Annotated in this window: 40 protein-coding genes; 11 read left to right on the forward strand and 29 right to left on the reverse strand. The window is 69.0% G+C overall.

Going from position 1 to position 41,123, the window contains the following annotated elements; translation table 11 throughout:
- On the forward strand, positions 1-1,025 hold a 1,025-nt coding region (locus tag NBRGI_RS13820; protein WP_029896225.1), incomplete at its 5' end, for an alpha-hydroxy-acid oxidizing protein.
- A 52-nt stretch (positions 1,026-1,077) separates the two neighbouring features.
- On the opposite strand, the gene NBRGI_RS13825 is transcribed toward NBRGI_RS13820, so the two are convergent.
- From NBRGI_RS13825 to NBRGI_RS43730, 8 genes are all read right to left on the reverse strand, one after another.
- A complete protein-coding gene (locus NBRGI_RS13825; protein ID WP_036558947.1) occupies positions 1,078-3,135 on the reverse strand; it encodes an AMP-binding protein in 2,058 nt (685 codons plus the stop codon).
- 583 nt (positions 3,136-3,718) lie between these two features.
- The gene (thpD, locus tag NBRGI_RS13830; protein ID WP_029896229.1) at positions 3,719-4,624 is read right to left on the reverse strand and encodes an ectoine hydroxylase; all 906 of its coding nucleotides are present in this window, start codon (positions 4,622-4,624) and stop codon (positions 3,719-3,721) included.
- A gap of 6 nt (positions 4,625-4,630) precedes the next feature.
- Complete coding sequence (locus NBRGI_RS13835; protein ID WP_029896231.1) at positions 4,631-5,029, reverse strand: ectoine synthase; 399 nt, start codon at positions 5,027-5,029, stop codon at positions 4,631-4,633.
- Entirely contained in the window at positions 5,026-6,303 is a 1,278-nt protein-coding gene (gene ectB, locus NBRGI_RS13840; RefSeq protein WP_029896233.1) for a diaminobutyrate--2-oxoglutarate transaminase, read from the reverse strand. The genes NBRGI_RS13835 and ectB overlap by 4 nt, the downstream gene beginning before the upstream one ends.
- Positions 6,300-6,896: a diaminobutyrate acetyltransferase gene (ectA, locus tag NBRGI_RS13845; RefSeq protein ID WP_029896235.1), complete on the reverse strand. Its 597-nt coding sequence runs from the start codon at positions 6,894-6,896 to the stop codon at positions 6,300-6,302. Before ectA ends, ectB begins: the two co-directional genes overlap by 4 nt.
- A gap of 84 nt (positions 6,897-6,980) precedes the next feature.
- Positions 6,981-8,060: a sensor histidine kinase gene (locus NBRGI_RS13850; protein ID WP_051727730.1), complete on the reverse strand. Its 1,080-nt coding sequence runs from the start codon at positions 8,058-8,060 to the stop codon at positions 6,981-6,983.
- Positions 8,047-8,760: a response regulator transcription factor gene (locus tag NBRGI_RS13855; RefSeq protein WP_029896240.1), complete on the reverse strand. Its 714-nt coding sequence runs from the start codon at positions 8,758-8,760 to the stop codon at positions 8,047-8,049. The genes NBRGI_RS13850 and NBRGI_RS13855 overlap by 14 nt, the downstream gene beginning before the upstream one ends.
- 378 nt (positions 8,761-9,138) lie before the next feature.
- Positions 9,139-9,546, reverse strand: coding sequence for a hypothetical protein (locus tag NBRGI_RS43730; RefSeq protein ID WP_235210947.1), 408 nt, complete (start codon positions 9,544-9,546; stop codon positions 9,139-9,141).
- A 219-nt stretch (positions 9,547-9,765) separates the two neighbouring features.
- Here NBRGI_RS43730 and NBRGI_RS46370 point away from each other — a divergent pair, with 219 nt between their 5' ends.
- Positions 9,766-10,005: a hypothetical protein gene (locus NBRGI_RS46370; RefSeq protein WP_014985958.1), complete on the forward strand. Its 240-nt coding sequence runs from the start codon at positions 9,766-9,768 to the stop codon at positions 10,003-10,005.
- Positions 10,006-10,025: 20 nt separating this feature from the next.
- Here the strand turns inward: NBRGI_RS46370 and NBRGI_RS13865 are convergent, their stop codons facing one another.
- The 4 genes from NBRGI_RS13865 to NBRGI_RS13880 all read right to left on the reverse strand — a co-directional run bounded on the left by NBRGI_RS13865 (position 10,026) and on the right by NBRGI_RS13880 (position 12,629).
- Entirely contained in the window at positions 10,026-10,811 is a 786-nt protein-coding gene (locus NBRGI_RS13865; protein ID WP_029896244.1) for an RNA polymerase sigma factor SigF, read from the reverse strand.
- Positions 10,801-11,151 (reverse strand): hypothetical protein, encoded by a 351-nt coding sequence (locus NBRGI_RS13870; protein WP_029896246.1) that lies wholly within the window; start codon positions 11,149-11,151, stop codon positions 10,801-10,803. The genes NBRGI_RS13865 and NBRGI_RS13870 overlap by 11 nt, the downstream gene beginning before the upstream one ends.
- A 291-nt stretch (positions 11,152-11,442) precedes the next feature.
- Positions 11,443-12,117: a PAS and ANTAR domain-containing protein gene (locus NBRGI_RS13875; RefSeq protein WP_029896248.1), complete on the reverse strand. Its 675-nt coding sequence runs from the start codon at positions 12,115-12,117 to the stop codon at positions 11,443-11,445.
- 98 nt (positions 12,118-12,215) lie between these two features.
- On the reverse strand, positions 12,216-12,629 hold the full coding sequence (locus NBRGI_RS13880) for an STAS domain-containing protein (RefSeq protein WP_029896250.1): 414 nt from the start codon (positions 12,627-12,629) through the stop codon (positions 12,216-12,218).
- Positions 12,630-12,906: 277 nt separating this feature from the next.
- Here NBRGI_RS13880 and NBRGI_RS48130 point away from each other — a divergent pair, with 277 nt between their 5' ends.
- Both NBRGI_RS48130 and NBRGI_RS13890 read left to right on the forward strand, forming a co-directional pair.
- Complete coding sequence (locus NBRGI_RS48130) at positions 12,907-13,059, forward strand: hypothetical protein (protein WP_158439862.1); 153 nt, start codon at positions 12,907-12,909, stop codon at positions 13,057-13,059.
- 151 nt (positions 13,060-13,210) lie between these two features.
- The gene (locus tag NBRGI_RS13890; protein ID WP_036558967.1) at positions 13,211-14,434 is read left to right on the forward strand and encodes a glycosyltransferase; all 1,224 of its coding nucleotides are present in this window, start codon (positions 13,211-13,213) and stop codon (positions 14,432-14,434) included.
- Positions 14,435-14,471: 37 nt separating this feature from the next.
- Here the strand turns inward: NBRGI_RS13890 and NBRGI_RS13895 are convergent, their stop codons facing one another.
- Entirely contained in the window at positions 14,472-15,053 is a 582-nt protein-coding gene (locus tag NBRGI_RS13895) for a DUF6328 family protein (RefSeq protein ID WP_029896255.1), read from the reverse strand.
- 217 nt (positions 15,054-15,270) lie between these two features.
- On the opposite strand from NBRGI_RS13895, the gene NBRGI_RS13900 reads away from it, so the two are divergent.
- From NBRGI_RS13900 to NBRGI_RS13915, 4 genes are all read left to right on the forward strand, one after another.
- Positions 15,271-16,245 carry a glycosyltransferase family 9 protein gene (locus tag NBRGI_RS13900; protein ID WP_029896258.1) on the forward strand — a complete coding sequence of 325 codons (975 nt, stop codon included), beginning with the start codon at positions 15,271-15,273 and terminating at the stop codon, positions 16,243-16,245.
- A gap of 66 nt (positions 16,246-16,311) precedes the next feature.
- Positions 16,312-16,653, forward strand: a complete 342-nt coding sequence (locus tag NBRGI_RS13905) for a hypothetical protein (protein WP_029896260.1) — start codon at positions 16,312-16,314, stop codon at positions 16,651-16,653.
- 71 nt (positions 16,654-16,724) lie between these two features.
- A complete protein-coding gene (locus tag NBRGI_RS13910; RefSeq protein WP_029896262.1) occupies positions 16,725-17,183 on the forward strand; it encodes a hypothetical protein in 459 nt (152 codons plus the stop codon).
- Between the two features lie 19 nt (positions 17,184-17,202).
- The gene (locus NBRGI_RS13915; RefSeq protein ID WP_029896264.1) at positions 17,203-17,397 is read left to right on the forward strand and encodes a hypothetical protein; all 195 of its coding nucleotides are present in this window, start codon (positions 17,203-17,205) and stop codon (positions 17,395-17,397) included.
- Here NBRGI_RS13915 and NBRGI_RS13920 read toward each other — a convergent pair.
- Complete coding sequence (locus NBRGI_RS13920; RefSeq protein WP_036558939.1) at positions 17,394-18,500, reverse strand: P1 family peptidase; 1,107 nt, start codon at positions 18,498-18,500, stop codon at positions 17,394-17,396. The genes NBRGI_RS13915 and NBRGI_RS13920 overlap by 4 nt on opposite strands.
- Before the next feature lie 129 nt (positions 18,501-18,629).
- Between NBRGI_RS13920 and NBRGI_RS13925 the strand changes: the two genes are divergently transcribed.
- A complete protein-coding gene (locus tag NBRGI_RS13925; RefSeq protein ID WP_029896268.1) occupies positions 18,630-20,114 on the forward strand; it encodes an FAD-dependent oxidoreductase in 1,485 nt (494 codons plus the stop codon).
- A 175-nt stretch (positions 20,115-20,289) separates the two neighbouring features.
- On the opposite strand, the gene NBRGI_RS13930 is transcribed toward NBRGI_RS13925, so the two are convergent.
- Positions 20,290-20,817, reverse strand: coding sequence for an AAA family ATPase (locus tag NBRGI_RS13930; RefSeq protein WP_036558970.1), 528 nt, complete (start codon positions 20,815-20,817; stop codon positions 20,290-20,292).
- 5 nt (positions 20,818-20,822) lie between these two features.
- Positions 20,823-21,035, reverse strand: coding sequence for a hypothetical protein (locus NBRGI_RS47435; RefSeq protein ID WP_148310808.1), 213 nt, complete (start codon positions 21,033-21,035; stop codon positions 20,823-20,825).
- A gap of 141 nt (positions 21,036-21,176) precedes the next feature.
- Between NBRGI_RS47435 and NBRGI_RS13940 the strand changes: the two genes are divergently transcribed.
- Positions 21,177-21,686 (forward strand): hypothetical protein, encoded by a 510-nt coding sequence (locus NBRGI_RS13940; protein ID WP_148310809.1) that lies wholly within the window; start codon positions 21,177-21,179, stop codon positions 21,684-21,686.
- 100 nt (positions 21,687-21,786) lie between these two features.
- On the opposite strand, the gene NBRGI_RS13945 is transcribed toward NBRGI_RS13940, so the two are convergent.
- From NBRGI_RS13945 to NBRGI_RS14005, 12 genes are all read right to left on the reverse strand, one after another.
- On the reverse strand, positions 21,787-23,685 hold the full coding sequence (locus NBRGI_RS13945) for a CocE/NonD family hydrolase (RefSeq protein WP_051727732.1): 1,899 nt from the start codon (positions 23,683-23,685) through the stop codon (positions 21,787-21,789).
- A gap of 83 nt (positions 23,686-23,768) precedes the next feature.
- Complete coding sequence (locus tag NBRGI_RS13950; RefSeq protein WP_029896276.1) at positions 23,769-24,404, reverse strand: FHA domain-containing protein; 636 nt, start codon at positions 24,402-24,404, stop codon at positions 23,769-23,771.
- Complete coding sequence (locus tag NBRGI_RS13955; RefSeq protein WP_029896279.1) at positions 24,405-25,691, reverse strand: VWA domain-containing protein; 1,287 nt, start codon at positions 25,689-25,691, stop codon at positions 24,405-24,407. It abuts the gene before it with no gap.
- Entirely contained in the window at positions 25,688-26,779 is a 1,092-nt protein-coding gene (locus tag NBRGI_RS13960; RefSeq protein WP_029896281.1) for a protein phosphatase 2C domain-containing protein, read from the reverse strand. The genes NBRGI_RS13955 and NBRGI_RS13960 overlap by 4 nt, the downstream gene beginning before the upstream one ends.
- Positions 26,776-29,154, reverse strand: coding sequence for a serine/threonine-protein kinase (locus NBRGI_RS13965; RefSeq protein WP_081878046.1), 2,379 nt, complete (start codon positions 29,152-29,154; stop codon positions 26,776-26,778). Before NBRGI_RS13965 ends, NBRGI_RS13960 begins: the two co-directional genes overlap by 4 nt.
- Positions 29,151-30,329 (reverse strand): hypothetical protein, encoded by a 1,179-nt coding sequence (locus tag NBRGI_RS13975; protein WP_029896287.1) that lies wholly within the window; start codon positions 30,327-30,329, stop codon positions 29,151-29,153. Before NBRGI_RS13975 ends, NBRGI_RS13965 begins: the two co-directional genes overlap by 4 nt.
- On the reverse strand, positions 30,326-31,300 hold the full coding sequence (locus NBRGI_RS13980; protein WP_029896290.1) for a glutamate ABC transporter substrate-binding protein: 975 nt from the start codon (positions 31,298-31,300) through the stop codon (positions 30,326-30,328). Before NBRGI_RS13980 ends, NBRGI_RS13975 begins: the two co-directional genes overlap by 4 nt.
- A complete protein-coding gene (locus NBRGI_RS13985; RefSeq protein WP_235210948.1) occupies positions 31,297-32,556 on the reverse strand; it encodes a hypothetical protein in 1,260 nt (419 codons plus the stop codon). The genes NBRGI_RS13980 and NBRGI_RS13985 overlap by 4 nt, the downstream gene beginning before the upstream one ends.
- Before the next feature lie 171 nt (positions 32,557-32,727).
- On the reverse strand, positions 32,728-34,146 hold the full coding sequence (locus NBRGI_RS13990) for an MFS transporter (RefSeq protein WP_063726262.1): 1,419 nt from the start codon (positions 34,144-34,146) through the stop codon (positions 32,728-32,730).
- 87 nt (positions 34,147-34,233) lie between these two features.
- The gene (locus NBRGI_RS13995) at positions 34,234-35,277 is read right to left on the reverse strand and encodes an AraC family transcriptional regulator (protein ID WP_029896296.1); all 1,044 of its coding nucleotides are present in this window, start codon (positions 35,275-35,277) and stop codon (positions 34,234-34,236) included.
- A 145-nt stretch (positions 35,278-35,422) separates the two neighbouring features.
- On the reverse strand, positions 35,423-35,602 hold the full coding sequence (locus tag NBRGI_RS14000) for an alpha/beta hydrolase (RefSeq protein WP_029896298.1): 180 nt from the start codon (positions 35,600-35,602) through the stop codon (positions 35,423-35,425).
- Between the two features lie 21 nt (positions 35,603-35,623).
- Positions 35,624-36,271, reverse strand: a complete 648-nt coding sequence (locus NBRGI_RS14005) for a pentapeptide repeat-containing protein (RefSeq protein WP_029896299.1) — start codon at positions 36,269-36,271, stop codon at positions 35,624-35,626.
- 158 nt (positions 36,272-36,429) lie between these two features.
- Here NBRGI_RS14005 and NBRGI_RS14010 point away from each other — a divergent pair, with 158 nt between their 5' ends.
- A complete protein-coding gene (locus tag NBRGI_RS14010; protein ID WP_029896302.1) occupies positions 36,430-37,611 on the forward strand; it encodes a serine hydrolase domain-containing protein in 1,182 nt (393 codons plus the stop codon).
- A gap of 159 nt (positions 37,612-37,770) precedes the next feature.
- Here NBRGI_RS14010 and NBRGI_RS14015 read toward each other — a convergent pair whose 3' ends face one another.
- Positions 37,771-41,064, reverse strand: coding sequence for an acetyl-CoA carboxylase family protein (locus tag NBRGI_RS14015; RefSeq protein WP_029896304.1), 3,294 nt, complete (start codon positions 41,062-41,064; stop codon positions 37,771-37,773).
- Positions 41,065-41,123: the final 59 nt, after the last annotated feature.

Here is a 41,123-nt window from a genome sequence, read left to right on the forward strand (position 1 = left end):
CGGGCGGGGCGGGCGACGAGCTGACCCAGCGCACCAACGTGACCGCGTTCGAGAAGTACGGCATCGTGCCGCGCATGCTGCGCGCCGCCAAGGTCCGCGACCTGTCGATCGATCTCTTCGGCATGCGGCTGCCCGCGCCGGTCTTCATGTCCCCGATCGGCGTGGTCGGGCTCTGCGCCCAGGACGGGCACGGCGATATCGCGACCGCAAAGGCGGCGGCGCGCACCGGCGTGCCGATGGTGGCGTCCACCCTGGCGGTCGATCCGCTCGAAGAGGTGGCCGGTCACTTCGGCGACACCCCCGGCATGTTCCAGCTTTACACGCCCACCAATCGCGACCTGGCCGAGAGCCTGGTCCGGCGCGCGGAGCAGGCCGGGTTCAAAGCCATTGTGGTGACGCTCGATACGTGGGTGCCCGGTTGGCGGCCGCGCGACCTGAGCACGTCGAACTTTCCGCAGTTGCGCGGGCACTGCCTGGCGAACTACTTCACCGACCCGGTGTTCCGCGGCCTGCTGGCGAAGAGTCCCGAGGAGGACCTGAAGACCGCCATCCTCACCTGGGTCGCACTGTTCGGCGGCGCGCCCACCTGGGACGACCTGCCCTGGCTGCGGTCGCTCACCGATCTGCCGTTGATCCTCAAGGGAATCTGTCACCCCGAGGACGCGCGCCGAGCCAAGGACGCGGGCGTCGACGGCATCTACTGCTCGAATCACGGTGGCAGGCAAGCCAATGGCGGGATTCCGGCGATCGAGCATCTGCCCGAGATCGTCGCGGCGGTCGACGGATTGCCGGTGCTGTTCGACTCCGGAGTCCGCTCCGGCGCCGACATCATCAAGGCGCTCGCGCTCGGCGCGACCGCCGTCGGCATCGGCCGCCCGTACTCGTACGGTCTTGCGATCGGCGGGGTGGACGGCATCGTGCACGTGCTGCGCACGCTGCTCGCGGAGGCGGATCTGATCATGGCGGTGGACGGCTACCCGACCATCGCCGACTTGGCCGACGACGCGATCCGGCGACTGCACTGATCGGCAGCGGCCGAGTTGTGCTGCCGCGCAGGACCACTCGGCCGCACTACGCTCAGCTCGACTGAATCAGCGTGCGCTTGAGGATCTTTCCGGTCGCGTTGCGCGGGAGCGCGTCCAGGAAGGTCACGTCGCGCGGCACCGAGAAGCGGCTCAACCGGTGCCGGATGTAGTTGCACACCATGTCGCGATCCAGCCCGAAACCCTCTCTGGTCACCACGAACGCGGCGAGGCGCTGCCCGTATTCCTGGTCCGGCACGCCGACCACCGCCACCTCGCTGACCTGCGGCAGATGCGACAGCGCCTCTTCGACCGGGCGCGGGAAGACGTTCTCGCCGCCGGAGATGATCATCTCGTCGTCGCGACCCGCGACGAAGAGCAACCCGTCGGCATCGAGATAGCCGAGATCACCGGTGTCGAGCATGCCGCCCCATTCGGTGGGCGGCTTCGCGTCGGTGTACCCGTCGAACAGCATGTGGTTGAGCACGAAGATGCGGCCGGTCACCCCGCGTGGCACCGGACGCAATTCTTTATCCAGCACAGCGATTTTCGTGCCCAGTGGCGGTCGTCCCGCGGTGGTCGGCGCGGCCCGCAGATCGGCCGGATCGGCGATGGTCGCCCAGGACACCTCGGTCGAGCCGTACACGTTGTAGAGCACGTCGCCGAAGGCGTCGAGAAACTTCACCACCGTCGGACCGGCAAGGGGCGCACCGCAACTGGCGACCACGCGCAGGCTCGACGTGTCGTAGCGATCGCGCACGTGCGCGGGCAGATCCAGGATCCGGTTCACCATCACCGGCACCACGATCACCGCGGTGACCCGGTGCTCCTCGATCAGCCGCAGGCAGTCCTGCGCGTCGAACCGTTCCGGCAGCACCACGCTCGCCCGGATCGGCGTGCTGATCTGCAACGCCGCCAGCCCCCAGGTGTGGAACAGCGGCGCGGGGATGAGCATCGTCTCGTCCATCCGCATCGGGATGCGCGAGAGCAGCGCCGCCACGGTGCCGAAACCCTTGGGCTGCGGTCGCTGTGCGCTCTTGGGCGTGCCGCTGGTACCCGAGGTCAACACGATCAGCCGACCGGGGTGGCTGGGCCGGGCGAAGGTCGGCGCGTCGAGCGCGATCAGGTCGTCGACAGTGTTGCGGTCGTACCGGGTCAGGTGCCCGGTCGCGAAGCGTGGCACGGACGTGGCCAGATACTTGGTCAGCGGCTCGTATTCGTCGTCGAGAAAGACGGCGGACAGGCCGTGCCGGTCCGCGACGTCCTCGATCTGCCGGGCCGAGAGGCCGGTGTTCAGCAGCACTGTGTCGACGCCGAGTTTGCCGGTGGCGACCATGCATTCCACCATCGTGACCCGGTTGCGCGAGAGTAGCCCCACTTTGTCCCGCGCGCCGATGCCGAGCATCGCCAGCGCCGAAGCGAGTTTGTGGGTGCGATCGTGCATTTGACCGAACGTGCGCGCGGAAACGCCGTCCACCACCGCGAGCCGATCAGGCGAATGCCCGGCGGCAGCCGCGTAGCCGCCCGCCAGCGTGAATCCCCACCGGGCCAGCCCGCCCACCTGCTTGAGCGCGCGGTCGGGCCGGTAGGTGCGTACGACACCGGTCGTCACCATCTGCTTCAACGTGCCGACCTGCTGTTTCGTCGTCGATTCCTCGCCGTTGACGAGCACCGAGGTCGGTGTGCCGAGCACCGCGTCGACGATGCGGGTCAGGCCGGCCGTGGTCCAGGCGATCACGTCCGCGTTGTCCTGCCCGGCGATCCAGGGATGGATCCGCCCGGCGCCGAAGTAGGTGATGGTCACCCGCGTCGGCTCCGCCTCGTCTTCTCCGCGCAGCCGCACCGCGGCGAAACTGCCCAGGCCAGGGCATTGCAGCTCGAAGCTTTCCCGTTCCTTGCCGACCACCAGCCGCAGTGCGGGCACGGTGAGTTCGGTGTCCGCGTGCCGCGCGCGGATCAGCAGCACCGGGTGGGTGTCCGAGGTTTCCGCGCGCTCGCAGTCGCCGATTCCCTGGAACATGCGGGCGTAGGTCTGCGGGTCCATGAAAAAGTCCCACAGCGCTTTTCGTGCGGCTGCGAACTCCGCGTCTATTGTGATGACATCCGTAACCAACTGCGTGCTTTTCTGCATGGGCCGACCGAGCGGTCTGCGTCGGCATGGTCACGTAGTTGTACCCATCGGTAACAATTAGGTCAAGTACGCAACACATTGCCATCGATTAGCCAATTAGCTGGTCAAATGCCCATTTTTGACCGAATCACCTAGCGGCCACAGCACACTGCACAATTTTCGCGAAATACCCGCGCGATTGCCGTAAACCCGCTAGGTGACCGAGAACGTCACGCGCGCAATGCCGGTCGACCTGGGGTGCCACACGTCGCACGCCGCCGGGCGCACGACAGTATCACCGCAGACCTTGGTCGACGCGCCAAGACAGCGTTGTTGGCCGAAATTTTGCCGGGGTCAGAAGATCTTTCGGCGCGTCCGGTCCGGACACGAGAGCCCCTCGTCAGTACGGACTGCCCCCGCGATCACCTGAGTAACCACTGGCCCCCGCGTCGAAACACGCTCGCGCAGCGGATCGTACCGCCGATCCGGCGACCGCGCGCGGCGAGCGGAACCAGGCCGGAACCGAAAACGCCCTTCGCCCCGCGGGAACGCGGCGAAGAGCGCCTTCGGTGGAGAATCGGCCAGGTCAGGCGGACAGCGGCGTGAAGTCGCGGCTGCCGATGTAGCCGGGTCGCGGCGCGGGCGCGCCGAACGGCTCGACCAGGGTGTTCTCCACGCTGTTGAACACCAGGAAGATGTTCGAGCGCGGGAACGGGGTGATGTTGTTCGACGAACCGTGCATCAGGTTGGAGTCGAACAGCAGCGCGGAACCGGCCCGCCCGGTGAACTGGCTGATGCCGTATCGATTCGCCAGCGTGGTGATGTCCTCCTGGGTCGGCACGCCGATCTCCTGCTCCTGCAAGGACTCCCGGTAGTGCTCCGCGGGGGTGCTGCCCAGGCACGGTACGAACGTGCGGTGCGAGCCGGGCATCACCATCAGGCTGCCGTTGATCGGGTAGTTGTCCGTCAGCGCGATGGACAGGCTCACCGCCCGCGGCGCCGGCATGCCGTCCTCGGCGTGCCAGGTCTCGAAATCAGAGTGCCAGTAGAAACCCGTGCCGCGGAAGCCCGGCATGTAGTTGACCCGGCTCTGGTGGATGTACACCTCGGAGCCGAGCACCTGCCGGGCCAGCCCGGCGACCCGGGATTCGCGGACCAGGTCCGCGATCGCCGCACTGAGCCGGTGCACCTCGAAGACCGACCGCACCCGGTTCGACGCTTTCTCCACGATCACGCGTTCGTCGTCGCGCAGGGCGGGATCGCCTGCCAGCCTGCCGATCTCGGCGCTGAAGTCAGCGACCTCGGTGGGCGTGAGCAGTTCGTCGATGCTGGCGAAACCGTCGGTGTCGAAGGCCGCGAGCGCCGGGCTCTCGACCCGGCCCCACACCGTCGGATCGGTGCGATCCAGGTGCGTGGCCGGTGCATCGATCCGGGTCGGGTAACGATCGATCCGGTCCGTCGAGGGCCGAGTTTCAGTGTGCTGCAAAACCATTACCGCCTATCCCCCGATCGTCGCGGCAACGAGCGGGTACGCGCCGGTGCTGTCGTGGACCTCCTGCCCGGTGACCGGAGGATTGAACACGCACATCATCCGCATCCGGGTGCGGGCCGAGAGCTGGTGGCGCTCGTTCCCGTCCAGCAGATACATCGAGCCGGGACCGAGCTCGTAGGTCACACCGTTGTCGAGATCGGTGAGCGTGCCCTCACCCTCGATCAACCATACCGCTTCCACATGGTAGCGATAGTGGAACTCGTGCGTGCTGCCCGCATCGATGGTGGTCTCGTGGAAGGAGAAGCCGACTCCGTCGCCGCCGAGGATGATGCGCTTGCTGCGCCAACCCTGCCCGGCCACATCGCGTTCGGTATCGGTGATCTCGGCGGTGGTACGTACGATCATGCGATCGCCCCCATTCCATTGCAGACGGTGTCCACGGCGCCGGTGAGAATGCTGAGGCCGTGGTCCAGTTCCTGGTCGGTAATCGTCAACGCGGGCAGCAACTTCACCACCTCGTCGGTGGAACCCGAGGTCTCCACCAGCAATCCGCGTTCGAACGCGATCTGGCACACCTTGCTCGCCTGCGACGGGTCCTCGAACACCACGCCGTGCACCAGCCCGCGGCCGCGGGTCGAGACGCCGGAGACGTTGCCCGCCAATTCCGTCAGCGTACTCGCGATGCGTTCGCCCTTGGCGAGCGTCGCCTTGTGCAGGGTGTCGTCGGACCAGTAGTGCCGCAACGCGACATCGGCCGTGACGAAGGCCGGGTTGTTACCGCGGAAGGTGCCGTTGTGCTCGCCCGGCGACCACTGATCGAGCTCGGACTTGAACAGCACCAACGCCATCGGCAGTCCGTAGCCGCCGATCGACTTCGACAGCGTGACGATATCGGGGGTGATGCCCGCGAGCTCGAAGGAGAAGAACGGCCCGGTGCGCCCGCAGCCCATCTGCACGTCGTCGACGATCAGCAGGATGTCGCGGGCCTCGCAGAGCCCGGCGAGGTGCCGAAGCCATTCCGCGCGAGCGACATTCACGCCGCCCTCGCCCTGCACCGTCTCCACGATCACGGCCGCCGGGCGATCGAAGCCCGACGAGGTGTCGTCGAGCACCTTCTCCATCCACTGGAAATCGGCGGTGGTGCCGTCGAAGTAGCCGTCGTAGGGCATGTGCGCCGCGTGCACCAGCGGCACACCGGCGCCCGCGCGCTTGGCCGCGTTGCCGGTGACCGAGAGCGCGCCGAGGGTCATGCCGTGGAAGGCGTTGGTGAAGCTGACGATCGTCTCCCGGCCGGTCACTTTGCGGGCCAGCTTGAGCGCGGCCTCGACGGCGTTGGCGCCGGTCGGACCGGGGAACTGCACCTTGTAGTCCAGCCCGCGCGGCGCGAACACCGTGTCGCGCAAGGTTTCCAGCAGACTGCGCTTGGCCGAGGTGGACATGTCGAGCCCGTGCGTGATGCCGTCACTGGCGATGTAGTCCAGCAGCGGCTGCTTGAGCACGTCGTTGTTGTGGCCGTAGTTCAGCGCGCCCGCGCCTGCGAAGAAGTCGAGGTAGTCCTTACCGTCCTCGTCTCGTAACCAGCTGCCCTTGGCCTTCGAGAAGACCGCGGGCCAGGCACGGCAGTAGCCGCGCACATTGGATTCCAGACTCTCGAAAATGCTCGTGTCGGCGGTGATCATCGGTGGTCCTCCTGCGTTGTGCGAGCGATCGGTGCGATGAGATAAAGGTCCTCGGACTCATGGCTGTCCGGGAAGACGCCCGTATCGAACAAGGGGCGCTTGGTCATTCGGGCGCCCCGCTGCCGGGCGACCGAACCGAACAACGCGATGGACGCGGCGTTGTCGGGCGAGATCGTCGTCTCCAGCGTCGTAACACCCTGGGGTGCAACAGTGTTCAGCAAGGCGTGCAGCAGTTGGGCGCCGGCGCCCTGGCCGCGCTGCGCTCGGTCGACCGCCACCTGCCAGACGAACACGGTGTCCGGCGCCTGCGGCCGGAGGTAGCCGATCACGAAACCGACGACGCGGCCCTGCATTTCGGCGACCACCGTGGTCTCCGCGAAGTCCCGGCACCACAGCAGGTAGGCGTAGCTCGAATTGACATCGAGGACCTCGGAGTTCTTCGCGATCCGCCACAGCTGTGCGCCGTCCTCGACGCGTGGCTTGCGCAGAACCAACTCGGTCCGGTGGCGGCCGGGGTCGGGACCCAGCGCGGCCGCGGCCTGCTCGACACGGGATCGTTCGATCTCCGCGGTGTTCAACGTTGGCACTGACATACAACTCCCCGGTCGGGCCTGTAGTACCTATCCAGGCTTACGAATCAACTTTGAGCTGACCCGGTCGAGTTCATTACGGTTGTGTTACGGCTCGATTGCGCCGACGCCCGGCAAGGTGGCGACGAACCGGGCGCCCCCGCCCGGCCGGCCCACGCATTCGACCTGGCCACCATGCTTGGCGACGGTCTCGGCGACCAGCGCGAGGCCGATGCCGGTCCCGGTCGCCGACCGACGGCCGCTGCGCGCCGTCGCGAAACGTTCGAAGATGCGCACCCGGTCCGCCGGCGGCACACCGGGGCCCGCGTCGTCCACGACGATCACTGCCGCGTCGCCCACCCGATCCGCGGCGACCGCGACCACGCCGCCGCCGTGCAGGTCCGCGTTCTGCAGCAGGTTCACCACCGCCCGCTCCAATTCGAGCTTGCGGCCGAGCACGACCACATCTTCGTGCACGGTCAGCAGATCGGGCGGATAACGACGCTCGGCGAGCGTGTGCCGCAACAGATCTCGCACCGACAGCGGTTCCTGGTCGCCGCGGTGCATGCCCGCCTCGACCCGCGCGAGCGCGAGCAGGTCGTCGAGCAGCCGCCGCAGGTGGTCGACCTCGTCGGTGACCAGCACGAGCGCGCGCTGGGAACGCTCCGGCAGATCGTCGCGATGCCGGTTCAGCACGTCGACACTGGCCATCAAAGTGGTGAGCGGCGTGCGCAATTCGTGACTGACGTCGCCGAACAGCCGATGCTCGCGCTCGATTCGCCGTTGCAGCGAGTCGACCATCGAGTTGAACGACTCCACGGTGGTCGCCAGGTCTTGATCGTGGGTGGCGGACAAGCGCAGGTCCAGGTCGCCCGAGGCGATCCGGGCGGCGGTCGCGGCCAGCTGGTGCAGCGGCGTGAGCACGCGCCGGCTCGCCCACCAGCCCACCGCCGCGCCGATCGCGGTGACCGCGACCGCGCAGGCGACCAGCACATTGCGCAGCAGATCCAGGTTCGCCTGCAGGTCGGTGGCACCGGCCTGCGCGCGTTCCAGATAACTGCGACTGATGGTGAACACCGAGACCACCAGCACCAGCGACATCAGCGCGCTGATCGCGGTGAACACGGCGGTCACCCGGCCGCGCAGACTCCAGCGTGTCGGATCGAGCCAGCGTTCAGCGCTGGACATCGAGTCGATAGCCGAGCCCGCGCACCGTCACCACGACGCGCGGGTCGGAAGCGTCTCGTTCGATCTTCGTGCGCAGCCTGCGCATGTGCACGTCGACGATCCGCTCGTCACCGAAAAATCCTTGGTCCCATACTCTTTCGAGCAGGACGGTACGGCTGAGCACCCGGCCCGGCGTCTCCGCGAGCTCGCACAGCAGGCGGAACTCGGTGAGCGTCAACCGGATCTCCTCGTCGCCGCGGCGCACCACGCCCGCGTCCTGCGCGAGCACCAGCGGCGCCTCGGGGTCTGCGTCGAGCACGACCTCCTGCGGTGGCGCCTCGCGTTCGGCGGTGAGCCTGGCCCGGCGCCGCACCGCGCGCATCCGTGCGGTGATCTCCTTGATCTCGAACGGCTTCGCCACGAAATCGTCGGCGCCCGCCTCCAGCGCGGCCACCACGTCATGGGTGTCGTCGCGCGCGCTGACCACGATGATCGGCACGTCGTGCTCGCGGCGGATCTCCCGGATGCAGTCGAAACCGTCCATATCGCCGAGCATCAGATCGACGATCATCACATCGGGCACGCCGTTGCTGCGCAGATGGGTGAGCGCGTCCTCGGCCTCCTCGGCCTCGGCGACGTCGTAGCCTTCGTCCTCCATGGCGAGCCGCAGCGCACCCCGGACCCGGTCGTCGTCCTCGACGATCATCAGGTTCGCCGTCATCACCGCACCCCGCCGACGCCCGGCCACACCGGGGCCGCTGAGGCGGCTGTGCCTCTGGTTCGCTCGCTACGCTCGCTACGCTCGCTCAAATACCTATCCTTTGCAGACACGCAGGACGTCTGCCGGTGCGGAGAATCGCATCCCCATACCGACGCGACATTCCGCTTGTTCGAGCCACCTTGCCGATCTATCGGATACCCGAACAGACCATTCGGTAAACGCCGCATGGACGCTTGATCAGCTGTTGCACCGGCTCGCACCGGGCGGCTCACGCCTGGCTGGTTATCCATCCACCCTGGCCGGACGAGCGTCGTTATGCAACCGTTACGTGACGCCCGACACACGCGCTACCCGGCATTTTCCGCGCCGACGCGGGGGTCAGCGATCGTCGCGAGTCGAACGTTCCAGCCGGTTGAAGTTGCTCGGTGTGCCGTCCGGGAGCTGCTCCTGGTAGCGAAAGTGCAGGTGCCGTTCCTCGAAGGTGGCGAACCACTCGTCCCAGTCCACCGGCCGCAGCACCGCTCCGCCGTAGCCAGGGAAATCCAGGCGCAGCGAACCCATCGGGCCGCCGTACCCGATGCCGGGCATCGTCGCGGGCGTAGCGCCGCGCCGCTCCGCCCACTGCCGAATGGTGTCGTGATCCCTGGTGACCCGGGTGCGCTCCACGTTCCCGGCGCGGGCACGCTCGCGCCGCTCGGGTGCGGGCTTGTCCTGCTGGTACTTCGTCGACCTCGAGCTCCCCGGTCCGGCGTACGGATTCCGGGTGCCTAGTCGGTGGTCGTTCATGACGATCTCCTGAGCCATCGGCATCGTAAGTCCGGTTCCTCTTCACGTACCCGACGCCAACTTCGCGCAAACCGGCACTACGTCACAAAGGCCCCGCCAACGCTGCTGGAATGCACCGAAAACGCTGACCGCCAGCCACTTTGTGAGCGGAGTCACCGGTAGCCACGCGATGGTTGGGTCCGGTCACGATGGGTACCGCTGCCCCGAGGAGGCAATCCCATGACCACTCCAGTACCGCACGAACCGAGCCCGATCCCCCCGATCCCGGAGCCCGATCCGGTGCCGCCGGTACCTGGTCCCGACCCTGCGCCCGCACCCCCGCAGCCCGGTCCGGATCCGCTGCCGCCGGTACCCGAACCCCGTCCGGCGCCCGACCCCGGCCGGCCGCTGCCGCCGGTACCCGAGCCGGGTGGTCCACTGTCCCCGCCGCACGACCCGACGCCGCCGAATCCGCTCTGACGGCAAGGGAATTCGCGGCGTCAGTCGCGTAGCGCGTCGTCGCGAAGCTGCTGCAGGGTTTTCGACAGGATGCGCGAGACGTGCATCTGCGACACGCCGAGCACGTCGGCGATCTCGGATTGGGTCTTCGATTCGAAGAACCGCATGATCAGCACGCGGCGCTCGCGCTCGGGCAGCTCCTCGATCAGGGGGCGCACGGCCAGGTAGTCCTCCACCAGATGGTAGGAGGGCTCCTCGGCGCCGAGGCTTTCCAGCAGCGGCAGCGGCGCGTTGTCGATATCGTCGCCGGCCACCGCGTCGATCGAGGCGGACTGATAGGCGTTGCCCGCGATCAGCGCCTGGGTGACCTCGACCACGTCCAGCTCCAGTTCCGCGGCGATCTCCCTGGCCCGCGGCATCCGGCCGAGCCGCTGCGACAGCGCCTCCACCGTGACCCCGATGGTCAGCTGAATCTCCTTGGTACGCCGTGGAACTCGCACCGACCAGGTGTAGTCCCGGAAATGCCTGCGCACCTCGCCCATGATGGTCGGCACGGCGAAGGACAGGAACGAAGAACCCCGCTCGACATCGAAGCGGTCCGCCGCCTGCACCAGACCGAGGCGGGCGACCTGCAGCAGATCGTCGAAATTCTCCCCACGCCCGGCGAATTTGCGCGCGATGTGCTCGGCCAGCGGCAGGCAGCGTTCGATGAGTTCGGCGCGCAGCGGCTCGCGGCGCGGATCGTCCTCGGCCAGCGCGGCGATCTTCTCGAACAGGGGCTCGATATCGTCGTAGCTGTCGCCGCGGGCTCCTGCGCTACCCGCCATCGGATGCCCTTCGCACCCAACTGAAGTCGACCGCGGTGGGATAACCGGCCACACCGGCGTCGAAGGGCGCCTGCGACGCGGCGATCGAATGGGTCAGCGTGCGCACGATGTGCCAGCCGAAGCCGGCCTGGCCGACCACCTGCTCCGCGGTCGCCACCGACGCGACGTGCACGATCATCTGATCGGAGTCATAGGTGAATTCACAGTCGAGCTGCGAGCCCGGCACCGCGTCCAGGATCAGCGAGGTGGCCACCTCGTCCAGGGCCAACCGGATATCGGTGACTTCGTCGAGCGCGAAATCGGCGATGAGGGACACGGTTTCGGCGAGCCCGCGCAACATCGTCAACTGTTCCAGCCGAGCGGGGATTCGGACGCCGATTGTCGTTGTTTCCGTAGAGGATCGGGAAGTCCACTCCCCCATGCCCATCACCACCTTGCTCTCGCAGCCGACCCGGAGCCGCCAGGTTGTCGGGATCCGGTTCTCGCGGGCCGCCCGCTGCCCACCGCCGCGGCTACTCGCCCACCACGGCCGAACCCAGCGCCGCGAAGGCTGAAGATCCGAAACCGCGGCGCTTTTCTTTCTTCCATACCGTCGTACCCGCCGCGGCTGGACCGAAACGTGGCCGACGGATCAGCCCGCGTCGACCCGTTCGTGCGCGGTGAGCAGCAGATGGTCGAACTGGGTACGCAGTCCCACGGTCGAATTGGTGAGCGACTCCAGATCCGCCACCAGCCGCGAAGCGAGCGTGCGCAGCTTGATGTTCGTCTCCTGCGAGCGCCAGCTGAGCACCCGGAACGCCTGCTCGGCGTTGACGCCGTAGACCAGCATCACCGCACCCTTGGCCTGCTCGATCACCGCGCGCGAGGCCCACAGCTCCGGCAGGGCGTCGTCGAGGGCCTCCTGGCGGTGTTCCTCGAGGGTCTCGGTGACGTCGATGTAGTACCCGGTCGTGCCCACGACCGCACCCGTTTGATCGAAGAGGTGATCGGCCACGACGATGACGTGATGGACCTGGCCGAGCGTGTCGAGGATGCGGTGGCGGCTGGAAAATGGCTCGCCCTCCTCGATGGATTTGGCCAGTGCGCTGGCCACCTGGGCGCGATCGTCGGGGTGCTTGTGCGTCAGCAGCAATTCGGTCGTCGGCGTGACGGTGCCCGGCGCGTAGCCGTGCATCGCGGCCACCTCGTCCGACCAATCCCACCGCTGATCGGCGAACCAGAAACGAAAACTACCGACACTCTGTGGTGTCCCTAATCCGATCACCCGGTCCAGCGCGAGAGCGTTCTCGGGCTGGACCGGCCCCATTTCAGTCACAGCGCAAGTATCCGTCGAACGGGCACGCCACGCGAACAGATCCGACTGCGCCACGCCGATGTCGATCCGGCGTGTCGGTCTACTCCGCCTCACCCGTCCAGCGCGGCGCGCATCGAGGGATAAGGGCTGAACAACGGCCTGACGCCGGAGACTTCGAGCGAACGCTCGACCTCCGGGCCGCCGCCGACGAGCCGCAGATCCACGCCGTCGCACGCGGCCCGCTGCCGGGTGGCGCCGAGCGTCGCGGCGGCCCGGATGCTGAGGAATCGCGCCGCGCGCAGATCTATCACCACCGCCGGGCAATTCGCGCGCACCGCGCGATCGACCGTGGCGAAGAATCGCGGGCAGACAGTGGCGTCCAATTCGCCTTCGACCCGGACCACCATGCATTCGTGACGGCGATCCACGCGCTGGGCCCAGGCCCGGCGGTTCCGTGGCGCGGGCCCGGAACCGTTCCGATGCACACCTTCGGCGTACTCGTGTAAAGCGGAACTAGCGGACATGAACAAGGCCTCCCGTACGGGGGGTTTCCAGTTCGACGCCACTGACTGCAACGATGAGAATCTCGGGTGAGCGTGTTGTCGCGCAATGGGCGATCGGTTGTCGCCACGATCCCATCGGCCGGTGTGCGGCGGGTGTGGGCGCCTGCGTCGAACCGGGGTCGGCTGTCGTCTCAACCTCACTACAGTGTGGCACGCTCGGCTGCCACTGTCACAAATTCCTCCGACGCCGCTGATCAGGCCGAGGGTTACCGAACCGGCCAACGGGTACGCCTTTACTATGAAGGCCACGAATACGCCCGGCTCGGCCACCCGCCCGCCGTTGATTCGCCACCAATCCCCGGTCACCGCAACCATCGCGATCATCGCGACGACGGTACTGGTGGCGGTGCTATCCGTGGTCGCGCTCAGTATCGTCGTCTCGACCATGTGAGAGCTGGAGCGTAACAGCAAGCAGGCCCGGCGGTTTCGTTCCCGCGCACTCGGGCATTCCAGGCACGTATCCGAAATGCCTTGGGTCACGCGACCTCTGGTCGCGGGGCGGTGCCGCATGCCGCGCAGCAGTGGAGAGAACGGAGCACATCGTGAAGATTGCCATGGTTTCCGAGCACACCTCCCCGCTCGGCGAGCCGGGCGGCGCCCACTCGAGCGGGCAGAGCGTCCACGTCGGTGAGTTGGCGGCAGCCTACGTCCAGCGGGGGCACGAGGTCTCGGTCTACATCCGGCGGACCGATTCGACCAGTCCGGTCGAGGTGGGCACGGCAGCCGGTTACCGGCTGGTCCGCGTGCCCGCCGGGCCGCCGCGAGCACTTCCACTGAACGAAAGTCTGCCGCACCTGGGCGATTTCGGTAGTTTTCTGCAGCGGCACTGGGGCCGGGACAAGCCCGATATCGTGCACGCGCACTTCTGGATGTCCGGGCTGGCCGCGGAGCTGGCGGCACGGGCGCACGGCATTCCCGTCGTGGTGACCTTCCACGCCCTGGGCACCGTACGCCGCCGTAATCAGGGCTTGGCCGACACCAGCCCGCGTTCGCGCATCCGTTTCGAGCGGCTCATCGCCGGGCGGGCCGCACATATCGTCGCGACGTCCGCGGACGAAGTGGTCGAGTTGACCAGAATGGGCGTGCCTCGATTTCGGATCTCGATTGTTCCGTCCGGGGTGGATCTCGCGGCGTTCACCCCGGAGGGCGCCCGCGCCGAACGCGGGCAGCGCTACCGGATGCACCGCCTGCTGTCGGTCGGAAAATTGGTGCCGCGCAAGGGGTTCGAGGTGGCGATCAAGGCACTCCAGGAGCTGCCCGACACCGAACTGGTGATCGCGGGCGGGCCGGTCGGTGACGATGTCGAGGACGACGGCGAAGGCCGGCGGCTACGTCGGCTCGCGATGGAATACGGTGTGCAGGAACGTCTTCGGATGCTGGGCCCGGTATCGCGCACGGAACTGCCGCGCTGGTATCGATCCGCCGACGTGGTGCTGTGCACACCCTCGTACGAGCCGTTCGGTCGCACCGCACTCGAGGCCATGGCGTGCCGGAAACCGGTGGTGGCCACCGCGGTCGGCGGCCTGCTCGACACCGTGGTGGACGGGGTGACCGGCCGGCTGGTCGCGCCGCCGGACCCGCTCGCGGTGGCCCGCGCCGTGCGTCCGCTGCTCGACGACAAGACCCTGTGCGAAACCTGGGGCGCCGCCGGATATCAACGCGCCGCGGGTCGCTACGCGTGGGATCAGGTGGCGCTGGAGACCCTGACCGCCTACCACCGGGCCGCTCCCGCACACGCCGCGGAAGTCGTCTCCTCGGCGCACTGAACCGAGTCAGAGCATTACCCGTGTCCGATCGGCGCACTCATCGTGCGCCCCCGTCGCTCGTACGGCCCGTCGTGCCGCGCACGTCGCGCGGCGAGCGCCACCACCACGGCACGATCAACCACGCCGCCGAGAACAGCACCGCGACGACGACCCCCGCCACCACGCCGCCCGCGGTCCCGGTGACCAATTCGACGACCAGGATCATCGCCCCGGTCAGCGAGACGCCGAGCAGGCCGATCCCGATCATCGCGCAGCGGTGCGCCGCCGCGACGACGTTACCCAGCCGGTGGCGCCGGAACAGGATGCGATGCCACGAGATGGGCGCGACGAGAAAGACGGTGGCCCCGATGGCCGCGGTCAGCGTGATCAAGTAAAGCACCCGCAACGGCTGGGACAAGGTCGGGAACGAGGCCTGGAACGGCACGATCAACAGCGCCGAGATCAGGAACTGCACGCCGGTCTGCACCACCCGCAGTTCCTGGATGAGGGTGCTCCAATTGCGGTCGAGCCGTTCGGTTTCGGTCTCTCCGCGGGCGTCCCAGTTCCACTCGCGATCGTTTCGGCACCGGTCGAATTCGCCGTTGTGTTCAACCGCTGGTTCATTGTGTCGCTCGACCATGCCGCTCGTCCCTCGCCGGCTCGACGCTGTTCCACCGCCGCGGCGCGGTGCCACGGCACCCCGGCACCTGACCGTTTACCCGGCCCTGCCGAAACGAATCACCGAGTCGGACACTCGACCAGCACAAATGCCGAACCGCCGCAGATCGGGCGTTTCGGATGACCGGACCCGGGCACACGGGCGGTATGAAAACCGCGCACCGGAAGATGCCGACCCGATGACCGGCCATGTGCTGGTGGCCCGGTTGGACAGCGCGGGTGATGTCCTGCTCGCCGGTCCCGCCGTCCGAGCCGTCGCACGCAAAGCCGACACCCTGACCTTCCTCGCCGGGCCGCGCGGCAGTTCGGCCGCCGCCCTGCTCCCCGGCGTGGATCGGGTGCTCGAATTCGAAGCCGCGTGGGTCGGGGCCGATCCACCGCCGCTCACCAACGCCGGCGTGCGCGCGCTCATCGAATGTGTACGGCTGCTGGCACCCGACGAAGCCATCATCGCGACCTCGATGCGGCAATCACCGTTGCCGCTCGCCCTGATCCTGCGGATGGCCGAGGTGCCACGGATCAGCGCCATCAGCACGGACCAGGCGGGGACCCTGCTCGATGTCCGCCATCGCGTGGATGACGCACTGCCGGAACAGATCCGGGCGCTTTCGCTGGCGGCCGCGGCGGGCTACCCGCCCGGCGACCATCGGCTGCGGGTGCGCCGGGATCTCCCCGAGGTCGACGAATTGACCGGCGGCCCAGGCTATATCGTGCTGCATCCGGGTGCGCCGGAGCCGGCTCGCCGGATGTCGGCCACGCGCAGCCGGGAGGTCGCCGCGGCGCTCGTCGACGCCGGGCACCGCGTGGTGGTGACCGGCAGCCCGGCCGAGCAGACGCTCACCGGGACGGTCGCCCACGGCCTGGCCCGCGATCTCGGCGGCGCCACCGACCTGGCCGGTCTGGCCGCCGTACTCCGCGACGCCGATGCCGTCGTGGCCCCGAACACCGGTGCGGCGCCACTGGCCGCGGCCGTGGACACCCCGGTCGTCTCGCTGTTCGCGCCGGTGGTGCCGGATCGGCGGTGGGCGCCCTACGGCGTGCCGACCGTCGTACTCGGCAACCGCAGCCGACCGTGCGGCACCCACTGCCTCGACGCGATCCCGGACACCGCGATCGTCTCCGCCACCGAGTTGCTGCTCCGTAGCGCCGGTTGAGGGCCGAACGCCGGGGTACCCGCCCGAATATCCCCCTTGGGTGATGTGGACTAGAAAGGACCCTCCATGCTTCCCGGACCGAACGAATCGACCACGGGACACAGCGGTGCCGAGCACCACGGACGTCCCGAAGAGAACTTCCCGGACTACACCCGGACCTCACGCACCCACGTCGGTGAGTCCATCGCCGACACCCGCAACTGGCCGGGCATCGTGCTGGTGGCGCTCGGGCTCGTCGGCCTCGGGCTGACCCTCACCGCGGCAGGCTACGGCTTCGAAGGCTGGGCGATCATCGGCGCCATCGCGACGGTGCTGTGCTTCGCCATCGGGGTGCTGCTGGTGGTCGCCGAGCACCGCAGGCTCAAGGCGAAAGAAGGCAAGCAGCTCAGCGACCCCGCCGGACACTGATTGCCGGTCGCGCACCCGGGTATTGCGCAGAGGACACCGCCACGGGCGGTTCCTGCACTGAGGAGAACGACATGACTCATCATCGCCGTCGGCCCGGGTTGCGCGTCCTGCTGATCGCCGCGGCGCTAGCGGCCACCCCGCTGGCCGCCGCGTGCTCGGACACCGACAACAAGGAGGCGACCCCCGCAACGCCCACCGACTCCTCGATCACGCTGTCCATGCCGTCGGCCACTGCCCAGGTGCCCGACCCCGACGAGGTCGGCCCCGCGGCCGGAAAGCAGCTGTGCGACATGATGAGTCCCGATATCGACAAGTGGCGTGCCGAGGGCGCCGCCGTCGCGCGGGTGACCTTCAACGGCACCGTGCACAACTGGGCGGCGCGCAACGGCGGCCTCAACGACACCGTGCTGAAGGACCGCAGTGTCATCGACAAGATCACCTCGGAGCAATGCCCCGACATCCGCAAACAGGCCCTCGAAGTGCTCGACGCCGCCGACCTCGCCTCCGCGCTGGTCGGATTCGGCGGTTGAGCGTGAACAGGCCGGGCCGATGACCGACCGACATCACCGCAACGTCGTAGAGCTCCTTGTCCTGCAACACAATCGAATGCGCGAACTCCTGGAGGAAATGCTCGCCTCGGTCGGCCAGGAACGCCGGGCGTCGTTCGAAGAGTTCGTGCGCTGGCTAGCCGTACACGAGGCCACCGAGGCGGAGCTGATGCAGGGCACCGCTGCCGGACGCTAGCCGCCGGGCGTGGTCGCCGACGGTTCGTCGCTGCGGCCCAGCAGGCGCAGCACCGTGTCCACCGGCATGGCGGGCACGCGGTGTCCGTTGCGGCCCACCATGGTTCGGCCCGCGAACAGGGCGTTGAGCACTGCCTCTTCGACCACTTCCACTGCGGCCTCATAGAACGGATTCAGCTGGCCCCAGGGAATGAATCTCAGGTTTTCGTAAGGGGTTTCGCCGTCAGGGAAGTTACTGGTCAACGCGCCCTCGTTGGCGGTGGAGAACGCCAGGAAGATATCGCCGGAGAAGTGTGAGCCCGTGGTGCCCGTACGCGCCAACCCCATCGGCACCCGGCGGGCCATCGCGGTCAGCTGGCCCGGCAGCAGGGGCGCGTCGGTCGCGAGCACCACGATGACCGAACCGGAACCCGCAGGCGCGGTCCAGGTTCCGAGCGGATTGTCGGCCAGAAGTTGCGCGCCGACCGGGACGCCGCGGATCACTAGTTCCCGGCGCGCCCCGAAGTTCGCCTGCACGAAAGCACCCACCGTGTACGAGTCCGCGCCGTAACCCACACGGCGCGAAGCGGTGCCGTTACCGCCCTTGAAGCCGTAGCAGACCATGCCGGTGCCGCCGCCGACGCCGCCCTCGGCGATCGGCCCGCCCGCCGCTGCGTCGATGGCCGCGACGGCGTCCGCCGTGGTGATGTGGGCGCGATTGATGTCGTTCAGGTAGCCGTCCCAGGTCTCGGCGACCACGGGCAGCGCCCAATCGTCCGGCGGGTCCGGGAACGCGCCGACCAGCCAGTCGATGATGCCGCGATGGCAGGTGCCGACGGCATGGGTGTTGGTGACGAGCACCGGCAGCGACAGCGCCCCGGTCTCGGTGAGGAAGGTGGTGCCGGTCATTTCGCCGTTGCCGTTCAACGAATACCAGCCCGCGGCGCACGGCCGGAATACACCGTCACGGCCGCGCGGCAGGATCGCCGTGACGCCGGTGCGCACATCCGCACCGCGGATCAGCGTGGTGTAGCCGACCTCGACACCGGGCACGTCGGTGATCGCATTGAACTGCCCCGGGACGCCGGTGAATTCGAGGCCGTGTGCTCGCGCGCGCAGAGTCATGGGACGAGCCTAGGGAACAAACTCGACTGCCGCGCGGCAATTTCGGCGAACATCCTTCGGCCCGCGGACCGGCGCCCCGGACATCGATCGGCTGCGTTTGCGCAGCTCCGGACCGGCTATGCCGGGGACATGAGGTCACTATGGTTGAACGACGCCGAGGTACCGGCGCGGCTGCGGCTGACGCCGGGCGCACGCTTCGACACCGTCGTGATCGGCGCGGGACTCACCGGTTTGGCGACCGCATTGCTGCTCGCCGAGAACGGCGTCCAAGTGGCCGTGGTCGAAGCCCAACGGATCGGCGGCGGGACGACCGGCGCCACCACCGGCAAGATCAGCCTGCTGCAAGGCATCCGAGCCCAGCGGATCCGGCGGCAACACACCGCGGGCACCTTGCGCGACTACGTCGCGGCGAATCGCGAAGGCCAGCAATGGTTGTTGCGGTTCTGCGCCGAGCACGCCGTGCCGGTGCAGCAGGCCGACGCCCTCACCTTTGCGCAGCGCGAGTCCGAAATCGCCCTGGTCCGTGCGGAATACGAGGCGACGCGGCAGGCCGGGCTGCCGACCGAGCTGGTCCCGCAACTCGACCTGCCCTTCCCCGCGTTCGGCGCGGTGCGCCTGGCCGATCAGGCGCAGGTGGATCCGATGGCGGTGCTCGCCGCGCTCGCCGTGGACGTGGAAGCGCACGCGGCGCCGATCTACGAATCGACCCTGGTGCACGATGTGCGGCGAGGCCAGGACGGGGATCTGACGGTGGAGACCGAGCACGGTGGCCTCGGCGCGGGCACCGTCGTCTTGGCCACGGGCACACCGATACTCGATCGCGGCGGCTTCTTCGCGCGGCTCACCGCGCAACGTTCGTACCTGGCGGCTTATCGGATTTCTGCGGAACTTCCTCGCGAAATGTACCTCAGCGCCGGGCAACCCACCCGTTCGCTGCGCTACGCCCCGACGCCGGACGGTGAGCTGCTGCTGGTCGGCGGCAACGGGCATCCCGTGGGGCGCACCCGTTCGGAGCGGCGGCAGCTCGACGACTTGACCACGTGGACGCGAAAATGGTTCCCCACGGCGGAACTCGTGCAGGAATGGTCGGCCCAGGACTACGCCCCGGTCGGCGAGCTTCCCTATGTCGGACCGCTGCTGCCCGGGCAGGACAGCATCTTGGTCGGCACCGGATACGCGAAATGGGGGCTCACCAACGGTGTCGCGGCCGCCATGGCGCTGGCCGGACGGATCATCGGTAAATCACCGAGTTGGGCGGGAGCGCTGGGCAGCTGGCGCCCCGGCGAACTGAAGTCGCTGCCGTCGGCGGTATCCGCGAACGGCGCTGTGGCGCAACGGCTCACCGCCGGATGGTTACGCGCCGCCACACATGGCGCGCGCACCGTGCCCGCCGAAGGTTGTGGTGTGGTGCGTCGACAGGGGCTGCGCCCGACCGCGACCAGCACGGTCGACGGCGTCACGACGAGTGTGTCCGCGGTGTGCCCGCACCTCTACGGCATCGTCCGCTGGAACGATGCCGAACGTTCCTGGGATTGCCCACTGCACGGCTCCCGCTTCGCCGCCGACGGCACGCTGCTGGAGGGGCCCGCTACCGAATCGCTCGGCCCGCTGTAGCAGCGCTTGCCAGTCGCCGAGCCGCAGCGCATAGCAAGATCCTGCTGAAAAGCCGCGCCGCCGGGATCTGTTCCGTGTGGGTTGGCTAGCGTGGTTGTCGTGGTCCTCGACCGGCGTCGGTTACCGAACCCCCGGGCGGCGCACCACCATTGAGCGGCGGGGAGTCCGCGCGGAGTCATCGACACAGTGGCTCCGCGCGGGCGAGGATCTCCTCGACTGTCTGCTCGACGGTGAGATCCGAAGTGTCCAACCATAATCCGATGCGCGGCGTCTCGTCTCGAAGCACGGTGTCCAGATCCTCGACGGTGAACGAGCCGTACGCGACCTTGCCGCGCCCCGCCTCCCGGGCGGCGACCGCCGCCGGTCGCGGAGCCAGCACCACCACATACAGCGGGCGGGTCCGGAACTGCTCGACGGTATAGGGCAACAACTCACCGAGCACCGTGTCCTGCACGATCGCGGTGAAACCCGCCGCGGCGTAGGTGTCTGCCGTCTGAGCGGCGAGGCGGTGCCGCAACCGCAATTGATCCATCGCTTCGGCCGTGGGCTCCCTGCTCATCTCGGCGCGCCCCCCGACGACGAACCGCCGGTAGGTGTCGCCGCGGACGTGCGCCGAGCGTGGCAGCCGCGCCGCGAGTGCCTGCGCCACAGTCGATTTGCCCGCCGCCTGGATACCGGTGATGAGGTATGCCGATGCCGTCATATCGATCATGCTTCCAGCCCCTGCAATCGATTTTTCGCCCGCTCGAGCCACTCGTCCCGGCCCACCTCGTACTCGACCTCCCGGCAACCGCCCTCCGCCGGCGCCTGCAACGCCACCCAGCCCACAAACGCGCCCACTCGGTCCGCGTCGACCGACGTCGGCACCGTACCCACTCGGCCAGCCGTGTCCGGCGATGTGGTGCCGGACGAACCAGCCACCGCCCGCGCTCCGCCGCTCGAGTTCGGTGCAGTGGGACAACTCGCGCCACCGGACTTCGGGGCTGGCCGGGTGCCCGGGACGGCCCTACTGTGGCATTCTGTCCTGCGCAGTGGGCTGGGATGAGCAAGGTGGGTTGTGGTGTGAGGCAGGATGTCGAGCTGGCCGGGCGGTGGTGGCAGTGGGCGATGTCGATACCCGCCGAACGTAACCCCGTCTGCGATGAGACCGGGCGGTTTGCTGGAGAGAAGCAGCCCGCGGACGTCTGGTTCCTCGCCGGGACCTTCGGCGGCAAGGCGAGCCGGCGCTGCGAAATCCCGTATGGCAGGCCGATCTTCTTCCCCCTGTTCAACATGATGCACAGGACCACACTGCGCAACCGACGCATCCCCTACGTCGCGACCGCGAGCGGTCACGCCGAACTCAACGGCGTCACCCTGCCGGTCCACGAGGTCGCCAACCGCAAACCCTTCCCCGTCGACGCCGTCGAGGGCGGCCCCTTCGGCGAACGCGGCCGCTACAAAGCAACCGCATGGGGCCTCTGGGCCACCCTGGAAGACCTCGCCCACGGCAACTACATCCTCACCTTCGGCGGCGAATACGAACCCGGCGGCTTCTGGGTAGAAGCCACCTACGACCTCGAAATCGTCTGACCCCACATCTGCACCGTGCTGGGCCGTCAGTGCCGGGCAGGCGGCCTGGACCAAGCGACAGATAGGTCGACAGTCACGGAGGTGCCAACCGTCGGACTCCCTACTCCGCCGCACGGGCGAGAAACGTCAGGTAGCTCGGGCTCTCGGGGTCGAGGACGACGGTTTGGCCGGTGATGTGGCGTCGACGCCAGGGGGCGAGGAAGTGCCGGGGGAAGCTGGTGCGGCTCACGGCTACGCGTAGTCGGTGGCCGGCGCGGATCAGGGCTGCGGTGGGGTTGATTTCGATGTCGATGGTGAACGGGGTGCCGGGTTCGATCGGCAGGACCGCGTCGGCGGTGAGGGGGTGCAGCGGGAAGAGGAGTTCGCCGTCGACGTAATCGCTTGCGGCGGTATCTATCGCACGGTGGGTGGACAGCAGTGCGCCGCGGGTGAGGGGCACCGAGGCGCCGTCGGGTTCGACGTCGCAGACGGTGACGGACCAGAAGGCGTCGGCGCCTGCGGCTTCCGCGTTGAGATGCAGGTTCATGGCGCCGGAGAGCTCGGTGTCGGCAGGGAACGGCGCGCTGGTGAAGGTGACCGCGCCGGCCTCGGCATGCCGGTCGTCGGTGCCGAACCGCCTGCCGAACAGCAGGGTGAGGCCCATGCTCATCACGCCGGTGTTGTTGGAGGCCATCCGAGTTGGGCCCGCGGGCAGCGGGAGCCGCGATTCGATCTCGGCCGGTTCGGCGGCGAGCGCGGCGTCGGTTCCCGCGTGCGGTGCGGTGCCACTGCTCGCGGGGTCGAGGTAGAGCTTGCGCACGGTCGCCGCCGGGTCGGGGAACCGCGCGTGCTGCAACCATTTCCCGTCGCCTTGCCGACGCACGGTCACCGGCCCATACCGGTCGATGCCGTTGTCGATGTCTTTGACCCAGCGGTCGAACCACGCGCACTGCAACTCGTCGATCGGCTGCGGGCCGTCCGCAGCGCCGAAGCCCGATCCTGCGGTGAGATGGTAAGAATCGTCGACCAGCACCTGTTTCGCACCGCCGGACAACGGAATTCGGTCGAACATCCGGAAGTTGGATCGGTTGTAGACGTCGTGCCAGCCGCCGTGGATCCAGGTCGGCACCGTGATGTCCTCGAAGCGCGCCAGTTTGGTCGCCCACATCGGGTTGAGGAAGCTGTCGGGATGGTTCTCGGTGAGTCCTATCTCGACGGCGTGACGCACCCAGCTGGCCGGATCGGCGAACCGGTCGCGCAGGAACTGCTTGGTGATCCCGGCCTTTCGCAGACCCGACACCGAAGGCAACCACTTGAAGCCGTTCACGGCCAGGATCCACAGCAGCATGCCCGGGGTCGGCACCCCGCCGGTCAATCCCAGCTCACGCACCTGGTCCTCGCCGGCCTCGATCGCGAACACCGCGCGCAAGCCCTGCGGCCGCAACCCCGCGGTGATCAACGCCGAGATCGCCCCGTAGGAGATGCCAGTGACCACGAATTCGCCAGTGCACCAAGGCTGTTCGCGGACCCACGCGACGGCCTCCAGATAATCCTGTTGTTCCCGCGGCTGGAAGAAGTCCCAGCTCCCGGTCGACGTACCGGTCCCCCGCACGTCGATCATCAGCCCGACGTAGCCGCGCAGCACCGCGGTGCGGTTGATCACGAACGGCTCGAGAATGCCGCCGGCCGGCGTGTACAGCACGTCTCGCGCCGTGAACCGTTGCCGGTCCGAGCCGCCGAGCCGGGCGCTGATCGTCCGTAAAGTGTTGTGCCAGCGCATACCTCGACGGTTGAGCAGCTTGTTGTACGCGGTGAAGTTGATGATCGCCGGCAATGGCTCACGAGCGGGCCCGGCGCCGTCGCCGGGTCGCAGGATATCGGCGGTGAGGACGGCGCCGTCGGACATCGGAATGGGAACCGTGTCGGCGCCGAACAGTTTCGGATAGCGCACCGGGCCGATCTCGAATCGGTGGTTCGGCGGTACCGTCGTCGCCGCGGTGCTGAGGGGCTGGGCCGTCATAGTGCACGACGATAGGCGTAAACGAACACCGCCGTCCACGAAATCGGCACTGCTGTCCCAGACGCGAAGATCCGGTAGGAAACTCAGGCCGGTTCGGCGCTCAACACGATGGTGGTCCAACCCCCGAGGTGGATCCGATCCCCGCTGCGCAACCGCACCGGCACCCGCGGGGGAATGCGGTCGTCGCTGCCGTTGACGCTGGTGCCGTTGGTGGAACCGAGATCGGTGACGGTGAGCCCGTCGACATCGAGGTGCAGGGCGGCGTGCGCACGCGAGACACCGACGTCGGCGGGCGCGATGCCGAGATCGATATCCGGGCTGAGCCCCTGCGAGGCGCTCCGCTTACCGATCAGGATGTCGTTGCCGTGCAGCACGATTCGACGTTCGGGGTAGAACGCCGGAAACCCGACCTGGTCGGCGTCGGGCCCCTTGCGGGCGATCACCCGATCGTAGAACTCGCGATCGGCGGTGACAGTGGCGACCCAGACAACCTCGGCCGGAATCACCGTCTCCGTGGTGTCCCGCGCCGCGACGGGCGGCGCGGGCAAAGCGGAATCGTGTCCGCACTGCTCGCAGAAGCGGCCGCTTGCGGGCGCACCGCACGCGGGGCACAGCGCGCTCGGTTCGACCACGGCGGCGGCCGAACCGATCGGCGCACCACAGCTGTCGCAGTAGTCCGTCGCGGTCGATTCGTGCCCGTCCGGGCAGGTGACGGTCATCTACCCCTCCTTCCGCACCCGGGCCGTCTTGGTCGATCGAGCGTCCAGCGCCATCTCCTGCGCGGCCGCGACGCCGGCCCGCAATCGGACCGTCCCGTTCTGCTCGTCGACCTCGACCACGCCGCGCAGCAGTTTCGCCGTGCCCTCGTTCCCCGATTCCGCGGCGAGCTCGACCGCCCGCCGCAGTTTGGCCGTCGCGGTCTCGGTGTCGCCGCTCTTGCGCGCCGCCAGACCTTCCTGCACCGCCTGGGCCAGTTCGGCCTGCCCGGTGTAATGCGCGACGCGCCTGCTGATCCGGGCGGACAGCTCGGTGTCGGTGGTCCAGACCGCCTTCACCAGCCCCTGCCCGAGCACCTCACCGCCGCTGACCACGCTGACCCGGGCGGCGAGCTTCTCCCGGCCCGGCGCGCCCGGTTCCACTTGCACCTGCACGTGGTAGTCGCGGTCCTCGGCGCCCCACGCACCGAGCGGGTATTCCCCCACCTGCGCGGCGGTGTCGACCCGGCGGGCGGTGAGGTCCTCGATGGTCGGCGCAACCTGCTTGACGAACCGCACCTGGGCCCCGGCCGGCGTCCACACCCGCAGGGTCAGTTCCGGAATCGCCTTGGCCATCGAGCCCCGCATCATCGCGGTGAAGTCCGCGGCCAGCTCGGCCGGGTCGGCGACGATGTCGACGGTGCCGTGCAGCGCCGAGGCGATGGCGCGCAATTCGTCCACCCGCCAATCGGTTCCGACGCCACGGCAATCACAGGTGAACACGCCTTCGGACTGTGCGATCTCCGCCGCGAGCGCGGCGGGTTCCTCGTGCTCGTTCTTGCCGTCGGTGAGCAGGATGGCGTGGACCATCGCGCCGGGATGTTTCTTGGCCAGCTGTCTGGTGAGGCCGAGCCAGGTGCCCATCGCGGTGCCACCGCCCGCCTTCAACTTGTCGAGCTTGCGGCGCGCGGCGGCCCGGGATTCGCGGTTCGCGGCCAGCGACGGCACGTCGGTGGGAAAGGCCAGCCGGGCGATGTGCGTGCCGTCGATGATGGCGAACCTGGTCCCGTCGGCCATCGCGTCCAGCGCCGCCAGGGTGGCCTGGCGGGCGCCCGGAAACTTGTGCCCGGTGGCCATGGACCCCGAGCAGTCGACGATGATCACTTCGAGCCGCTCCTGCGGCGGCGCGGTGACCACCAGGTCGGCCGCCGTTTCCACGGTGACCACGGCATCGACGGTGCCGACCCCGTCGGCGAGGTATTCGTTCTGATCTACGGCGACCGAAACACCGTTTCCTGCAAGAGAACTCACTGTAGTTCTGCTCCTGACTCACCGGACCACGGAATGGGCACGAGGGCGACGGTGATGTTGTCGCCGCCGCCGCAGCGCAGCGCGAACTCGACCAGCTCGCGCGCGGCGACCGCCGGTGGGTGCGCGGTGGCGAGCTCGGCCAGCGCGGTCGCGTCCGACAGGTAGTTCCACAGGCCGTCGCTGCACAGCAGCAGCACACCGGGTCCGGTGGTGCGCAGCGTGCGAACGCAGTTGTCCGACCACGGTTTCACCGGTCCGTCCGCGCCGAGCCAGCGGATCAGGGTGTGCGCGCGCGGATCGTTCATGGCGGCCTGCTCGTCCATCGCGCCCGCGTCGACCAGGGCCTGTGCCCACGAGTCGTCCACGGTCAGCCGTTGCGAGGGCGGATTCGCGGGGTCCTCGGGTGCGTCCGCGTGCAGCCAATAGGCCCGGCTGTCACCGACATTGGCGACCGTCAGCAGCACGCCGTCGACATCGGCCTGCACCACCGCCGAGACGTAGGTGCACGACGGCGCGTGCCCGTCGGTGATCGCGATTCCGCGCACCGCGGTGGCCGCCGCCTCCAGCCCGGTCATCACCGCCTCGTGCGCGGATCGTCCGGCCAGCAGCGCCGCCCGGCAGGCGTCGACCCCGGTCCTGGCCGCGGTCCCCGACGCCACCTGGGGATCCTCGGAGGTCGATACCCCATCCGCGACGGCGATCACCACTGCGGCGGAGTCGTCGAGCACCGCGGCGGCCACCGCATCCTCGTTGCGCGCGTGCGCGATGCCGCGATCGGTGACCACCGCGACGGCGCCGAGGTCGGCGGCGAAGCGATCCGGCGCCCCGCGCAGTTGCCCACAGCCGGTGCAGTATCCGTCGGGGTCGTAGCGGGTGCCGGCGCAGTTCTCGCAGTTCCCGGGCGGGCCCGGCTCGTTGTTCGGCAGCACGACCTGCTTGCCGCCCAGCTCGTGACCGCAGTTCTCGCAGAAGCGATCCCCCGCGTGCACCGCGGACGCGCAACCCGGACAACGCGATTCGGGCGAGGACGGCGCTACGGCGGACACCACCGGACTCGGCAGCGTGGCCTCCGGATCCGGGTCGGTCATAACGTGGTCCTCGGGCGGATGGTGTTCGCCTGCTCTACCAATGCGAATCGCTCCCACATGTCGTCGGTTTCATGGGCAAGGTCCCGGTAGCAACGCTCCAATCCGGTCCGGACACCGTCTTGATCGAGCGGTACACCGAGCAGCCGCCCGTGCTCGGACGGAACGCCACCGGCCTGGAGCCAATCGAGCGCGGCGGCCAGCACCCGCAGCCGGATCTCGGCGGACCGGCGCCGGGAGTCCAGTCGCAGACGGGTGATCCGCTCCCCGGCATCGCGCAGGACCGGCTCGGTGAGCTCGGCCGGCGCTCGATCGTGCAGCACCGTGTGCACCGCGGCGATCCCGGCCTCGGTGAACAGCACCGAGCCCGCGTCGACCTGATCCAGCGCCGCCACCGCACCGTCGCGATCACCGATCGCATTGCGCAGCCGAGCCAAGCCGAACACCGCACTGAGGTAGCCGCGATCGGTGCGCCAGACCGTCTCGTAATACATTGCGCCCCTGCGCTTGTGCTGCGCGGCGGCGAAATCGGCGGCCAGGGCGGCGGATAGCTCCGCGACGGCGGCCAGCGCGAGTTTCGGCGCCGCCTCACCCGGCAGCCCGGTGTACACCGCCTCGAACTCGATCGCCGCCTCCGCCAGATCGCCTGCGAGCAAACGGGATTGGCCACGATACCAGGCCAGTCGCCAGTCGCCCCACAACGTCGCGGCCGCCGCCGTCAGCCGCCGATCGGCCTCGGCGCTATCGCCCACCTCCAGCGCGGCCCGGATCAGCCGCAACGGAATCTCGGTCGACGCACCGCGTCCGGTGACCACCGAGCGCAGCCCCGCCTCGAACGAGCGCTCCAGCTCCGCCGGTGTGGTGCCGCCGGTGGTCGCGAGCAGGGCGGCCGCGCTGTCCGTCGGGTCTACGAGCGGAACCGGCAGGGCAGCAATGATTTTCGGCGCATCCACCGCCGCGCCGACGCCGAACACACCACGCGGGGGCCCGAAATAGGTCGACATACCTGGCCGGGGCACCCCGTCGTCGAGGGACAGGACCTCGCGCAGCACGCCGGTCAACTGGTCGGCCATCTCCTCCATCGAGGCGAACCGCGCGTCCGGCGCCTCGTCGGTGGCCCGCAGCAGGAACCGGTGCAGCGAATCGTGGGTGGCGAGCAGCGGTTCGGTCTCCGGGCCGGGCAGTGCGCCGAAATGACCGTTGTGCTGGGGCACGTGCATCAGCAGCACGGCGAGGGTGCGACCGACGGTGTACACGTCGGTGGCGACCGTCGGGCCGGTGTTGGCGATCTCGGGCGCCCGGTAGCCCGTGGTGCCGTAGATCGGGCTGTCCTCGTCGTCCATCGCGATCACCGCACCGAGGTCGATGAGCTTGAGTTGCTCGTCGGTCTGCATCACGTTGTCCGGCTTGAAATCACAGTAGGCCAGGCCCAGGGAATGCAGGTACCCGAGCGCGGGCAGCATCTCCAGGATGTAGGCGATCGCCTGCGCGGGCGGCAGGTAGCCGCTGTCGGTCTCGCGACGTGCGCGCAGGATCTGTTTCAACGACGTGCCGCCGACGTACTCCATCACGATGTAGCCGACCGGCACCCCGTCCGCGCCGGCGTGCTCGACGAAGTTGTGGATCTTGACGATGCTCGGGTGCTCGACCTCGGCGAGGAAACGCTTTTCGGCCACCGCGGCCAGCATCGCATCGCTGTCGCCCGAGTTGAGCAGACCCTTCAGCACCACCCAGCGGTCGCTGACGTTGCGATCGGTCGCGAGATAGATCCAGCCCAGCCCGCCGTGCGCCAGGCACCCCGCCACCTCGTACTGGCCGGCGACCAGATCGCCCTTGAACAGCTTGGGCGTGAACGAGAATCGGGTGCCGCAGTTCGGGCAGAACCCCTCGGTCCGGCCGGGTTTGCCGTCGCGACCCCGGCCCACCGGCTTCTCGCATTTGCCGCAGAAACGTTTGTTCTCGGCCACTTCCGGGTCGGTCAGGATGGCGGTCGCCGGATCGATGCGCGGTACCCGCGGCACGTCGAGCATGCCCGCGCCCAGCCTGCCGCGGCGGCTCGAGCGGGACGAGGATCGGCCGGTGCGCACCGAGCGCGAACTGCCGCGGGTGCTCGGGGTGGACGTGGTCGCGGCCGTCGGCGGGGCCGGCGCGGTGCCGCACACCTCGCAGTACCCGTCGATAACCGTTCCGGTACAACCGGGTTCGGTGCAATGCTCGGGTTCGGCGGCCGCCGTGGTCGCTTCGGCCGTGGCGGCCTCGTTCGGCTGCGCGGTCGAGCGGATCGTCGTCGCCTCGGCCGGGGCGGTACCGCAGACCGTGCAGTAGCCGTCCTCGATCGTGCCGGTGCAACCGGGTTCGGTGCAGCTCTGGGTACTCATGATCGCCTCCCCGATTTGGCCGCGACGAGTTGCTGGTATCCGGCGACCGCACGGGTGACGGCCGCCAGATCGCAGGGTTTGCCGGACAGCAGCGCCGTCGCGGTCTCGTGCGCGGCGAGCAGATCTCGGTCCTCGCTGACACCCAACCGCGCCGCCTTGGCGTGATAGGCCGCCAGCCTGCCCCGTAATTCGGCCCGGCGGTCGAGCAGGCCCTGGGCCAGGTTCTCCGCCGCGACGGCCGCCGCGAGCGCACTGTCGATTCGACCGCGCAGCGCCACCAGCGCCGCCGCACCGGATTCGGCCGCGACGGCGTCGAGTTCGCTACGCAGCAGGCCGGATTCGTCGACGAGCTGGGGCAAAGGTCCCGATCGTATGGTGCGCTCGACCTCCCCCTTGGCCCGCGCGGCGCGTGCCGCGATCGCCGAGAGTTCGGCCAACCTGGTGCGCAGAGCGGCCACCGCGGCGGACCGATTCGCCGCCAGCGCCGCGAATTCGGCGAGGACTGCCTCCTGCCGCCGCAGCGCACCGCCGAGTTCGGCTAGGCGAGCATCGATCTCGGCGGTCGTCAGAGCGAGCGGATCGGTGGCCGAACGGCTCAGCAATTCGGCGATGCCGTCGCCGATCGCGCGCAACTCGGGTGTCGCCGCCCCCGCCTTGTCCAAGGTCTCCTGCAGCGGGGCCAGGCCCGACATCACCCGGGTGTTCACCTGGTCGACCGCGTCGAGGAATTCGGCGATCGGCGGAAAGGTCGCCCGCATCCGGTCCACGGTATCGGCGAGGCCGACGAACAGCACGTGCTCGCTGGGACCGGTCAGCGAGCGCTCGGCGAGCGGGATCGGGGTCCGCGACACCTCGTACGGCCGTCCACGCAGCAGCTCGGTGAGTTCGGCGCGCCGGCCGTCGTCCAGTTTGGCGCGGGTGCCGCGCACGGTGCGCGCGGAATCCAGGATCGCGCGCAGCCGCCCGAGGTCTTCCCACATCAGTGCCAGCGCGTCCCGCACCGGCAGCCAGCGGGCCGCGGTGACGCCCGACGGCGGATACCGGCGCACCAGGGTGAGGCCGGGATGCTTGTCGAGTTCCAGCATCGTGTTCGTGATCGCGTCGAGTTCGGTTGTCCGACGGGTCAATTCGAGGTCGATCTCGACCAGGCCGAGCAGCTGCATGGTCCGGCTCATCCCACGTACCGGGCGACCGGCTGCCCCGGCGAGGGGCCGAGCAAGGCCAGCTTGTCGGTGTAGATCCGCTGCCAGGTGCCGTCGGTGCGCATCCGCTCCAGCACTCCGTTGACGAACCGGACCAGCTCGTCGCTGCCCTTGGGCGCGCCGACCGCATACGCCCCCGTGCCGATCGGCTCGCCGACCACCTGGAGATTGCGGTCCTGCTCGACCAGCCCGAACAGGATCGGATCGTCGCCGCTGACCGCGTCCACCTGCCCCTGCTGCAGCGCGACCAGGCAGTCGGTCCAGTTGGTGACGCCGATGACGGTGGGGCGCTTGGCCAGCGCGAACAGCGGGGCCGCCGCCGTGGTGCCGCGCGCGACGCAGACGCGTTTGCCCGCCAGGTCGGCGCCCGTGCTGATGCCGGATTCGCGCGGGGCCAGAATGCGTTGGGCCGAGCGGTAATAGACGGCGGAGAAGTCCACTTCCCGGCGCCGCTCGCACGTCGCGGAGAAGGTACGCACGATCAGGTCGACCTTCTTGTCGTGCAGTGCGGAGATACGCTCGGCGGCGGTCACCGAACGCAGTTCGATCTTGTTGGGATCGCCCAGGATGTCCTTGGCGATCTCGCGCGCGATATCGATGTCGAAGCCCTGCAGCTGGCCGGTGCCCGGATCCCGGAACCCGAACAGGTAGGTGTTCTGGTCGACCCCGACCCGCAGCCTGCCGTTCGCGACGATCGCCGCCATCGGCGAACCCGGCGGCATCGCACCGGGTCTCGGCTGCACCGCGTTCGGCCGCAATGTCGCTTCCGAGTCACAACTGTTGTCGCCCTCGGCCTGTGGCGGCGCCACGATCTCCCCTGCGCCCGCCGGCTGCGGATTCACCGCGTCCAAGGTGCTCTGCGCGGGCAGGTCACCGGAGCCGCAGCCGGACACCAGGACCGTGGCGCCGACCAGTAACGCTGCCAGGATCAGGCGTGTTTTCACAAGAACTCCTTCAGCCGTGGCCACAGGCCGACCACCACCGCGGCGGCCGCGAACACCAGCAGCGCCAGCGTGCCGAACGGGCTCAGCGTCAATACCGCACCTGCGGTGGACAAGTCGTCACGTAGAGCGCGGCGCTCCTGCGCGAGGTTGTCGTTCAGCGCCCGGTCCAGCGCCGCGAACCGGGTGGCGGAGGACTGCGGCCCGGTGCCGATCGCCTGGCTCACCGCCGCTCGATAATCGGCGGCCTGATAGGCGGCGACCTGGGCGCGGTGACCCGACAGCCAGTTCGCGAGCTCTTGGGCCGCAACGGAATCGGGGGCGACGACGGTAGCGAGGCGCTCACGCAGGTCTATCGAGCGCTGGGTGTAGCGATCCTCGCCGGCCGCGATATCGCCGCGGGTGATCAGCTGCAGCGTCTCTTCGGTGCGTGCCTGCTGCGCCGCGATCCGCGCCTTGGCCAGGGTCTCGAAGCGGCTGCTCGCACCGGATGCGCTGGTGTCCAAGGCTTTCGACGCCACGCCGGGTGCGACGATCAGCCACAGCAGCGCCAGCGCGGTCGCGCCCGCCGCCAGCACGACGCCGAGGTTGGCCCGGCGGTTGGTGCGCTGCAACAGGATCCACGAGGCCACCGCGAAGGCGAGCAGCACCAGCAGCACCAGCACGATGCTGAGCACCGGCCGCGCGCCGATCGCCCGCTCGTCCGTGCGCACCGCGGCGAACCGGGCGGTGGTGAGCCGTTCGGCGTTGGGCAGCAGCGAGTTCTGCATCAGGCCCGAGGCCTCGCTGAGGTAGGACGAGCCGACCGGAAAGCCCTGCCGGTTGTTCGACCTGGCGGCCTCGACGAGCCCGGTGTAAGCGGGCAGGTCGGCCACGATCCTCGCGACGATCTGCCGCGTTTGCTCGTCGGATGCCCCGACCGTCGCGTCCGCCAGCGCGGCCGCGGCGTCGGCGAGCGATTGCTGGTACTGCTGCCGCACCGCGGGCGCCTCGATCCCGCCGGACAGGAACGCGGTCGCCGCCGTCGCGTCGGCGGCCGAGAGCGCGACGTACAGCCGCTGGGCGGCGAAGGCGAGCGGCTCGGTGCGGTCCAGCGCGCTCTGCTGGCGGGCGTTCTTGCCGCTCATCTGGTTCATCGCGGTGAACCCGGCGAGCAGGCACAGCACCACGGACACGACGACGACGCCCACGATCACCCCCGGCGTCGTGCCGGCGAAGCGTCGCAACCACAGGGTCCCGTTGCGGATGCGAGGTCCCACACCGTCCTCCTTCATCTCCCCGGCCGGTGTCTTCGATCGCGATAGTACGGGAGCAGGATTCGGTGCGCCGACCGATTGCCCAGGTCCTGGACAAACGCCGCTGACCAGGCAAGTCGGGGCTTGTCCGGCGGCGATCGCACTGCTCGGCCGCGACGGCGCGCGCCGCCGTGTTCAGCTGGGTTTGCGAATCACCTTGGGAGCGGTGCTGATTCGCGCCACGACCAGTGCCGCGACACACATCCCGGTGATGGTGAGCCAGCCCAGCCGGGCGGGTGACTGGAACGCCGTCGCCGAGGTCAGTGCGTCCGGGTGGCTCGCGATGAGCGAGCCGATCACCGCGACACCGAGTGACTGACCTATCTGTCGCGAGGTGGTAGCCACGCTGGCCGCGACTCCGGCCTGCGCGGCGGGCAGCCCGGCCACGGCGGTGGCGGTGATCGGCGTGTAGATCAGGCCGATCCCGGCGCCGAAGAGGGCGTAGCCGATGAGCAGCAACGGTTTACCGCTCGCATCGAAGGTCAGCGCCAAGACCACCGACGCGAGAATCGCGATCAGCGCACCCGCACTCAAAGCGCTGCGCGCACCGCGATGCGCGACGATCCGACCCGACATCGGCCCGAACACGAACATCGCGGCGGCCATCGGCACCAGCGCGAGACCCGCCGCCAGCGGTGCATCGTGCCGAATCTCCTGGAGATAGTAGGTGTTCAGGAACAGGAAGCCGCCCATCGCGCCGAACGCCAGGATCGCGATCACCACCGCACCGGTGAACGGCGGAGACCGGAATACCCGCAGATCGATCAGCGCCTCCTCGTGCTGCGGGGCATAGCGGGCCAGCGCGGCCAGGCACACCGCCGCACCCCCGAAACAGCCGAGCGTGACCGGCGCGGCCCAACCACGATGCGGCCCTTCGATAATCGCGAACACCAGCAGCCCGATCAGGCCCACGATCAGCAGCTGCCCCCGCGGATCCAGCGACCGCGGCCGGTCCGACCTCGACTGGGGTACCACCAGGAAGGTCAGCACCAGCGCGGTCACCGCGATCGGCACGTTGATCCAGAACACCGCTGCCCAGCCGATCGAGTCGACCAGGAACCCGCCGATCACCGGCCCGGCCGCCATGCCGATCCCGATCGACCCACTCCAGACGCCGATGGCCCGCACCCGCCGATCCGGATCGGTGAAGACGGAGGTGAGAATCGCCATCGCCACCGGATTGAGCATCGATCCGCCCACCGCCTGCAGCACACGGAACGCGATCAGCCAGCCGATCGACGGCGCGAGGCTGCACGCCAGCGAACCGACCGCGAACACCGCCAGACCGATCTGGAAGACGGTCCGGCGGCCGATCCGGTCGGCCAGCGAACCCGCGAAGGTGAGCAGGCAGGCCAGGGTCAACGTATAGGCGGCGACCACCCATTGCGCCCCGGCCAGCGAACCTTCGAGGTCGCGGCCGATCGCGGGTAGCGCGACGTTGACGGCCGTGGTGTCGACGTTGGCCATCACCACGGCGGTGCAGCACACCGCCAGCACAACGCAGCGTTGCAGGGTACCCGGCATATTCGGCGCGACAGCGGCGCTGATCGACATGGCAGCATACTTACCGCATCCGCGCGGTTTCCGGCGTCCGACACGATCGACGCCGAGCACGGTGGGCGCGCGGCGCCCGGGTACAGGTCAGCGAACGCCCGCCGGCACCGGGACCTCGCGCGGCAGCGACCGCCCCTCGTGCAGCCGGAACTCCTGCGGTGGACAACCCTTCCAGCGCCGGAACGCGCGGATGAACGACGCGGCTTCGGCATAGCCCAGGCGCGCCGCGACCTGCTCGGTACTCATGTCGGTATAAGTGAGCAACTGTTCGGACAGCAGCTGGCGCACCTCGTCGAGCAGTGCGCGAAACGAGGTCGCCTCCTCGTTGAGCCGGCGCGAGAGCGTGCGCGGGCTCATGAACAATTCGTTCGCGACCGCGATCTGATCGGGCAACTCTCCCGGATTGCGAACGAGCAGGTCGCGGACGCTGCCCGCGACACCCGAGCGGGGCTGCCTGCGGTGCAGCAGGTCCCGGCAGAGCTGGGCGCAGTCGCCGCGGGCCCGTTCGTGGTTGCGCGGCATCGGCGCGTCCAGGCCCCGGCTGTGGAATATCACAACGTCGGCCCGGGCGCCGAAAAGCGGTTCCACGCCGCAGATCTCACGGTATCGACGGGTGTCCGGCGGTGCCGCGTGCCGGAATTCGAGCCGGAGCGGTGAAATTTCTCCGTCGAACAGCTGTGTGCACACGGTGGCCGCACCCGTGAGAATTCGCTCGGCGAGAAAAGCGCGGATATGCGCCGGATTCTCCGAATCGTCGAAGCGTAACCGGATCTCGCCGCCGCTCTGCTCGGCGGTGAGCCGGCCCGAGACGAAAACGCGGTCGAGATAGCGGGTCGCCACGTCGAATCCGTCACGCAGCGTACGGCTGCTGAGCAGCGCCAGGCCCCAGGGTCCGGCCAGCGGCAGGCCGGTCCGGCTGCCCGCTTCCGCGCCGAGCGCGGCTTCGGTACCGAAGCGGGCCAGCAGGTTACGGATCACCACCAATTCCTGGTGCACCGTGCACTCGGTATCGCCACGCGTGAGCGTGGTGCCTGCCAGGCCGTCGGCCGCGGCCATGCCGCGTTCCTCGGCCAGCGCGAGCAATACGCGCAGGCCGGCGGTGGTCGTCCGGCGCAGATCCCGATCGAACATTCGCTCGCATTCCTCATCCAATTCGCCATACCAGCTGGCTTGGCGAAATGTATCAATGCGCGCGCTCGCCGATGGGCGAATTGCCGAAGTTCTCTCCTCGTCCAGGATCGCGACCGAGCCCTGTTGGGAAGGAACACAATTGGTGTCAGCGCTCGTGCTCAGGGGCGCCTACCGCGCCGTGCGCCGCGGCCGGGTCCGCGAAGTAGACCACTACACGTTCGTCGATGCACCTGTTGACGTCACCGCAGACGAACGTGTACCCGTCGCCCTCCCGGGTCAGCAGCGGGCTGTGCAGATAGCCCGCCATCCGCTCGGCGTTGCCCACCGGCGTGGTCGGAATCGCCGATCAGGAATCGCGCACGACGACGCCCAGATGACGGGCGAACGCGGGAGCCAGCTCCATCAGCTGGCCGTTGTCGATGGTCGCGCCGCGCAGTGCGTCGAGGCCCTCGGTGATGTCGAGCGAACGAGCCCCGCGCAGGTCGACCTTCGTCAAGGTGGCCCGGTGCAGGACCAGGCTTTCCAGGGTCGAACCGGGGAAGGTCACGGTGTGCAGCGCGGCGTCGCCGAAATCACAGTCCCGCAGCACACATTCGACGAACGACACCTCCCGCAGCCGGGCGGTGCGGAAGTTCACCGAGTCGAACTTGCAGCCCTCGAACCGGACTCGGCGCAGGCGCGCACCCGCGAAATCGACGCCCGACAGTGCGCCGGCGACGACTTCGCCGTCCAGCCAGTTGGTGTCGGCCAGCTCGGTGCCCACCCAGCGCACGTTCCGCATCCACACGTCGGCGAACCTGGTGTGGCGCAGGGTGCCTCGATGCCACGCCACCGAGGTGAACGCCGACTCCCCGAACCGCGCGTTCTGCACGTCGGCCTCGTCGAGGTCGAGGGCGTCGACATGCACGCAGTCGTAATCACCCTCCGATTCGAGCGCTGCCGCCGGCGCCGTCAGATACCGCGCGTACGACAGGTCCTCGAGCTCCCGAGCCATGCACTTTCCTCCTGATCGTCGCGCCGCGTGGGTCGGCAACCGAGTATTCCCTGCCGTACCGACAAGCGCAGCGACGGGACGCGCGGTCACCTCGATCGGCCCGCCTGGTCGAGGCGGCACGCGATCGGGGGCCGCGGACGTGGTGACATGCTGGGGGCATGACGATCGACGGCACGGTGGCACCCGGATACGAGGCGGTGCGGGACGCGTTCGCCGCGAATTTCGCAGAGCACGGCGAGATCGGCGCCGCGGTGTGCGTGTACCGGGACGGCGAACCCGTGGTGGACCTGTGGGGCGGCATCGCCGATCCCGGCACGGGCAGGCCATGGCAGCGTGACACGCTGCAGTTGGTCTATTCGGCGACCAAAGGTGTGACGACGACTCTCGCGCACCTGCTCGTCGAGCGCGGCCTGCTCGATCTCGACGCGCCCGTCGCGCGGTACTGGCCGGAGTTCGCGGCAGCGGACAAGGCCGAGATTCCGGTGCGCTGGTTGCTGACCCACCAGGCCGGCCTGGCCGCGCTCGACAAGCCGGTCCCGCTCGCCGACGCGCTGGCGTGGACGCCGATGGTCGCCGCGCTGGCGGCACAGGCCCCGAACTGGCCGCCGGGGACCGCGCACGGGTATCACGGCCGCACCTTCGGCTGGTTGGTCGGCGAGGTCATTCGCCGGGTCACCGGACGCAGCGTCGGACAGTTCCTCGCCGACGAGATCGCCGGACCGTTCGGCGTCGACTTCTTCATCGGCCTGCCGCCCGCCGAACAGCATCGGGTGAGCCGGTTGGTCTTCGCGCCGAAGCCGGACCTCGCCGCGGTGCCCGACGAGCTGATCCCGGAGCCGCTGCGCGCGATGGTGGCGGCGCTGCGCGACCCGGAGTCGTTGAGCAACCGCGCCTTTCAGGTCACCGACCCGGGAGATATCGACTTCGATTCGGCCGATGTGCACGCCGCGGAACTGCCCGCGAGCAACGGTATCGGCACCGCCCGTGGCCTGGCCCGGCTCTACGCCTCGCTCGTCGGCGAGGTGGACGGCCGGCGCCTGCTGCGCGCGGACACCCTCGCCGCCGCGGTGCGCGAACAGGTCAGCGGCACAGACGCGGTCATCATGCTGCCGAACCGCTACGCCACCGGCTACATGCTGCCGCTCGACGAAATCCCCCTCGGCGGACCAGGATCCTTCGGCCACCCCGGCCGCGGGGGCTCCCTCGCCTACGCCGACCCCGCCCGCGGAATCGCCTTCGCCTACACACCGAACTACATCATCGAACAGGCCATCGACCCGCGCGCCCGCAATCTGGTAGACGCGCTCGAAACCGCACTGAACCGAGCCTCCCGGAAATGAAGGCCCGGCGCCGCCGCGGCCTCTGACCTCGCCGCACCCCTGCTGCGTTCGCGCACCCGTTCCGGCCTGGCACAGCAGGTGTCGGAACGCAGCAGAGGTGCGTGAACGGGGCGCCGGAGTCAGCCACGCGGAAACCGGCTGGGGTGCGCGCGATGGTCGTCAGCGGAGGGTGCGGATCCAGCGGCGGGTGTCGGCGGGGTCGATGACGTCGTCCAGTTCCAGGGCGGTGGCGGCGGTGAGGGCGCGGCCGCTGGCGTAGGCGAGGGCGACGAGGTTGTCGAAGGCCGCTTGTCGTGCGGTCGGATCCTCGATGGCGGCCAATTCTTTCGCGAACCCCAGGCGGACCGCACCTTCCAGGCCCATGCCGCCGATTTCGCCGGTGGGCCAGGCGATGACGAAACGCGGCGCGCGGAAAGAGCCCGCCGCCATGGCTTGTGCGCCCAGGCCGTACCCCTTGCGGAGAATGATCGTGCCCCACGGCACCGACAGGCCCGCCGCGTCGATGAACAGGCGGCTGAATTTGGTGACGGTGGCTTCTTTCTCGGCGTCCGGACCGACCATGAAACCCGGTGTGTCGCACAGGGAGACGATCGGCAGCCCGTGCGCGTCGCACAACCGGAGGAAGGCGCTGAGCTTGTCGGCGGCGGGCGCGTCGATGGCGCCGCCGAGATGATGGCAGTTGTTCGCGATCAGCCCATAGGGCTGTCCTTCGACGCGGATCAACGCGGTGACGATGCCGACGGCCCAGTCGGCGCGCAACTCGAGCACGGAGTCGACGTCGGCGACCGCCGCGATCGCAGCCCGGATATCGAAGGCGTGCAGGCGGTTCTCCGGCACCACGTGCCGGGACAGCCGCGGATCGGGCGCGGTCCACTCAGCCACCGGGCCTTGGAAATACGCGAGGTAGCGTTGCGCGATCCGGGCGGCCTCGGCTTCGTCCGCGGCGACGATGTGCACGACACCGTTGCGCCGCTGCACTTCGATCGGGCCGATGTCCTCCGGCGCGTACACGCCCAGGCCGCCGCCCTCGATCATCGCCGGACCGCCCATCCCGATATTGGCGTCGGGGGTGGCGATGACGACATCACACATGCCGAGCAGTGCGGCATTGCCGGCGAAGCAGCGACCGGAGACCAGGCCGAGCAACGGCACCCGGCCCGACAGCGCGCCCATGGCGCGGAACGTGGTGACGTCGAGGCCGGAGATGCCGCCGTGGTCCGTATCGCCGGGACGGCCGCCACCGCCCTCGGTGTAGAACGCGACCGGAAGCCCTTGGGCACGAGCTAGTTCGAGCAATCGATCGGTCTTGGCGTGGTTGCGCATCCCCTGCGTGCCCGCCAGCACCGTGTAGTCGTAGGACATGACGACCACCCGGGCGCGATCCGCGCCGAACCGGTCGGCGTTGACGGTGGCCACGCCCCCGATCAGCCCGTCCGCCGGGGTGTTCGCGATCAGATCCTCGGCGGTGCGGCGCAAGCGTTGCGCGGCGACCGCGAGGGCGCCGTATTCGACGAAGCTGTCGTCGTCGACGAGATCGGCGATGTTCTCGCGGGCGGTGCGCCTGCCGAGCCGGTGGCGTTTGGCGACGGCCTCGGGACGGGCCTCGTCCCGGCCGACGCGGTGCCGGTCGTAGACCTCGGCGAGGTCGGGCCGGATGGTATCGAGGTCGACCGCCGTATCGGCGGTAGTGGGTCCGTCGTGCTCGGCGGGTGTCCAGATCAGCAGCGGCGCATGCGGATCCACCGTCACGCCGGGCGCGACCAGATGCCGCCGGACCCGCAACGCCTGTTCGGCGCGCAGCACATGCTGCATCTTCATCGCCTCCAGCACCGCGACCTCGGCGCCCGCCGCCACGACGGTGCCCGGTTCGACCAGGCTGACCAGGGTGGCGCCCATCGGCGAACGCACGACGGACTCGTCCTCGCCCAGTTCGACGGACACGACGGTCGTCACGGGACTCGGCTCCGAATGCGGTACGGGCGCATAGTCACTCGCGCTACCGGCCAGCTCGGCCAGGTTCTCCTCGAACCACGAGGTAGACACCGGCGCACCGTCGGCGAGCGACTCGAGCACGGCGCGCAACAGCGCGAGATTCGTATCGATGCCGCGCACAACGGTTTCCGCCAGCGCGTCCGAACATCGCCGCAGCGCAGCCGGATACGACGCGCCGCGCGCGATCACCTTGGCGAGCAACGAATCGAACTGCGCCCCTTGCCGCATCCCGGTGTAGGCGGCGGTGTCGACGCGCACACCAGAACCGGTCGGTGCCGCGAATTCGACCACCGTCCCGGTACTCGGCAGCACTTCCCCACCCGCCGTGACCAGCTCCGCATTGACCCTGGCCTGCACCGCGTAGCCGCGGACCGCGCTCGATCGATCGACGAAACCTTTGTCCGGCAATGCGTCCGGCGCACGGTGGGCGGCTCCGGGGTGCGCCGTGCGGCCGTCGGCGCTCGACGCCACGCTGCCAACGGGCGCGATACTCGCAGTAGCCGCTAGGTCGGCCAGCGTGGCGCCCAGCGCCAGGTCCAGTTGGAGTGCGACCAGGTCGAGGCCAGTGACCTCCTCGGTCACCGTGTGCTCGACCTGTAGACGCGGATTGACCTCGAGAAACCACGCTTCGGTATCGCGCACCAGGAATTCGACGGTGAGCACGCCGCGGCAGCCCACCGACTCGGCCAACCGGACGGCGTCGCGATGCAACCGTTCCCGCAACGCCGCATCGAGATTCGGGGCGGGTGCGATCTCGATCAGTTTCTGGTGCCGCCGCTGCACACTGCAATCACGGTCGCCGAGCGCGACCGCGTGCACGCCGTCCGCGACCACCTGCACCTCGATATGCCGGGCAGGGGATATCAGCGCTTCGGCGTACACCGTGTCATCGCCGAAGCCGGCCGACGCTTCCGCGCGGCACCGCTCGTACGTCTCGTCGAGCAACGCGGCGTCGCGCACCTCGCGCATCCCCCGCCCACCCCCACCGGCAACGGCCTTCACCATCACCCCGTCCGGGTGCGCCGCGAGCAGTGCGGCGATCGCCGCGACATCGGCCCCCGCCGAGGTAGCGGCAGGCACCGGTACGCCGGCCCGCTCCGCCGCGGCCCGTGCCGCCACTTTGTCCCCGAAGATCCGCAGCACTTCCGGTGACGGACCCACGAAAATCAGTTCGGCCTCGGCACAGGCGGCCGCGAGTTCCGCACTCTCACTGAGGAATCCGTACCCCGGATGCACCAGCGCCCCTGACCCCGCCTGCCGTGCCGCCGCCACCACACCAGACACGTCCAGGTAGGCGTCCGCACCGGTGCCGGGCAGCTGCACCACCTCGTCGGCCAGCCGAGCAGGCATCGCCCCGGACTCCTCGGCAGTACACACTGCAACCGTGCCCCACCCCCGCTCCCGAGCCGTCCGCAGTACCCGAACCGCCACCTCACCCCGGTTGACCACCACCAAGCGCATCCCGCCAGTCTCCCCGATCTCGCCCCGACCGCTCGTTCGCGCCCTACTGGGTGGCGGTT

It is taken from the genome of Nocardia brasiliensis IFM 10847 (genome assembly GCF_000710915.1).
Taxonomy (GTDB): domain Bacteria; phylum Actinomycetota; class Actinomycetes; order Mycobacteriales; family Mycobacteriaceae; genus Nocardia; species Nocardia brasiliensis_A.

Coding starts and splice junctions, on each gene's coding strand:
- NBRGI_RS13855 (WP_029896240.1), bottom strand. CDS start 8,760: ATGACGGCGAACCTGATGATCGTCGAGGACGACGACCGGGTCCGGGGT.
- NBRGI_RS13950 (WP_029896276.1), bottom strand. CDS start 24,404: ATGACCGTCACCTGCCCGGACGGGCACGAATCGACCGCGACGGACTAC.
- NBRGI_RS13915 (WP_029896264.1), top strand. CDS start 17,203: ATGACCGACCGACATCACCGCAACGTCGTAGAGCTCCTTGTCCTGCAA.
- ectA (WP_029896235.1), bottom strand. CDS start 6,896: ATGTCAGTGCCAACGTTGAACACCGCGGAGATCGAACGATCCCGTGTC.
- NBRGI_RS48130 (WP_158439862.1), top strand. CDS start 12,907: ATGAAGGCCACGAATACGCCCGGCTCGGCCACCCGCCCGCCGTTGATT.
- NBRGI_RS13870 (WP_029896246.1), bottom strand. CDS start 11,151: ATGTTGCGCGGGCTCGCCGAAACCGTGTCCCTCATCGCCGATTTCGCG.
- NBRGI_RS13925 (WP_029896268.1), top strand. CDS start 18,630: ATGAGGTCACTATGGTTGAACGACGCCGAGGTACCGGCGCGGCTGCGG.
- NBRGI_RS43730 (WP_235210947.1), bottom strand. CDS start 9,546: ATGAACGACCACCGACTAGGCACCCGGAATCCGTACGCCGGACCGGGG.
- NBRGI_RS13835 (WP_029896231.1), bottom strand. CDS start 5,029: ATGATCGTACGTACCACCGCCGAGATCACCGATACCGAACGCGATGTG.
- NBRGI_RS13930 (WP_036558970.1), bottom strand. CDS start 20,817: ATGACGGCATCGGCATACCTCATCACCGGTATCCAGGCGGCGGGCAAA.
- NBRGI_RS14015 (WP_029896304.1), bottom strand. CDS start 41,064: ATGCGCTTGGTGGTGGTCAACCGGGGTGAGGTGGCGGTTCGGGTACTG.
- NBRGI_RS13990 (WP_063726262.1), bottom strand. CDS start 34,146: ATGTCGATCAGCGCCGCTGTCGCGCCGAATATGCCGGGTACCCTGCAA.
- NBRGI_RS13875 (WP_029896248.1), bottom strand. CDS start 12,117: ATGGGGCCGGTCCAGCCCGAGAACGCTCTCGCGCTGGACCGGGTGATC.
- NBRGI_RS13910 (WP_029896262.1), top strand. CDS start 16,725: ATGACTCATCATCGCCGTCGGCCCGGGTTGCGCGTCCTGCTGATCGCC.
- NBRGI_RS13945 (WP_051727732.1), bottom strand. CDS start 23,685: ATGACGGCCCAGCCCCTCAGCACCGCGGCGACGACGGTACCGCCGAAC.
- NBRGI_RS13995 (WP_029896296.1), bottom strand. CDS start 35,277: ATGTTCGATCGGGATCTGCGCCGGACGACCACCGCCGGCCTGCGCGTA.
- NBRGI_RS13865 (WP_029896244.1), bottom strand. CDS start 10,811: ATGGCGGGTAGCGCAGGAGCCCGCGGCGACAGCTACGACGATATCGAG.
- ectB (WP_029896233.1), bottom strand. CDS start 6,303: ATGATCACCGCCGACACGAGCATTTTCGAGAGTCTGGAATCCAATGTG.
- NBRGI_RS13960 (WP_029896281.1), bottom strand. CDS start 26,779: ATGACCGACCCGGATCCGGAGGCCACGCTGCCGAGTCCGGTGGTGTCC.
- NBRGI_RS13905 (WP_029896260.1), top strand. CDS start 16,312: ATGCTTCCCGGACCGAACGAATCGACCACGGGACACAGCGGTGCCGAG.
- NBRGI_RS13900 (WP_029896258.1), top strand. CDS start 15,271: ATGACCGGCCATGTGCTGGTGGCCCGGTTGGACAGCGCGGGTGATGTC.
- NBRGI_RS14010 (WP_029896302.1), top strand. CDS start 36,430: ATGACGATCGACGGCACGGTGGCACCCGGATACGAGGCGGTGCGGGAC.
- NBRGI_RS13920 (WP_036558939.1), bottom strand. CDS start 18,500: ATGACTCTGCGCGCGCGAGCACACGGCCTCGAATTCACCGGCGTCCCG.
- NBRGI_RS13850 (WP_051727730.1), bottom strand. CDS start 8,060: ATGTCCAGCGCTGAACGCTGGCTCGATCCGACACGCTGGAGTCTGCGC.
- NBRGI_RS46370 (WP_014985958.1), top strand. CDS start 9,766: ATGACCACTCCAGTACCGCACGAACCGAGCCCGATCCCCCCGATCCCG.
- thpD (WP_029896229.1), bottom strand. CDS start 4,624: ATGGTTTTGCAGCACACTGAAACTCGGCCCTCGACGGACCGGATCGAT.
- NBRGI_RS14005 (WP_029896299.1), bottom strand. CDS start 36,271: ATGGCTCGGGAGCTCGAGGACCTGTCGTACGCGCGGTATCTGACGGCG.
- NBRGI_RS13880 (WP_029896250.1), bottom strand. CDS start 12,629: ATGTCCGCTAGTTCCGCTTTACACGAGTACGCCGAAGGTGTGCATCGG.
- NBRGI_RS13975 (WP_029896287.1), bottom strand. CDS start 30,329: ATGAGCCGGACCATGCAGCTGCTCGGCCTGGTCGAGATCGACCTCGAA.
- NBRGI_RS13965 (WP_081878046.1), bottom strand. CDS start 29,154: ATGAGTACCCAGAGCTGCACCGAACCCGGTTGCACCGGCACGATCGAG.
- NBRGI_RS13895 (WP_029896255.1), bottom strand. CDS start 15,053: ATGGTCGAGCGACACAATGAACCAGCGGTTGAACACAACGGCGAATTC.